The 56,742-nt window shown below is 39.5% G+C and carries 60 protein-coding genes and 1 pseudogene; 23 read left to right on the forward strand and 38 right to left on the reverse strand.

Annotation, left to right across the window (positions count from 1 at the left end; all coding sequences use genetic code 11):
* Window positions 1-404 precede the first annotated feature (404 nt).
* The 3 genes from F981_RS02165 to F981_RS02175 form a co-directional block, all read right to left on the reverse strand.
* Window positions 405-1,490, reverse strand: a complete 1,086-nt coding sequence (locus tag F981_RS02165) for a DUF6670 family protein (RefSeq protein WP_004717947.1) — start codon at window positions 1,488-1,490, stop codon at window positions 405-407.
* A 34-nt stretch (window positions 1,491-1,524) separates the two neighbouring features.
* Window positions 1,525-2,352 carry a CDP-diacylglycerol--serine O-phosphatidyltransferase gene (gene pssA, locus F981_RS02170; RefSeq protein WP_004717950.1) on the reverse strand — a complete coding sequence of 276 codons (828 nt, stop codon included), beginning with the start codon at window positions 2,350-2,352 and terminating at the stop codon, window positions 1,525-1,527.
* 164 nt (window positions 2,353-2,516) lie between these two features.
* On the reverse strand, window positions 2,517-3,374 hold the full coding sequence (locus F981_RS02175) for a 23S rRNA (adenine(2030)-N(6))-methyltransferase RlmJ (protein WP_004717951.1): 858 nt from the start codon (window positions 3,372-3,374) through the stop codon (window positions 2,517-2,519).
* Window positions 3,375-3,490: 116 nt separating this feature from the next.
* On the opposite strand from F981_RS02175, the gene F981_RS02180 reads away from it, so the two are divergent.
* Together F981_RS02180 and F981_RS02185 are read left to right on the forward strand one after the other, a co-directional pair.
* A complete protein-coding gene (locus F981_RS02180; protein ID WP_004717953.1) occupies window positions 3,491-4,093 on the forward strand; it encodes a 2OG-Fe(II) oxygenase in 603 nt (200 codons plus the stop codon).
* Window positions 4,094-4,197: 104 nt separating this feature from the next.
* Window positions 4,198-4,725, forward strand: a complete 528-nt coding sequence (locus F981_RS02185) for a hypothetical protein (RefSeq protein WP_004717956.1) — start codon at window positions 4,198-4,200, stop codon at window positions 4,723-4,725.
* Between the two features lie 129 nt (window positions 4,726-4,854).
* Here the strand turns inward: F981_RS02185 and F981_RS02190 are convergent, their stop codons facing one another.
* From F981_RS02190 to F981_RS02205, 4 genes are all read right to left on the reverse strand, one after another.
* On the reverse strand, window positions 4,855-5,109 hold the full coding sequence (locus F981_RS02190) for a DUF2789 family protein (protein WP_004717957.1): 255 nt from the start codon (window positions 5,107-5,109) through the stop codon (window positions 4,855-4,857).
* A 233-nt stretch (window positions 5,110-5,342) separates the two neighbouring features.
* A complete protein-coding gene (locus F981_RS02195) occupies window positions 5,343-6,329 on the reverse strand; it encodes a malate dehydrogenase (RefSeq protein ID WP_004717959.1) in 987 nt (328 codons plus the stop codon).
* Between the two features lie 170 nt (window positions 6,330-6,499).
* Window positions 6,500-7,159 carry a ribonuclease T2 family protein gene (locus tag F981_RS02200; RefSeq protein ID WP_004717962.1) on the reverse strand — a complete coding sequence of 220 codons (660 nt, stop codon included), beginning with the start codon at window positions 7,157-7,159 and terminating at the stop codon, window positions 6,500-6,502.
* A gap of 38 nt (window positions 7,160-7,197) precedes the next feature.
* The gene (locus F981_RS02205) at window positions 7,198-9,171 is read right to left on the reverse strand and encodes a lytic transglycosylase domain-containing protein (RefSeq protein ID WP_004717964.1); all 1,974 of its coding nucleotides are present in this window, start codon (window positions 9,169-9,171) and stop codon (window positions 7,198-7,200) included.
* Window positions 9,172-9,459: 288 nt separating this feature from the next.
* Between F981_RS02205 and miaB the strand changes: the two genes are divergently transcribed.
* Genes miaB through ybeY form a run of 3 tightly spaced genes read left to right on the forward strand, consistent with a single transcriptional unit; the run spans window position 9,460 to window position 12,557 of the window.
* On the forward strand, window positions 9,460-10,914 hold the full coding sequence (miaB, locus tag F981_RS02210; protein ID WP_004717965.1) for a tRNA (N6-isopentenyl adenosine(37)-C2)-methylthiotransferase MiaB: 1,455 nt from the start codon (window positions 9,460-9,462) through the stop codon (window positions 10,912-10,914).
* A gap of 38 nt (window positions 10,915-10,952) precedes the next feature.
* Window positions 10,953-12,062 (forward strand): PhoH family protein, encoded by a 1,110-nt coding sequence (locus tag F981_RS02215; RefSeq protein ID WP_004717967.1) that lies wholly within the window; start codon window positions 10,953-10,955, stop codon window positions 12,060-12,062.
* A 9-nt stretch (window positions 12,063-12,071) separates the two neighbouring features.
* Window positions 12,072-12,557 (forward strand): rRNA maturation RNase YbeY, encoded by a 486-nt coding sequence (gene ybeY, locus F981_RS02220; protein WP_004717969.1) that lies wholly within the window; start codon window positions 12,072-12,074, stop codon window positions 12,555-12,557.
* A 122-nt stretch (window positions 12,558-12,679) separates the two neighbouring features.
* Here ybeY and F981_RS02225 read toward each other — a convergent pair whose 3' ends face one another.
* Entirely contained in the window at window positions 12,680-13,531 is an 852-nt protein-coding gene (locus F981_RS02225) for a PHP domain-containing protein (protein WP_004717971.1), read from the reverse strand.
* 44 nt (window positions 13,532-13,575) lie between these two features.
* Between F981_RS02225 and F981_RS02230 the strand changes: the two genes are divergently transcribed.
* The 4 genes from F981_RS02230 to F981_RS02245 all read left to right on the forward strand — a co-directional run bounded on the left by F981_RS02230 (window position 13,576) and on the right by F981_RS02245 (window position 17,073).
* A complete protein-coding gene (locus F981_RS02230) occupies window positions 13,576-14,190 on the forward strand; it encodes an inner membrane-spanning protein YciB (RefSeq protein WP_004717972.1) in 615 nt (204 codons plus the stop codon).
* 26 nt (window positions 14,191-14,216) lie between these two features.
* Complete coding sequence (locus tag F981_RS02235; RefSeq protein WP_004717974.1) at window positions 14,217-14,519, forward strand: YciI family protein; 303 nt, start codon at window positions 14,217-14,219, stop codon at window positions 14,517-14,519.
* A 4-nt stretch (window positions 14,520-14,523) separates the two neighbouring features.
* Window positions 14,524-15,045 (forward strand): SH3 domain-containing protein, encoded by a 522-nt coding sequence (locus tag F981_RS02240; RefSeq protein WP_004717976.1) that lies wholly within the window; start codon window positions 14,524-14,526, stop codon window positions 15,043-15,045.
* Between the two features lie 99 nt (window positions 15,046-15,144).
* Window positions 15,145-17,073 (forward strand): bifunctional tRNA (5-methylaminomethyl-2-thiouridine)(34)-methyltransferase MnmD/FAD-dependent 5-carboxymethylaminomethyl-2-thiouridine(34) oxidoreductase MnmC, encoded by a 1,929-nt coding sequence (locus F981_RS02245; protein WP_004717977.1) that lies wholly within the window; start codon window positions 15,145-15,147, stop codon window positions 17,071-17,073.
* Between the two features lie 49 nt (window positions 17,074-17,122).
* Here the strand turns inward: F981_RS02245 and F981_RS02250 are convergent, their stop codons facing one another.
* A complete protein-coding gene (locus F981_RS02250) occupies window positions 17,123-17,437 on the reverse strand; it encodes a rhodanese-like domain-containing protein (RefSeq protein WP_004717980.1) in 315 nt (104 codons plus the stop codon).
* A 91-nt stretch (window positions 17,438-17,528) separates the two neighbouring features.
* On the opposite strand from F981_RS02250, the gene F981_RS02255 reads away from it, so the two are divergent.
* The 3 genes from F981_RS02255 to F981_RS02265 all read left to right on the forward strand — a co-directional run bounded on the left by F981_RS02255 (window position 17,529) and on the right by F981_RS02265 (window position 19,242).
* Window positions 17,529-18,017: a YajQ family cyclic di-GMP-binding protein gene (locus F981_RS02255; protein ID WP_004717983.1), complete on the forward strand. Its 489-nt coding sequence runs from the start codon at window positions 17,529-17,531 to the stop codon at window positions 18,015-18,017.
* 28 nt (window positions 18,018-18,045) lie between these two features.
* Window positions 18,046-18,549 carry a DUF4442 domain-containing protein gene (locus tag F981_RS02260; protein WP_004717985.1) on the forward strand — a complete coding sequence of 168 codons (504 nt, stop codon included), beginning with the start codon at window positions 18,046-18,048 and terminating at the stop codon, window positions 18,547-18,549.
* A 171-nt stretch (window positions 18,550-18,720) separates the two neighbouring features.
* Window positions 18,721-19,242 carry a nuclear transport factor 2 family protein gene (locus F981_RS02265; protein WP_004717986.1) on the forward strand — a complete coding sequence of 174 codons (522 nt, stop codon included), beginning with the start codon at window positions 18,721-18,723 and terminating at the stop codon, window positions 19,240-19,242.
* 80 nt (window positions 19,243-19,322) lie between these two features.
* Here the strand turns inward: F981_RS02265 and F981_RS02270 are convergent, their stop codons facing one another.
* The 3 genes from F981_RS02270 to F981_RS02280 all read right to left on the reverse strand — a co-directional run bounded on the left by F981_RS02270 (window position 19,323) and on the right by F981_RS02280 (window position 21,094).
* Entirely contained in the window at window positions 19,323-19,691 is a 369-nt protein-coding gene (locus F981_RS02270; protein WP_154130156.1) for an acyl-CoA thioesterase, read from the reverse strand.
* A gap of 74 nt (window positions 19,692-19,765) precedes the next feature.
* On the reverse strand, window positions 19,766-20,197 hold the full coding sequence (gene trxC, locus F981_RS02275) for a thioredoxin TrxC (protein ID WP_004717988.1): 432 nt from the start codon (window positions 20,195-20,197) through the stop codon (window positions 19,766-19,768).
* Window positions 20,198-21,094 (reverse strand): alpha/beta hydrolase, encoded by an 897-nt coding sequence (locus F981_RS02280; RefSeq protein ID WP_004717989.1) that lies wholly within the window; start codon window positions 21,092-21,094, stop codon window positions 20,198-20,200.
* 126 nt (window positions 21,095-21,220) lie between these two features.
* Between F981_RS02280 and F981_RS02285 the strand changes: the two genes are divergently transcribed.
* Both F981_RS02285 and msrA read left to right on the forward strand, forming a co-directional pair.
* Window positions 21,221-21,559: a protein tyrosine phosphatase family protein gene (locus tag F981_RS02285; RefSeq protein ID WP_004717991.1), complete on the forward strand. Its 339-nt coding sequence runs from the start codon at window positions 21,221-21,223 to the stop codon at window positions 21,557-21,559.
* Between the two features lie 253 nt (window positions 21,560-21,812).
* Complete coding sequence (gene msrA / locus F981_RS02290; protein WP_004717992.1) at window positions 21,813-22,334, forward strand: peptide-methionine (S)-S-oxide reductase MsrA; 522 nt, start codon at window positions 21,813-21,815, stop codon at window positions 22,332-22,334.
* Window positions 22,335-22,449: 115 nt separating this feature from the next.
* On the opposite strand, the gene F981_RS02295 is transcribed toward msrA, so the two are convergent.
* The 5 genes from F981_RS02295 to F981_RS02315 all read right to left on the reverse strand — a co-directional run bounded on the left by F981_RS02295 (window position 22,450) and on the right by F981_RS02315 (window position 26,195).
* The gene (locus F981_RS02295) at window positions 22,450-22,854 is read right to left on the reverse strand and encodes an ExbD/TolR family protein (protein ID WP_004717995.1); all 405 of its coding nucleotides are present in this window, start codon (window positions 22,852-22,854) and stop codon (window positions 22,450-22,452) included.
* Window positions 22,854-23,477, reverse strand: coding sequence for a MotA/TolQ/ExbB proton channel family protein (locus tag F981_RS02300; RefSeq protein WP_004717997.1), 624 nt, complete (start codon window positions 23,475-23,477; stop codon window positions 22,854-22,856). The genes F981_RS02295 and F981_RS02300 overlap by 1 nt, the downstream gene beginning before the upstream one ends.
* A gap of 31 nt (window positions 23,478-23,508) precedes the next feature.
* On the reverse strand, window positions 23,509-24,330 hold the full coding sequence (locus F981_RS02305) for an energy transducer TonB family protein (protein WP_004717999.1): 822 nt from the start codon (window positions 24,328-24,330) through the stop codon (window positions 23,509-23,511).
* A 221-nt stretch (window positions 24,331-24,551) separates the two neighbouring features.
* Window positions 24,552-25,418, reverse strand: coding sequence for a formyltetrahydrofolate deformylase (gene purU, locus F981_RS02310; RefSeq protein WP_016539263.1), 867 nt, complete (start codon window positions 25,416-25,418; stop codon window positions 24,552-24,554).
* Window positions 25,419-25,502: 84 nt separating this feature from the next.
* Window positions 25,503-26,195 carry a TetR/AcrR family transcriptional regulator gene (locus F981_RS02315; RefSeq protein WP_034611676.1) on the reverse strand — a complete coding sequence of 231 codons (693 nt, stop codon included), beginning with the start codon at window positions 26,193-26,195 and terminating at the stop codon, window positions 25,503-25,505.
* 111 nt (window positions 26,196-26,306) lie between these two features.
* Between F981_RS02315 and F981_RS02320 the strand changes: the two genes are divergently transcribed.
* The 4 genes from F981_RS02320 (at window position 26,307) to F981_RS02335 (ending at window position 30,226) form a co-directional block, all read left to right on the forward strand.
* Window positions 26,307-27,755: a coniferyl aldehyde dehydrogenase gene (locus F981_RS02320; protein WP_016539261.1), complete on the forward strand. Its 1,449-nt coding sequence runs from the start codon at window positions 26,307-26,309 to the stop codon at window positions 27,753-27,755.
* Window positions 27,756-27,920: 165 nt separating this feature from the next.
* Window positions 27,921-28,157 carry a 50S ribosomal protein L28 gene (gene rpmB / locus F981_RS02325; RefSeq protein WP_000048256.1) on the forward strand — a complete coding sequence of 79 codons (237 nt, stop codon included), beginning with the start codon at window positions 27,921-27,923 and terminating at the stop codon, window positions 28,155-28,157.
* A 12-nt stretch (window positions 28,158-28,169) separates the two neighbouring features.
* Window positions 28,170-28,325, forward strand: a complete 156-nt coding sequence (rpmG, locus tag F981_RS02330) for a 50S ribosomal protein L33 (protein ID WP_003654787.1) — start codon at window positions 28,170-28,172, stop codon at window positions 28,323-28,325.
* A 182-nt stretch (window positions 28,326-28,507) separates the two neighbouring features.
* On the forward strand, window positions 28,508-30,226 hold the full coding sequence (locus F981_RS02335; protein WP_004718008.1) for a cation:proton antiporter: 1,719 nt from the start codon (window positions 28,508-28,510) through the stop codon (window positions 30,224-30,226).
* Window positions 30,227-30,488: 262 nt separating this feature from the next.
* On the opposite strand, the gene F981_RS02340 is transcribed toward F981_RS02335, so the two are convergent.
* From F981_RS02340 to F981_RS02360, 5 genes are all read right to left on the reverse strand, one after another.
* Entirely contained in the window at window positions 30,489-30,767 is a 279-nt protein-coding gene (locus tag F981_RS02340; protein WP_004718010.1) for a hypothetical protein, read from the reverse strand.
* A gap of 108 nt (window positions 30,768-30,875) precedes the next feature.
* Entirely contained in the window at window positions 30,876-31,379 is a 504-nt protein-coding gene (locus tag F981_RS02345) for a DUF6586 family protein (RefSeq protein ID WP_004718012.1), read from the reverse strand.
* A 222-nt stretch (window positions 31,380-31,601) separates the two neighbouring features.
* Window positions 31,602-31,853 carry an RNA recognition motif domain-containing protein gene (locus tag F981_RS02350; RefSeq protein WP_004718014.1) on the reverse strand — a complete coding sequence of 84 codons (252 nt, stop codon included), beginning with the start codon at window positions 31,851-31,853 and terminating at the stop codon, window positions 31,602-31,604.
* Window positions 31,854-31,939: 86 nt separating this feature from the next.
* On the reverse strand, window positions 31,940-33,931 hold the full coding sequence (locus F981_RS02355; protein ID WP_004718018.1) for an ATP-dependent helicase: 1,992 nt from the start codon (window positions 33,929-33,931) through the stop codon (window positions 31,940-31,942).
* A gap of 187 nt (window positions 33,932-34,118) precedes the next feature.
* Complete coding sequence (locus tag F981_RS02360; RefSeq protein WP_035371752.1) at window positions 34,119-35,255, reverse strand: glycerate kinase family protein; 1,137 nt, start codon at window positions 35,253-35,255, stop codon at window positions 34,119-34,121.
* Window positions 35,256-35,354: 99 nt separating this feature from the next.
* On the opposite strand from F981_RS02360, the gene F981_RS02365 reads away from it, so the two are divergent.
* Window positions 35,355-35,804: a carboxymuconolactone decarboxylase family protein gene (locus F981_RS02365; protein WP_016539260.1), complete on the forward strand. Its 450-nt coding sequence runs from the start codon at window positions 35,355-35,357 to the stop codon at window positions 35,802-35,804.
* Between the two features lie 187 nt (window positions 35,805-35,991).
* On the opposite strand, the gene F981_RS02370 is transcribed toward F981_RS02365, so the two are convergent.
* The 5 genes from F981_RS02370 to F981_RS02390 form a co-directional block, all read right to left on the reverse strand.
* Complete coding sequence (locus tag F981_RS02370; RefSeq protein WP_004718021.1) at window positions 35,992-36,555, reverse strand: HdeD family acid-resistance protein; 564 nt, start codon at window positions 36,553-36,555, stop codon at window positions 35,992-35,994.
* Between the two features lie 137 nt (window positions 36,556-36,692).
* Window positions 36,693-37,451, reverse strand: a complete 759-nt coding sequence (locus F981_RS02375) for a hypothetical protein (RefSeq protein WP_004718022.1) — start codon at window positions 37,449-37,451, stop codon at window positions 36,693-36,695.
* 70 nt (window positions 37,452-37,521) lie between these two features.
* Window positions 37,522-40,170 carry a type I DNA topoisomerase gene (gene topA / locus F981_RS02380; RefSeq protein WP_004718025.1) on the reverse strand — a complete coding sequence of 883 codons (2,649 nt, stop codon included), beginning with the start codon at window positions 40,168-40,170 and terminating at the stop codon, window positions 37,522-37,524.
* Window positions 40,171-40,196: 26 nt separating this feature from the next.
* Window positions 40,197-40,646 (reverse strand): ammonium transporter, encoded by a 450-nt coding sequence (locus F981_RS02385; RefSeq protein ID WP_004718027.1) that lies wholly within the window; start codon window positions 40,644-40,646, stop codon window positions 40,197-40,199.
* Window positions 40,647-40,752: 106 nt separating this feature from the next.
* Window positions 40,753-41,091 (reverse strand): winged helix-turn-helix transcriptional regulator, encoded by a 339-nt coding sequence (locus F981_RS02390; protein WP_004718029.1) that lies wholly within the window; start codon window positions 41,089-41,091, stop codon window positions 40,753-40,755.
* Between the two features lie 148 nt (window positions 41,092-41,239).
* On the opposite strand from F981_RS02390, the gene F981_RS02395 reads away from it, so the two are divergent.
* Complete coding sequence (locus tag F981_RS02395; protein WP_004718030.1) at window positions 41,240-41,986, forward strand: SDR family oxidoreductase; 747 nt, start codon at window positions 41,240-41,242, stop codon at window positions 41,984-41,986.
* 105 nt (window positions 41,987-42,091) lie between these two features.
* Here the strand turns inward: F981_RS02395 and F981_RS02400 are convergent, their stop codons facing one another.
* The 8 genes and pseudogenes from F981_RS02400 to F981_RS02435 all read right to left on the reverse strand — a co-directional run bounded on the left by F981_RS02400 (window position 42,092) and on the right by F981_RS02435 (window position 51,091).
* Complete coding sequence (locus F981_RS02400; protein WP_004718031.1) at window positions 42,092-43,129, reverse strand: coiled-coil domain-containing protein; 1,038 nt, start codon at window positions 43,127-43,129, stop codon at window positions 42,092-42,094.
* 140 nt (window positions 43,130-43,269) lie between these two features.
* Window positions 43,270-45,009, reverse strand: coding sequence for an acetyl/propionyl/methylcrotonyl-CoA carboxylase subunit alpha (locus F981_RS02405; protein WP_004718032.1), 1,740 nt, complete (start codon window positions 45,007-45,009; stop codon window positions 43,270-43,272).
* Between the two features lies 1 nt (window position 45,010).
* The gene (locus tag F981_RS02410; RefSeq protein WP_004718033.1) at window positions 45,011-46,591 is read right to left on the reverse strand and encodes a 5-oxoprolinase subunit B/C family protein; all 1,581 of its coding nucleotides are present in this window, start codon (window positions 46,589-46,591) and stop codon (window positions 45,011-45,013) included.
* A 19-nt stretch (window positions 46,592-46,610) separates the two neighbouring features.
* Window positions 46,611-47,417 (reverse strand): putative hydro-lyase, encoded by an 807-nt coding sequence (locus F981_RS02415; protein ID WP_004718035.1) that lies wholly within the window; start codon window positions 47,415-47,417, stop codon window positions 46,611-46,613.
* A gap of 19 nt (window positions 47,418-47,436) precedes the next feature.
* Window positions 47,437-48,195 carry a LamB/YcsF family protein gene (locus tag F981_RS02420; RefSeq protein WP_004718041.1) on the reverse strand — a complete coding sequence of 253 codons (759 nt, stop codon included), beginning with the start codon at window positions 48,193-48,195 and terminating at the stop codon, window positions 47,437-47,439.
* Window positions 48,196-48,230: 35 nt separating this feature from the next.
* A pseudogene (locus F981_RS02425) lies at window positions 48,231-49,482 on the reverse strand (NRAMP family divalent metal transporter).
* A gap of 331 nt (window positions 49,483-49,813) precedes the next feature.
* Window positions 49,814-50,722: a LysR family transcriptional regulator MumR gene (mumR, locus tag F981_RS02430; protein ID WP_004718045.1), complete on the reverse strand. Its 909-nt coding sequence runs from the start codon at window positions 50,720-50,722 to the stop codon at window positions 49,814-49,816.
* 123 nt (window positions 50,723-50,845) lie between these two features.
* A complete protein-coding gene (locus tag F981_RS02435; protein ID WP_004718047.1) occupies window positions 50,846-51,091 on the reverse strand; it encodes a SlyX family protein in 246 nt (81 codons plus the stop codon).
* 35 nt (window positions 51,092-51,126) lie between these two features.
* On the opposite strand from F981_RS02435, the gene F981_RS02440 reads away from it, so the two are divergent.
* Window positions 51,127-53,037 (forward strand): ATP-binding cassette domain-containing protein, encoded by a 1,911-nt coding sequence (locus F981_RS02440; RefSeq protein ID WP_004718049.1) that lies wholly within the window; start codon window positions 51,127-51,129, stop codon window positions 53,035-53,037.
* A gap of 207 nt (window positions 53,038-53,244) precedes the next feature.
* Here the strand turns inward: F981_RS02440 and F981_RS24320 are convergent, their stop codons facing one another.
* A complete protein-coding gene (locus F981_RS24320; protein ID WP_016539259.1) occupies window positions 53,245-53,373 on the reverse strand; it encodes a hypothetical protein in 129 nt (42 codons plus the stop codon).
* Between the two features lie 365 nt (window positions 53,374-53,738).
* Here F981_RS24320 and F981_RS02445 point away from each other — a divergent pair, with 365 nt between their 5' ends.
* Window positions 53,739-53,954 (forward strand): hypothetical protein, encoded by a 216-nt coding sequence (locus F981_RS02445; protein WP_224964682.1) that lies wholly within the window; start codon window positions 53,739-53,741, stop codon window positions 53,952-53,954.
* Window positions 53,955-54,080: 126 nt separating this feature from the next.
* Here F981_RS02445 and F981_RS02450 read toward each other — a convergent pair whose 3' ends face one another.
* Complete coding sequence (locus tag F981_RS02450) at window positions 54,081-55,058, reverse strand: acyltransferase family protein (protein ID WP_004718055.1); 978 nt, start codon at window positions 55,056-55,058, stop codon at window positions 54,081-54,083.
* A 37-nt stretch (window positions 55,059-55,095) separates the two neighbouring features.
* Window positions 55,096-55,647, reverse strand: coding sequence for an O-acetyl-ADP-ribose deacetylase (locus tag F981_RS02455; RefSeq protein WP_004718057.1), 552 nt, complete (start codon window positions 55,645-55,647; stop codon window positions 55,096-55,098).
* Window positions 55,648-55,764: 117 nt separating this feature from the next.
* Between F981_RS02455 and F981_RS02460 the strand changes: the two genes are divergently transcribed.
* Entirely contained in the window at window positions 55,765-56,700 is a 936-nt protein-coding gene (locus tag F981_RS02460; protein WP_004718060.1) for an LpxL/LpxP family acyltransferase, read from the forward strand.
* Window positions 56,701-56,742 lie beyond the last annotated feature (42 nt).

A 56,742-nucleotide genomic window follows, 5' to 3' on the forward strand; every position in this document is an offset into this window, starting at 1 on the left:
CTTCGAGTAATTTAAACCAATCAATCAATGATAATATTTCGATCAATCAATCAGTAAAAATCCACACAAGTTGTTCTTCATATTCTCTTAATGATCTTCTCAATGCTTCGTCAGCATCAAGCTAGGTCGGCTATACTACTCTCTATCTCTAAAAAGTCAATCAATAATGTTAATTATTTTTTCTAACAAACCCAACCCTAACCTCATCTTAAAATCTCAATTCGAAATCTTAACAACTTAATCAAGTGCCTGATTTATCAGAAGTTTTATTTAACATCACCGCCGATGGATGTGCATTCTACAGCATTCACAAACCAACACAACCCCTTTTTTTAATTATTTTTCATTTTATCTATCACTTGCTTATTTATTCTTCTAAATTGGCCTTATTTCTGTTTTTTGGTCTATTTTTTAAGCATGATCAGCACAGGACTGCTCGATTTATTTGATAATTTATTGTCTTTATCTATTTCCTGCCATTTTAAAGGGCGGCAATCTATATATTCACAGTAACCACCCTCACCTTGATAATATTCATCATTGAGATGTAGTTGATAAACAAAACTTCCAACATAACCCGCGGCTAAGCCAAATTTATAATCACCACGGCTTTGTGCTTGAATATCAATTTTGGTATTTTCATCTTGATATTGCCATTCAAACTCGCGTGGTAAATACATCTCCTGATGATTTACTGTTGTGACTTTAGGGAACACCCGATGAATATTGAAACAGACCTGTCGATCAAGCATTTTTGTTTCATTGTTTTGAATATCTCGAATATAGATACGTGAATGTAAAATATTATTCATCTGATCACGACTATGCATAAAAATAATCTGTAGATCATCATTCACTTGAATCAATTGATATGTATACAGCGCATAAGGCAGATAAGGAAAATTCACTGTTTTCATATATTCAAAAACAGCATTTTGTTCAATTTGGTAATTTTGATCTTTGTATTGAATTGTCCCTTTACAATGTGCAACCAAAGACCAGTGCTGTGCAAATCCAAATTTCAAATGAATAAAATGAGAAATTAAAGGCATTGTTGTAATGCTTAAATTCACACTCAATTCGTCATCTTGTCTTTGAATAGTAAAATCAGGAATTTTTCCAAACACTTTTTCTTTTTGACCAAATGTATAGGTCACATTGCTATTTTCATCAAGGTGAAATTGGCATTCATGCTGAATTGAGTATGAGTTTAATTGTCCCACCATATGGGGGCTGGAGCTGACCAGTAAGGTTGCTGTATCTAAAGCAGTTGTTGAGATTTCATTGTTATTGCAAAAAACAGGACTATTGGGCTGTCCAATCAAACTAAAAAAATTGAGGTAATGCAACGGCGCAGGTAAATTGGCAAGCACTAATTTTTGATGAATAATTTTATATCTGTCTTGTGGGGGATGACAGCAAAGTTCTATAGGCTTTTGAGCTTGATTCAGCTGTTTAGACTGATCTAAGAAATCTTGAAACAACCGCATATCAAGCCCCCTTACCTTTTTATCTTTTTACATTTTATTCAACAGTATTCTTTCTCGCTAAGAATGTTGTCACAAAACCAGAAATCGCATAGATAATCGAAATGACTAAAATCCCTACAGGAATATTATAAGTGATTGCTGCAAGGATAAAAACTGCTATAGGCAACACAAAGAATGGAACACGTTTACGGTCTACTGTTTTAAAAGAATAATATTTAATATTTGATATCATCAACAAACCCACTGCAATGATAACAAATGCATTGGTCGCTTGAATCGCAACATCTTTTAAATCAAAAATATAGGTAAAATCTTGTCCAACCCATACCCATGCAATAATAATAATCGCTGCCAATGGGCTTGCCACACCGATGAAATAACGCTTATCGACCACACCAATTTGTACATTAAAGCGGGCTAAACGAAATGCAGCACACGCGGTATAAACAAAACAAGCAGCCAAGCCAATCCGCCCTAGATCATGCAAACTCCAGCTATACATCAAAATTGCTGGCGCAACACCAAATGCCAAGAGATCAGAAAGTGAATCGAATTGTTCACCAAAAGCACTTTGTGCACCAATTGCACGAGCAACACGACCATCTAAACCATCAAATAGTGCTGCAAGGAAAATCGCATAAACGGCTTGAGTGAAGTCACCATTCATACTGGCAATGATCGAGTAAAAGCCAGATAACAATGCAGATGTTGTAATCAGGTTAGGCCACAAATAGATTCCGCGACGTTTGACCTTCTGCCCTTCATGGGTATGCTCTTCTTCTTCCACTTCAAAAGTAATGCCATCAAATCCATGGTCTTGATTAGAAGAGTTTGGGCTTTCTGGTTTATTTATATTTGTCATTTTTTGAATCCTATCTATGGCTCTTATGGAGCTGTTGATATCTCACTTAAATATTTTATCACATTCATTTTTAAGTGAAATTGATGTGAATTACTCAATGTATTTCGTCTTAATTTGTAATTCACACCATCGTTCATGTTTCTGTTGATATCCAATCGAATGGATTATTCACCCACTAACCAGCGAACAGCAGCATGTCCACCATTTTCACTCATACGTAAATGTGGGAACAACCATTGTAATGCCTCATCAGCATCGTTAGAGAATTTCCAAGGTGGGTTAATCACCAACAAACCACAACCATTCAAGCCGACTGGTGTGTCATCTGGCCAAACACAAACTTCACAAACCAACTGACGGCGAATCCCTGTTTTCATCATTTTCTTTTCAAAACGATCAATCATGGCACGGTCTTTAATTGGATACCAAATGGCAAATACACCTGTTGGCCATTTTTTATGTGCGGTGGCAATCAACTCGACCAATTGCGGAAAGTCTTTACGTTCTAATTCATAAGGTGGATCGATCATCACCAAACCACGTTTTTCTTTTGGTGGAATAACCCCCAAAAGACCTTCATAAGCATCACGCTCATGTAAACCCGCACGTTTATCGCGAATATTAAAATACAATTGTTGAAACACATCACGCTGCATTTCAAAAATAGTCGCTTTATCAATGTCACGCATGCCTTCAAGCGCAAACCATGGCGAACCTGGATAAGCACCTTTACCTGAACCTGCACGCATATCTTCAACAATTTTAAGATATTGTTTTACACCTTCAGGCGCATTACGTTTAATCGACTCATCCAGCTTAACCAGACGATGAATACCGGTTAAGAATTCACCTGATTTTTGTGCTTCAGAAGTAGATAAATCATATTTACCTGCACCACCATGTGTATCTATATAGCGATATGGTTTGTCTTTAGTATTTAGACGTGTCAAAAGTTGCAGCAATAACACATGTTTCATGACATCGGCAAAGTTGCCTGCATGGAAATGGTGACGGTAATTCATGTTTCGATTAATTCCTGAGTTCAATAATCATTTTAACACGAAAAAATATTTCTTCACTGTCCATCGTTTGTTCTAATATAACAACATATCTTTATTGCACTATTTTTTGGTAATTTATGGAAGCGCTGCTACTCCCAAAGTCATGGAATGTTGATCAAATTCTTGATGATTTAGATCAACATGGATTTACCATTATTGATCATGCTTACTCCGCTGAATACGGACTTCAACTGGTTGCAGAATGTACTTCAAATTTAAATCGCTTTCGTGAAGCAGCAATTCAAAATGGTGTGATCAGCAATATTCGCAGCGACCATATCTTGTGGATCAATGAAGAGCTCACGATCGCACAACAACATATTGATGCACTCAAACAGCTCTCGCAAATTTTAAACTACTCATTTTATTTAGGCATTCAGGATGTAGAAGCACATTTTGCCTGCTATAACGCAGGTGAATTCTATGCACTTCATCGCGATAATCCACAAGGTAAAAATGGTCGTATGATTTCTACGGTGTATTATCTACACCAAGAATGGCAGGATGACTGGGGCGGAAAGTTACACTTACAGGATAAAAATAATGTTTGGCATACAATAGATCCCCAGCCTAATCGTATTGCCATGTTCCAAAGTGATTTATTACATGAAGTGCTAGAAGCCAAACATCAGCGACTATCAATTACCGCATGGCTAAGAAGCGACAATACTGTGTTGTAATATACTCAGTTTTCAAATTTGCAACGCTGTATCTCTATAGGCCAAGCTTTAAATTATTGAAATAGACCTCATAATACTCTTCATAAATTCAGAGGATTCAGCACATGTTTGATAATACAAAACAAATCATCTCGCGTATTGGGGAAACAGATCAATTGTATTTGTCAGGCAATACACCTGAACTTGCACTTGAACGTGGGGACTTACGCTTACAGCTGGTCACTCAAAGTCATTCAAAGCAGGAACAAATTCATTTCTTGCAAGAAGCCATTGTTTTACTTGAAACTGCACGATTTGAATATGAAGAAATGCCAATGTCAGTCTACATTCAGCTTTCTTTGCATTTGGCCAAAGCTTATATGATTTACTTTGAATTGACCAAAGAATCACGTTATGCCTTGATTACGCAGCAGATTTTAAAACCTTTGGCACAACATCATCATGCTGATATTTACTTTATGTTGGCTTATGCATCTGTGAGTAAAAATGAATTTGCACTGACTCGTCACTGGCTGAGTAAATATATCAAGACAGCTGATTTTGATTTAGCCTTACTGCAACAACACACTGCCTTTAGACCTGTTCGCAATGAAACTTGGTTTAGTCAAATGATTCAGTCTAAATTACATTGATCAGCACTATGCACATTCAAAATAACTCAATTTGTTATTCGTTTTGATCAATGCTAATTTGATCGATGCGAAATAGAAAAGATGGCCATAACGGCCATCTTTTTTGTTGCTCTGGGGGAAACTAAATCATTAGGCTGTTAGCTTATATGCATCTAGATGTAATTGTTGGTTTAACTCATCAATCCAAATTGCCCAATCATCATCTTGTACCAAATGACTGATTAATAAGTCACGTTGAGATTTATTCCAAAACGGCGCTTCATGTAATGAAAGATTTGCTGGCAATTGATGAGTGCGTACATATAGCTCAATTGCTGCGGGACTATTTGCCAAACCAAGTTGAGAAAATAGTAATTCTAAGGATGGTGTGTTCGTCCTGAGCATATTGCCTCCTTATATAAATTTATTTGTCATCTTTTATTCAATTAACTTATAAGAAAATAATTTTAAAAGATAGTCTAGATTTTAATTTTCTTGTTTCAATTTGTGATTAAAAAACAAACAAATGTTGGCTTAATATAAATTATCGATTCTCAGAATATTTGATTTGAAGCATAAAAAAAGCACTCTAAATAGAGTGCTTTTTCAAAATTAATCTTTAAAAGATTAATTTTTAATTATTTAAGCATATCAGCAATAGCTGCGCGCTCTTCTTCAAGTTCTTGAAGTGTTTTGTCCATACGTTCACGGCTGAATGCATCAATTTCTAAGCCTTCAACACGAGTGTATTCGCCATTTTCACAAATTACAGGAACACCGTACATCACACCTTCAGGAATTCCATAAGAACCGTCAGAAGGAATACCCATTGTTACCCATTCGCCATTGGTGCCAAGCGCCCAATCACGCATATGATCGATCGCAGCATTTGCAGCAGAAGCAGCAGAAGAAAGACCACGCGCTTCAATGATTGCAGCACCACGTTTACCAACAGTTGGAAGGAATACGTTTGCGTTCCAATCAGCATCGTTGATTTTGTCTTTTAAGCTTACGCCATTTGCAGTTGCAAAACGGTAGTCCGCATACATTGTTGGAGAGTGGTTACCCCAAACTGTAAGGTTTTTGATATCCGCTACAGCAACACCCGCTTTTTGAGCAATTTGAGTCAACGCACGGTTGTGGTCAAGACGTAACATTGCTGTAAAGTTCTTCGCTGGAAGATCTGGAGCAGATTTCATTGCGATATAAGCATTTGTATTTGCAGGGTTACCTACAACAAGTACTTTAACGTCACGGCTCGCAACTTCGTTAAGTGCTTGGCCTTGACCAATGAAGATTTCACCGTTCACTTTCAACAAGTCAGCACGTTCCATACCAGGACCGCGTGGACGTGAACCAACCAATAACGCGTAGTCAGCATCTTTAAATGCAACTTTTGGATCATCAGTACCGATCATGCCAGCCAATAATGGGAAAGCACAGTCATCTAATTCCATCATTACGCCTTTAAGCGCAGCTTGAGCTTTCTCAAATGGAACTTCTAACAATTGCAAAATAACGGGTTGGTCTTTACCAAGCATTTCACCGCTAGCGATACGGAATAATAAGCTGTAACCGATTTGACCAGCTGCGCCAGTAACGGCAACGCGAACAGGTTGCTTCATGTAATTATCTCCAATGAGGATCGTTAATGTGATTAAACGGTTAAATCCGTTTTAATCGAATTATCATAAACGGCAAAGATTGTACTCCAATCCTTTAACAGTTGCATGTAAAAGAGAATGCTTTTCAACAAAAGTATGATAGGAAATATAAATAAAATTCCTCAGAAGAACTAATAAGTCCCTTTGATCGAGAATGTATTTGGGCAGTTTGAAACAATGTGATTTGAACATTGTTTATACTGACCATTAACCCGATAACACACTTGAACCTCGGTTAACACTGGGTTTGATGATGAACTTTGACAAGTAAAACGGATACTGTCGTTATTCATTCCCGGGTTTAATCTAACAAATTGAGTTTTTAACGCATTATGTTGCACATTCTTGTTTTCAGAGCTGGTTAAATCTGCAGGAATTTTCAAACGATCTGCTAAATTAATCACAGTTCTAAAATATTGACTCGCGTTCATTGGAACACAGCCACCCACGCTACGCCACAACTGAATACGTGCATTTTCCTCAGGCATTACCCGTGCAACCACCTTAGCTTGTAAAGGGGTCAAACTTGCAGATGTATTGGTGGTGCAATTCCGCTCTGTCGTTTCAGGCAACAGACCTGTGATTGTCAATGAATAACCTTCGAGACATTTGCGTTGCTTTTGTTTTGAAGAATCAAGTGCACAGACAGCAGGTGTCAACTGGACTTGCATGACATAGCCTTGTAATTGCGGTGCAGCATGTAACTGCACATTGAGCCCAAACAATCCCGCAAAGCATAAGCTCCATGCTAAGCAAGATTGTTTCAATTTACGCAAAATTTTGAAAATCATTGATTTACCAACAAAGTTTCATCCAAGTCCAAATAGTTTTATTGTGAAACACGGGTTGGAATAACAGGCATACGACTTTCAATCGCTTGAGGCCCTTGTCCCAACAAGATTCCATAATGTGCTGCATTGGTCATCACATTTTTTACATAGTCACGTGTTTCATTCAGAGGAATAGATTCTGTATATTGATCTGCTGAAAGATTTTGATAATCTGGCTGCCAACGTTTCGCGCGATTTGGCCCAGCATTATACCCTGCTGTTGCCAAGACAGGATTACTGCTTAATTGACCATGAATCATCGACAGATAGAAAGTACCATAGCGAATATTGGTGTTGGCATCACTGAGTGCAGCAGGATTATAAGTTTCACCCATTTGTTTTGCCACCAACTTTGCAGTGCCTGGCATGATTTGCATCAAACCACCTGCACCAACATGTGAGCGAGCAGCAGTCACAAAACGACTTTCTTGGCGCATTAAACCGTAGGCCCAAGCTGGATCAATACCCGCATTACGGCTATGACTTACCACCAACGACTGATGAGGTGTGGCATAACGATAAACATAGTTATGTTTTTTCTCAGTACGTTCTGCCGCATAAATTGCACGATCATACCAGCCCATCTCAGTTGCACGTTTTGCCGCAGCAAGCAGCAACCCATCATCATGTTTTAAGTATGCCTGACGTACCGCCCAGTTCCATTCCCTATTGGTATAAGTTGCAGGCGCATTAATATTTCGTAAAGTAAATGCACGACGGAAATGAATATCGCTATTTAAGCGTTGCTGGTCATCAGTTGAGGGCTGTTCTCTGGCAGGACTATCATTATATTTTTGCCCCAAATGATCTTTGGCAAGCAGATTATGATAATCATCACCCGACATTGCCAATCGTTGATAGATATCTTTAGCGGTTCTTTTAGATTGTGCATCATTGCGTTGTTCTGAAGCACGCGCCAACCAATATTGCCAACGGTCTTCTTGCTTTTGTGTCACGCTCATACTGTCTATTGCACGAATCACACTTTCCCAAGCCCCAAATCGAATGGCTTGTCGTGCATAAACTTCTGCTTCTTCTGCACTGAAAGGCACACCATAGCTTGCATCAAAATTTTGCAGTACTTCACGATTAAAATTATTTTTCATGACGGTCGTTCCGCCGATATAACCGACTGTACGATAAATATATTTTTGTACATCTGCTGGTACACCCTGAACCAACTTAGGTACCGACTGCAAAGCGCTGGTTAAATCCGTATCTGCTGCACGACCCAATGCATAAACCAAATAAGCATAATCTTCTACATTGTTTTTGGGTGCAGACCATAAATAATTTAATGGATTGGTTTGGATTTGGTTCAATTGGGTTAACGATAAATTAACGCCAATCGTTTGTGCGGTAGCGATGGCTAGACCAGACTGCCCTGCTCTCAGTTGTGCATATAATCGTTGTTGGCGATCTTGGGCGGTCATGAGTGGGCTACTAAGCATCATGCGGCCTAAACCATTGCATGATTCAGGTTGAGAATTGGTTGCCAACCAAACATCTTTAAATTCAGCATAGACCAAAACGTCTCCAGTTTTCGCACGAACTTGAGCAACAGCACAACGTTCTGCTTGATCTGGATTAGAGACATATTGCAATACAGGTTGCGCGCTGGCGTAATCTGCTTGTTTCACCTTTTCTTCGACATAATCCGCAGCTAACTTTTCCGCCATCGCCGATTGAGGATAACGTTGCGCAAAGCTAATAATATTTGCAGAAGGTTGAAAAGCGAGATTTGAATTCAGTGACCAATACTCAGGATAATAGCCCAAAGCATCATTTTGCATTGAAGAACGATACTGTTCTAAAGCGCTTGGATTATTTGCATTACGTAAAGCATCATTAAACTGCTCTTCAGCAGCATGGGCCACTTGCAGGCTTGTACATGCAACTGTTCCTAAAAGGTAAAGTTTTAATTTATTTTGCTTAAGTTGCTGCTTTAACACCGTTTTTCTCTCAACCTGCATGATGTGCCTTTAACATACTGATGCACTTATTTGTGCCTAGTTTAATTATTCTAATCCATTTCTACTGTTGTGTTATGTAACCTTATGATTCATCATTAATATTGTTCTCTATTTTTTCTTCATAATTTCATTTTCAATGCCCTACAATCCAATAAATGGCAATAGCCGCTAAATATTTTCCTGAGTTCACTCTAAATGCTATAAAATGGCGCGCCTTTTATGAGTCTGTTAAAATAGCAGGCTTAGTACACATTCAAAATTCCCTTTATTCATAGGAAAGACGCCTCCATGACGGTTCAAACCTTCATTCCCAATGGTGCCAAAGCTGCCTCAGAAAACACTGTAACCCAGCCACAGCACACCCCAGCCGACGGTGCAGTAAAAAAACTGTATATCGAAACGCAAGGGTGTCAGATGAATGAGTATGACAGTCATCGTATGGCAGATCTTTTAGGCGACTCACACGGTTACATTTTAACCAAAGATCCAAGTGACGCAGATATCCTGTTAATGAATACCTGCTCAATTCGAGAAAAAGCCCAAGAAAAAGTATTTTCTGAGCTGGGTCGCTGGCGCAAATTAAAAGAAAAAAATCCTGATCTCGTCATCGGTGTTGGTGGATGTGTTGCTTCTCAAGAAGGCGACAATATTCAAAAACGTGCACCGTATGTCGATATGGTTTTTGGCCCTCAAACCTTGCACCGTTTACCGCAAATGCTGGATCAGCATGTTGAGCAAATCGAAAAACCGAAAAAAGACAAAATTAAACTCGTAGATATTTCATTCCCTGACATTGAAAAATTCGACTTTTTACCTGAACCGCGTGTTGAAGGTTACAAAGCGTTTGTTTCAATCATGGAAGGTTGTTCAAAGTACTGTTCTTTCTGTGTGGTTCCCTATACTCGTGGTGAAGAAGTTTCTCGTCCTTTGGATGATGTCTTGGCAGAAATTGCCGGTTTGGCTGAAAAAGGCGTTCGTGAAATTAGCCTTTTAGGACAAAATGTAAACGGTTACCGTGGTGAAACTTTTGAAGGTGAAATTTGTACCTTTGCAGATTTATTACGTTTGGTTGCAGAAATTCCAGGAATCGGTCGTTTACGCTATACGACTTCACATCCGCTAGAATTTAATGAAGATTTGATTCAATGCTACCGTGACCTACCACAAATGGTTTCACATCTGCATTTACCTGTACAAAGCGGCTCAAATGATGTGTTACAAGCGATGAAGCGTAACCACACCATTGATGTCTATATCGAAAAAATTGCCAAACTGCGTAAAGCTCGTCCAGATATGCATTTATCTTCAGATTTCATCATCGGCTTCCCTGGTGAAACTGATGCACATTTTGAAGAAACCTATCAGTTTATCCAAGATTTAGACTTTGATCATTCTTATAGTTTTGTTTATTCAAAACGTCCTGGCACACCAGCGTCTGAATTACCTGATGACACTTCTGATGCAGTCAAGAAAGAACGTTTAGCCAAAGTTCAACACTGGATTAAGCAATCAAGTATTCGTAAAACCGATGCGATGTTAGGGACCATTCAACGTGTACTGGTTGAAAATGTTTCTAATAAAGATCCAAATTTATTGGTCGGTACAGCTGACAATACACGTTTAGTAACATTTGTAGGTGACGCCTCTTGGGTCGGACGCTTTGCAGAGATTGAGGTTACAGAGATTAAGACCCTAAATTTAGTTTATGGAGAACTCTTGAATCTTGAGCCTGACGTGGCGTAATGTAAGGGTATAGACTTTACTTTAAAAAAGGATATCTCTTGACTGCAGCGATTCGACGTACAGTAGCTTTTCCAGGTATTTCAGTTGAACGTTTAAAAAGCATGTTAGGTGCTTATAACGGTCATCTGAAACAAATCGAACAACGTTTAAATGTCAACATTTCTCATCGCAACGATAACTTCTATATCGATGGTGATTTAGAAGCAGTTGAGAGAGCTGAAGGTTTATTGCAGCGTTTGCATGCAGAAGCTGAACTCTCTCAGCAAATCAGTGCTGATACGATTCATTTGATGATTCAAGGCAGCCAAACTGACCGTGAGTTACAAGACGACCTTTCAGACAATGAGCATACCGGTTTAGATGATGTCTGGTTGCAAACGCGTAAAGGTCGAATCAACCCTCGTGGTGCCAATCAAAAACGTTATGTACAACGTATTCTACAAAGCGATATTTCTTTCGGAATCGGCCCTGCAGGTACAGGTAAAACCTATCTTGCAGTCGCTGCTGCGGTAGATATGTTAGAACGTAATGAAATTCAACGTATCCTTTTGGTTCGCCCTGCTGTTGAAGCTGGAGAAAAACTTGGTTTCTTGCCGGGTGATTTAAGCCAAAAGATCGACCCATATCTACGCCCGCTTTATGATGCGTTGTATGAAATGCTTGGTTTTGAAAAAGTTGCAAAACTGATTGAGCGCCAAGTGATTGAAGTTGCACCGCTTGCTTATATGCGTGGTCGTACATTAAATCATTCCTTTGTGATTCTCGATGAAGCACAAAACACCACCCCTGAACAGATGAAGATGTTTTTGACCCGTTTAGGTTTTGGTTCTCGTGCAGTGATCACTGGGGATATTACACAGGTCGATTTACCACGCGGGCAACAGTCTGGTCTTGCTCACGCATTGCGTATTATCGAAAAAATCAAAGAAATTCACATCACTCGCTTCCATTCCCGTGATGTCGTTCGTCACCAGCTGGTACAAAAAATTGTAGAGGCTTATGAAGGATGGGACAGTGAACAATACCGTTTAAGTGCTGAAGCACGTGCAGAACGTAAAGCACGTCAAGAAGCCTTAATTTCTGAAAATGATTCTGCCGCAGATGCTCAACATGAAGAACATACTGCTGCAAATCAGGAAAATGTTTAAGGACTGTTTTTGAAACTTAGCTTATCGTTACAACAAGCGTTTGAAGCACCAGAATTGGTGCTCAAACGTGTCTATGTAAAAAAAGTCATTGAAACAACACTACGTCATATTGATGTAGACCAAGATTGTGAAATCGGAATTGCGTGTGTTGATGAAGATGAAAGTCACAAATTAAATTTTGAATATCGTGAAAAAGACAAACCCACCAATGTATTGTCTTTTCCAAGTGAGATTCCTGAAGAAGTTTTAGCCATGCTCGATGCATTACCCATCGGTGATTTAGTCATTTGCATCCCCGTGGTTTTACAAGAGTCGATTGAACAGCAAAAGACACCGATTGAGCATTTCACTCATATGCTGGTTCATGGCACCTTACATTTAATGGGTTATGACCATGAAACTTCTGATGATGATGCTGAAGAAATGGAAGCACTCGAAATTGAAATCTTGAAAAAACTAGGCTTTGAAAACCCTTATACTGTTAAAGAAAGTTGATTTTATAATCAACTCCAAATCCCTCTGCTCTAGAGGGATTTTTTGTTTCATTCAAATGAGATGCCTTTCAAAAACAGATCTCATTCGAAAATCTAAGTATTTGAATACATCATCACGGTGTATTATCGGAAACTCTCCCAAATCCCTACTTGCCCTTCTTTGACGCGTGGAATATTGCCTAATTTAATCCAAGGCATATTATCACCATGAAAATCACTCCCCACAGAGACTTTTAAACCATATTCAGCAATCATTCGATCAACCATTTGTCGTGTTGAAGCGGGTTCCATTGCGGGTGGAAGCTCAACAGCATCCCCACCATATTGTGCAAAGATTTCAATTAAATAACGGGTATTTGTTGCTGATAAATCATAACGTGTTGGGTGTGCCAATACTGCAAAACCTTGACTTTCATGAATCACCTGAATGGTTTCTGCCAAACCTAAACCATCAAATTTCACATAGGCTTTTTTACCTTCCTTAATGTATTTATCAAATGCCTGCTGTGCACGCTGAACAAAACCCTTTTCTACAAGGGTCTTGGCAATATGCGTCCGAGTAATCCGATCAGGTTCACCATCCACCTTTGCCACAACTTCTGCATAAATATCCTGATGAATCAAAGGAATTAGCAGATCACAGATTTGCTTGGCTCGCTCAGCACGAATTTTCTTCTGTTGCGTTAAAAGCTGTTGTAATGGTTCAGGATTTTGCATATTGAGCGCAACAATATGCACACCATAACTTTTTTTAGTCTCAGGTCTGGACCATTGACTAGAGATTTCTACACCTGAAATGATTTGAATTGGTTGATTTTTTGCAAATTGTTCAGCTTGTATTAAGCCATCCATGCTATCGTGGTCCGTCAATGCAAGTGTATGTATGCTTTTCTCGATGGCAGCTTGAACCAATAACTCTGGCGTCAGAGTCCCATCAGAAATATTACTGTGAGTATGTAAATCTATGCCTTGCATCTTTTATACTATCCCATCAACCTGAACAGACTAGATACTTTAACATGAAAGCACTTTTAGACTTTGTGCCCCTCATAATTTTCTTTTATTTATACAAAACGGTTGATCCTAAAAACACCGATCATCCATTATTACAATTGATCGGCTCAGCAGGTGGTGTAAATAACAACAACATTCTTGTTGCAACTACAGGTCTGATTATTTCAATGCTTGTGGTCTATGGTGCATTATTCATTTTCCAAAAATTCCGTCTGGATAAACAACAATGGTTTGTTTTGTTCATGACCGTCATTTTTGGCGGAATCACCTTAATGTTGAGTGATGACTTCTATATTCGCCTGAAAGCTGCAATTTTGAATTTAGCCTTTGCTGGCGCGTTCTTACTCTCTCCCTATTTTGGTAAAGAAAAGAAGCCACTCATTCAAAGATTATTTGGTCCTGTTTTAAACCTGACTGAAAAAGGCTGGAAAAATCTAAACTTTGCATGGGCTGCAATGTTCATTGTCATGTCTTGTTTACATATTTTCTTCGCATTTTTATTTGCAGGTGGAAAATATTGGGGCGAATTTACAGCATTTGGTGACATGATCGTCATGTTTTCCTTTATTATTATCCAGTTTGTTATATTACGAAAACACTTTAAATCTACCGATGAATAAAGTGTTTTAGAAAATCGAGAAATATCATGCCATTATTTGTAATTACGTGTACAGATCAAGCAGGTACAGTAGAAAAACGTCTTGCTGTACGCCCACAACATTTAGCTCGACTCGAGAAGTTAGATGCTGAAGGCCGTGTCATCGTGGCTGGGGCGATGCCGATTGATCGTGAAAATCCACAAGCAGGTTTTTATGGCAGTACTTTAATTCTCGATTTTGACAGCCGTGAAGCTTTGGATGAATGGTTAAAAGATGAACCTTTCTTAAAAGAAGGGATTTATAGTCATATTGATGTTAAACCATTCAATAAAGCATTGCCTAAGGGATAACATAATGCGCGTTGTCGTCCAAAGCTTACTTAGCCTGACTTTAAGTTCTTTTGTACTTTTATCACCTGTTGTCTCGGCTGAGCCTACTCAATCTTCAGCGACTCAAGCAACGACGGCAGCGCCTACTCAGGCGGCCCAACCTGTTGCACCGCCAAAACCGAGTATTATTCCTGCTGTAGCAGGTGCAAATTCCAGCACCCAAACACAGGCGCAAGCACAAGAAAATAAACCTTTAACGGCTGAACAAATTAGCAAAGAAAAAGCGTCTCAAGATGCCAAAGCTAAAGCTTTGGTTAAAGACCAAGCAACACGTTTACAGCAACTTGAAAAGGCCAATTTAGAAGCCCTTTCACAGAACCAAGAATTACAACTCAAAAATGACAATCTGGGTGTACAAGTTCAAGTTCTACAAAGTGAACAAAGTGCGCAAATGTTTTTATATGGTGCTGCAACCATTGCTGTTGGTGTTTTACTTGGCTTTTTAATCGCAAGTTATATCTATACCAAACGTCGTCGTCAGTGGTAAGCCCACTGCTTTGACTTTGCACTTAGAAAGTTTCACGCTATAACCTGATACTGCGAAATGTCAGGTTTTTTCATTTTAATTATTAAAAGGTAATCTGCTTTGTCAAATGCCATTCAAACTGCCGATTTAGACTGGCAATGTATTGATGGAATTGAAGTTCCAATTTCCAAACAATTTGGTGATGTCTATTTTTCTAAAGACAACGGGTTACTTGAAACCCGACACGTATTTTTGAATGGTAATGATCTTTCAACACGACTTGCAGATTTAGATGATTTTGAATACTTCTGTGTTGGTGAAACTGGCTTTGGTACAGGATTAAATATTTTGGCATTGTGGCAACTTTGGCACAATGTTCGTCCAGATAATCATAGCCACTTACATGTGATCAGTGTAGAGAAGTTCCCCTTGTCTAAACAGGATTTAACCCGTGCGTTAAAGGTCTGGACTGAACTTCAACAATTTTCTGATCAGTTGATTCAACACTATCCATTGCCCATCGCTGGTTGTCACCGTTTAAGCTTTCCAGAAGCGCGTTTTTCAATTGATCTGTGGTTAGGTGATGCACATGATGTATTTCCAGCAATGGTTAAAGCCCAACAAGTTAACGCATGGTTTTTAGATGGATTTGCACCCTCTTGTAATCCAGACATGTGGGAAGACAAAGTTTTAAACAATATTGTCAGACTGTCAGATTTTGGAACAACTTTTGCCTCATTCAGCGTGGCAGGTGTGCTTAAACGGGGTCTAAAACAACATGGAATCACTATTTCACGTCCGCGTGGTTTTGGTCATAAACGTGAAATGCTAAAAGCCATTTGGAATCCATCTGAGCAAGCAGTCGAAGAAAATCAATCACAGTCAATGGACCTTGCAGCGCAAAACATTCAAAAAAAAACACGGAAAACTCAAAATAATTTCAATCAACGCCAAATCGCCATCATTGGTGCTGGAATTGCAGGTTTAAGCTGCGCATGGGGATTTGCCCAAAGAGGACATCAAGTTACGATTTACGACCAATCAACGCCTTTAGCAGGTGCTTCTGGTAACCCTCTGGCCTTATTAAATCCGAAACTATGCCCTATCGAGCAAAGTTCGGAACATTTAATGACCTTGGCTTGGCAACATGCCCTACAGCACTATCCAAAATTCCAGGCTTTTCGTGCTATTGCCGTTCAACAATTAGCACAAAAAAATGCTGAACATTTACTGGATTTAGCAGCGCAATATCCTCAAGATTTACTCAAAACTCAAACAGCCGATGATTTAGAGCTACAAACTACACTTGAGAGTTTACAGCTCACTCAAGCGGGTTCAATCTATCCCCAGCAACTCAAAGACCAAATCATTGAACATCCGCTGATTCAATTTAAACATGCTCACATTCATAGTATTGTTCAATCGAATCATCATCAATTAACCCTACAAGATAGCCAGCACACCGATCTTGGTGATTTTAATCATGTGATTGTCTGTTGTGCCAAGGAAAGCCATGCTTTTTTTGAGCAGTTCCCGTTACTCAAACCGATCCGTGGACAAGTCAGTTGGCTCAACAATGCTAAACACCAATTAGATCCGCAATATGCCTACAGTTATGGTGGCTACTGCATGCAGCTTGATGAGCAGCATTTGATTTTAGGTGCTTCTTTTTATCCCAATCGTGATGACACTGAAGTTTTGCTTGAAGACCATGTGCATAACTATGAACTTATCCACAGTGTGTTTCCACAATACGCAGAATCACTCTGCAAAGTTGATGAATGGCACGGGCGTGCTTCTGTACGAGCCCAAAGTCTGGACTATTTTCCATTACTGGGAAAAGTTGAAGCTGAGAAAGAGGTTTATACATTTTCTGGGCTGGGCTCTAAAGGTTTTTTATTTGCGCCCTTGTGTAGTGAAATCTTGGTGGCTTTGGTCCTTAATCAAGCTTGCCCGATTCCCCAAAATTTATTGCAAAAATTAAATCCAAACCGCTTTCAAAAGAAAGTAAAAGCCAAAAAACCTTATTTTAAACCGATTCAATCATGATTCTTTTTTATTGATTATGTGTAATAAAAAAGCGCCTTTCGGCGCTTTTTTACGAACCCTGTTCTAATGGGAGACCTGCATCACGTGCTGCACGTGTTCCCCCCATAAGTACAACGTAATCACGAGAATCATCTAAACTCTCTAATTTTTCAGCAGCTCGAGGCGCTTTACTTCCACCACCACATAAAATGTAAATGGACTGATCCGAATTCACTTGAGTCAAGCTCTCAGCACTTAAACCATCTATAGGCTGATTTACAGCCCCTTTTACATGGCCTTCGGCAAAGGCTTTTGCATCACGAACATCCCAGATAACTGCATTTTCTGGGAACTCAAATGTTGTAATTTCTAATTTACGGATCATTGTGCACTCCTTTGATGTAAACAACACTTGGCAAATGAAGAAAACATCCCTAGCATCTCAGATATTCTTTCCATTTGTAAAGGTCTAAACTATGCCATCTTTCGATATTGTTTCAGAATTAGAGATTTTTGAAGTAAATCATGCTGTTCAAAACACACAAAAAGAAATTGCAACACGCTTTGACTTCCGTGGTCAGGACGTTTCAATCGAAATTAATGAAAAAGCCAAAGAAATTAAAATTTCAACTGAAAGTGATTTCCAGTGTGAACAAGTCTATAGCATGCTTGAAAATCATTTCTTTAAACGTAAAATCGATATTCAAGCCCTTGATCCACAAAAAATGACGGCTTCAGGTAAAAATATTGTGCAAGTGATCAAGCTTAAAGATGGACTTGACTCAGATACCGCAAAAAAAATTAATAAAGCCATTAAAGAAAGTGGCGTCAAAGTGCAATCTTCTATCCAAGGTGACAAGATACGTGTAACTGATAAAAAGCGCGATACATTACAGCAAGTTATGGCATTTTTAAAAGAACAACAATTCGGTGTACCTTTACAATTTAATAACTTCAAAGACTAAGGTCTTTAGCAACACTATAGGTTAAGACATGACTCAGACCAACCGTTTATCTAAACTTGTGAAAGCGACTTCTAAATTCCCTAAAGGCATTCGTAGTACGCTCTGGAGTAAGGCGTTTGGTCGAGTTGTGCCTATGGTGGGCACAGCCAATATTAAGTACCTAGAAGTCAGCCATTCAAAAGTTGTGGTGGAAATTAAAAACCACCGTGCCATGCAAAACCATATTGGACAATTACACGCTGTTGCAATGGCGTTGATTGCTGAAACAGCAACAGGCTTTGTCACAGGTATGAATGTTCCTGATAGTTCAATTGTCTTGATCAAAAGCATGCATATTGAATATAAACGACCATCTAAAGGTGATATGACAGCAACAGCGACATTGAGCAAAGAACAAATTTTAGAAATGCAAAGCTCTGAAAAAGGTGAAACGCTGGTTCCAGTCACCATTATGGATGAGTCTGGAAAAGAGCCTGTAGAATGCCAAATGGTGTGGGCTTGGGTGTCAAAAGAACGCCTAAAAAAGAAATAAATACAAATCTGCAAATGTAAATAAAACTTACTGTTTAGTAAGTATAAAATTTACCAAAGTACAAATAATGAGTGACGATTATTCACTATATTCATGCTTATTTACTCATCAAGATGGTGTTATTTCCACCACCATCTTGAACTATTGAGATTTGAACTATAGAGAATAACCATGCGATCAGCTACGCCAAGAAAAATTATTGTACTCAGCCTCATTCTAAGCCCTATTTTGTTTCTCACTGCATGTGCCCAAAATCCAAATCACGTTGCTACTGCTGCAACGGGCAACACATTAGCAGCGAAATCAAACACCCAACAAACGCAACAAAATAAAGCCATTGTGACTGATTTTTATGAAGGTGTATTTCAAAAGCATCAAGTTAAAGCATATGCAGATCGTTATATTGGTGACCAATATATTCAGCACAATCCGCGTGTTCCAGATGGTAAAGCGCCCTTTGTAAATCACTTTACCCAGTATTTCCAAAAAAATCCCGAAGCAAAAAGTGTAATCAAACGTGCTGTCGCAGAAGGAAACTTAGTATTTTTACACGTTCATTCAGCTCAAAATCCACAAGATCGTGGTGTTGCGATTGTCGATATCTTTAGAGTCGAAAATGGAAAAATTGTTGAACACTGGGATGTACAACAAGCTGTTCCAGAATCAAGCGCCAACAGCAATACCATGTTTTAACACAGTATTTAAATCAAACGATCTAAGCACCTATTCCATAAAAAATCCCAAACAATGTTGGGATTTTTTATCTTGATCATTCAAGCACTTTGCGACGCTAAATACTTCTGCTTTACATCTTCAGGAATTTGGCGTTTATTTCCCGCAACATCTACAGCAACAAAAGTAAATACACCTGCAGTCACACGTTTGGCAGCACGAGAACTGTCATGACTATCCCAAACTTCGATCTGCATTTGAATCGATGTATTACCGACCTTTAAAAGCTTGGTATAACAACTGATCACATCCCCCACTTTTACGGGAACAAGAAAAGTCATCTGATTAATCGAAATCGTTGCACAACGCCCTTTACTAAAGCGTTCTGCATGAATTGCACCAGCCAAATCCATTTGTGAAACAATCCAACCACCAAAAACATCACCACTCCAGTTTGTATCTGCTGGCATTGCGATGGTTTGTAAAGACAGTGTACCTTCAGGTTTTACATGAGAATCTGACACAATAACTCCGAGCCCGTGAATTACTTATGGGCATTTAATTGTTGATCTAACCATTCTTGTAATTGGTTAGCACGTAACGCACCACTTATTCTAGCAACTTCCGTGGTTTTATTCATTAAAACCAAGGTTGGGATACTGCGAATATTAAATGCACTACTTAACCGTGGATTCGCTTCAGTATCAATTTTAGCAAAAGCCACATGGGGGTTATTTTTTGCAACTTCAGCAAAATGCGGTGCCATCATTTTGCATGGGCCACACCACTCTGCCCATAAATCAATCATAATTGGCAAATCACTATGACTAACAAAGTTACTAAAATTTTGTTCATTTAACTCAATAGGAGCAAGTGCAATCAAATTTTGATGACATTGACCACAAGTGGGTTGAGCATTTAGTTTATCTTCGGGAACTCGGTTTTTTGCGCCACATGATGGACATACAATAATCATCTAGCTCACTCCAATATGTTGATGTAAAAACTCTAATTGGGTCAAAATTGATTTTTCCAACCATTTCCCATGATAAATATCAAAATGCGCCATATCCCATTCATGATATTGCACAAAAGGTGCAATATTTGTTGCCGTTTCTCGGCTAGATTCAATCGGGATAAAACTGTCTTTCTTAGCTGCAATAAATAGCACAGGAATATTAATACTTCTGACGGTCTGAATTGGTCTAAAACGGATTAAATTAAAAAATACCCTTGCCGGAACTTCACCACTCCAAAAGTAGTCTGGATTTACAATCGACATATAGCCGTTATAACTATCTTTGGTCGGAATAAAACATAAATCAAAGGGATGTACCACTGGTAAGGTTCTTGGAAGCATGCCAACTTTTGCCCCCATATAATCTTGACTGGATATTTTTAATGCCTTGGGTAACTGTTGAATTGGAAATAATTTTGCAGTTTCTGCCCCATCCACATAAGGCACTTGCACCATAATGGCTTGGACACTTTTTAGCTCACTTGCAAGACTAAGTACATAGCCGCCACTCAAAGAGGTCCCCCAAAGCACTATTTTTTTTGGATTAATTTTCTTTTGTGTTGCAACATAACTGACCACAGTTTTCCAATCATCCAACTGATTTTGCAATGAAATCAGTTCACGAGGAAAGCCTGTACTTCCTCCCCAAAAACGATAATCAAACAGTACAACCGCATAGCCTGCCTGTGCAATTTTTTGCGCATAGCTCACCAACTTAAATTGTCTTAAACATGCAAATCCATGAGCCATAATAATAACAGCAGGTTTTTTTAGATTTTTAGGTCGATAAAAATCCGCCGCTATGACTTCTTGTCCAATGGGAATATATAGTGGTTCAACTGTATATGCGTACATACACACTCCATTGCGTTATCTTTTATAGATATTTCTTTTATAAATCTTTTATCGTTCAAACTCAGTTCTGAGCTTAATGCTATTATATATAGCATATTGGATTTTAAATCATATAGGAGTGACGAAATGAGTGAAAATGTTGGTTTTGCTGGTCAAATTGGTCCAGAACATATTGCTCAAGTGGCAGAAAAAGGCTTTAAGTCTATAATGAATAATCGTCCTGATTTGGAAGGCGGAACAGAACAGCCTACAAGTGCTCAAATTGAAGAAGCTGCACGTGCTGCAGGTTTGGACTATGTATTTCTACCTGTCGTTGCTGGTCAAATCACAGAAGTTGATGTCAGAAGCTTTGCCAACCGCTTTAACGAGCTTCCAAAACCAGTACTCATGTTTTGTCGTACAGGTAATCGTTCAAATAACCTCTATCAAATTGCAAAACAAATGGATTTATTAGACGACGAATAAATTCTCATGAATATAGAAGGCATTCTATTGAATGTCTTTTGGTTCACCTTAAATGGAAAAGCTTAAATTTTTACAGCAATTCGAATAGATTGCACTTTTAAAATTTTGCAACAATTTAAACAGATCTGTTTAGTGAATCAAACAGGTATTGTACCTATGCTTAAATGGTTATATGACAAACTAAGCAAGTTCACGATATGATCTTTGGCATCGTTTCGTCTTTTCCATAATTTAAAAATAAAGGGATCTTCACATGCAACAGGCTCTATTTGGTGGTGGCTGCTTTTGGTGTACCGAAGCCGTATTTTTACAGCTCAAAGGTGTCAATCACGTAGTCAGTGGTTATGCTGGCGGGCATACTCCCAATCCAACTTATGAAGCAATTTGTAATGGGGATACCAATCATGCTGAAGTGATTTTGATTGAATTTGATGAACAGCAAATCAATTATCAACAATTACTCACGGTTTTTTTTGCAATTCATGATCCAACTACATTAAACCGCCAAGGCAATGATATTGGAACACAATATCGTTCGGTGATTTATTACTTCAATGAACAGCAAAAACTTGAATCTGAACAATTTATTGAGCAGCTTAAAGCAGATGGTTTAAATATTGTGACTGAACTCAGTCCAGCACCCACCTTCCATCCTGCCGAAGAATATCATCAAAACTTCTTTGCCCGTAATCCTGCGCAAGGTTATTGTAATTTTGCCATTCCACCAAAATTACTCAAACTTCATAGCCAATTTCAAGATCTTTTAAAAGAATAAGATCACTGAAAATACTTCACTTTATATAACAAAAGTGAACTAACCCAATAGCCAAAATATCAACATAAAAAAACCTCCTTAAAAGGAGGTTTTAAAATATTTGTAATTATTTAAATTAATTATCACTCATAAAGGCAAGATCATTTAATCCTGCTTCACTTGCACGAGACATCACTTGTGCAACGGTATCATAGCGAGATTCTTTATCCGCTCTCAACTGTACAGCTGGTTTTACTGGCTTTTGACCTTCTTCATCAAATCGTTTAGCCAATTCATCTAAAGTAATGACTTTATCATTCCAAGCCACATCGCCATTCTGATTGATACTGATGGTAATTGCTTCAGGTGGAGGCGCGATTACTTCAGCAGTAGTCTTTGGTAAAGTTAATGGTATCGATGGGTTAGCAACGGTGGCTGTCACCAAGAAGATGATCATCAATACCAACATAATATCGATCAGCGGAATGAGATTCATCTCATTCATGCCAGAATCGTTGTCTTCTCCCAATTGAAAAGCCATTAAGCTTGACCTCCAACTAAACCTTTACTGGTAGATTCAGATTCAACTTTTTGCGTTGAAGAATCTTGTTGTAACATCGTATCAATTAACAAACCATGTGCTTGATCTTGCAACTCATTTGACAATGTACGGTTAAAACGTACGCAAATGTTATATGCCAATACCGCTGGAATCGCAACAGCAAGACCTAGACCAGTCATGATCAGTGCCTCACCAACTGGCGTTGCAACTTGAGCTAAACCTGCTTGACCACTTTTACCTACAGCAACAAGTGCGTGGAAGATTCCCCATACCGTACCAAATAAACCAACAAATGGTGCAAGTGAAGCAATCGTTCCTAAAACTGAAACACCTTTTTCAGCATTGGCCTTTTCTGCTGAGATTTGACGTAGTAACGCTTGTTCTGCAACTGCTTTACGTTGGTCAAAGCTTAATGGCGCAAGCTTGGCTTTTAATGCTTTTAAAGCCTGAGCAAGGTGATCCTGAGCAACCTGCTTGAGTTGACGCGTGCCTAGAATACGCAAAATGAACACAGTCCACGTTGCAATAGACATTGCCAATAACACGAAATACAGTGTCTTACTGACCGCATCAGCATGTTGCCAATAAACTGAAAAGTTCATATGCACATTTCCTAATTCTTAAAAAAATTATTTACTTTTTAGAGACCGACAATGCAAAATCTTGCCTAATTTTAAATGGTACACCCGCACCATTTTCTCTATAAGCTTTAAATTTTGCAGATTGAGTCTGCTTAACAACATAACTATCTAAACTTGAATTACCACTAGATTGAAGAATACGAACATTGGTAATATTTCCGCCCGCATCCGCAGTAATTTCTAGATTCACAACTTTTGTTCCATCTTCTGGAGACATCAGTTTAAGTAATTGCTCTTTTGCGATACGTGGACTACGACTCCAAGACACCTGACCTTCATTTACATTACGCGGCGTGTTTCTTTGCTCTTGATCACGACGTTGACGATCGCGCTCATCTTGCTCACGTTTTTGACGATCACGTTCATCTTGTTCACGTTTCTGCTGTTCCGCACGCTTCTGATCATCTTGACGTTTTTGCTCATCTTGACGTGCCTTATCCTGCTTCTGTTGCTCTTCTAAACGCTTTTGTTCTTCAAGCTTTCTTGCCCGATCATCATTTTCTACAGGTTTTTTCTGCTCAATGATTTTTGGCTTAACCACAGGTTTAGGCTCAACTTTCTTCTCTATAGGTTTCGGTTGAACTTTAGGTTTGATGGGTTCAGATGGCGGCGGCGGCGGTGGAACATCTTCTTTTAACTTTAAAAATTTGATTTTTAAAGGTTCTTTCTTTATTTGAGGCAGTTCAAATGGTTTCATATGACTTACCCCCCACAACACACCTACGTGCCCGACAACAACTGCTAACACTGCAGCAAGGACTTTTTTCTTCATCGGTGGTGGCGTTTGAAGTGGTGCAATGGAAGACTGACTCATAAGAATCTAAATACCTAAAATTGAGCAAACTACAAAAAATTATTCAGTTTGTAGATTAAGCTCATCGGATAGAACAATTAAAGTGCAACAATGATAAATGAGAAGTGTTTTCATTTGCAACTGGTTTTTCAATGTTTTTAATCGATTTTACAAATTAAAAATAAAAAAAGGATGCATAAAGCATCCTTTTTTATGACTCATATTAAATGAATATTCACATGTTATTGAAAAACAACAGTCTTATTGCCATCGACAATAATACGGTCTTCTAGATGCCATTTGACCGCTCTAGCAAGTACGTTACGTTCAACATCTTGGCCTAATTCACGCAGTTGATCCACAGTAAAATCGTGGTTTACTCGTTCTACATCTTGCTCAATGATTGGGCCTTGATCCAGATCAGCCGTCACATAATGCGCTGTTGCCCCAATCAATTTAACGCCTTTTTCATAAGCCTGTTTATATGGATTTGCCCCCACAAAAGCAGGTAAAAATGAGTGATGAATATTGATCACTTTCATTTCCCACTTTTGTACAAACTCTTCATCGAGAATTTGCATATAACGCGCGAGAACCAGTAAATCATTCCCTTGCATTAACTCATCGATCTTTGTATAGGCTTCACGTTTATTTTCTTTGTTGACTGGAACCACATAGAAAGGGATACCAAAGTTTTCTACAGATTCACGTAAGTCTTCATGGTTTGAAACCACTTGGGTAATTTCACAAGGTAAGCCACCACGTGAATGACGCCATAACAACTCAAGCAAAGCATGGTCAACTTTAGACACCAAAATACCGACTTTTTTAATGTCACTCACCAAAGCCAAACGCCAATGCATACTATAGCGTTCAGCCACATTGGTTGCGAAAGTTTGAATGAGACTCTCACGACGGGATTGCAAATGATCAAGTTCAAACTCAACACGCATAAAATAACGCCCGCCCTGAGCTTCAGTTGCGTATTGATCAAGCGCAGTAATGTTCGCGCCCTGATGATACAAAAAGCTCGATACAGCTTGCACGATTCCTGGCTTGTCTTCACAAGTAATCAGTAGACGTGCTGTGTTGGCAGTAGTCATGTTCATGTTGATGGATATCACTTATAAGTTAATTTAAAAACAGCCGAATATTTTAACGCTTTTTCATCAGCTTTCAATCTTGATTCCGCATCAATCGCGTTTTACAGCAGATAAACTGGCAAATAATTCCGAAGAACCGAAGCTTTCTAGCAAGCGTTCATAGGTTTCGCGACTTTCGCCACGTAAATAAGGACCTTCTAAAAACACCATCTGGCGCAATGCTTGCCAAATCCATTTTTCATCTAAATGGTTGGAATCACTTAAATGCCCAGACATATATAGGAAGTTGGTCCAGTTGGTCAGGACAATCCAAATATTGATGATGAGTGCTTCAATTTCAGAAGGTGTCATCTGCATCAGTCCCGCTTCAACAAAGGCATGATAAATTTTTTGCCCTTGTTGCATCACCTTGCCAGCAAAGCGAGGATAAATTTTTCTAAAGTCGTCGTTATTTTCAATTAAATGGTAAACATCACGATGTAGAAAGCGATATTCCCATAGCTGACTACTTAAAACTTGGAAATAACGGATTTTGTCATTCGCATTGACTCCACGGTCATCGGGTAATGACAGCATATCTAAAGTTTCTTTTTGGTATTGTTCCATCAATTCTTTGATGATTTCTTGTTTGTTTCGAAAATGATAATACAAATTTCCAGGACTGATCCCAAGCTCTGCTGCAATATGATTCGTTGTAACTGCACGTTCGCCGCGCTCATTAAAAAGTTGCAGACTAATCTGCAAAATTCGGTCTTTCGTTTTCAAAGTTTTGGAGCTCGACATCCTATTACCATTTTTAACCGTTAGCACAAGCTAACATAAAGTGACTTGACTATTTAGAGTATTTACTCTAAAAATTATATTATATTAACCTATTCGTAAATGGTGTTTGTCATGAACAGTCATACAAAAACAAATTCAATGACTTCTTACTCACCTGAAGTTCAACGTATGCATGACATTCTTGAACAACAGAAAGTCGCTTATCAACGCTACCCTGTTCCTACAGCAAAGGAACGTATTGAACGTTTAGCTCGCTTAAAGAAAGTTCTGGTAAAATACCAAGATCAATTTGCAGAAGCAATCAATCAAGACTACGGCAATCGTTCAATCAGCGAAACTAAAATTGGTGAACTACTCACATGTTTAGAACAAATTAAATATTATAGCAAGCATTTAACAGCATGGATGAAACCATCTAAGCGCCATGTGTCTATCTTACACCAACCAGCCAAAGCTTGGGTGCAATATCAGCCTTTAGGTGTGATTGGAATTATTGCACCATGGAACTATCCATTATTGCTTTCTGTTGGCCCACTGATTTGTGCACTGGCTGCTGGAAATCACGCAATACTCAAAATTTCAAGTTCATCTTCTAATTTTGGCTTCGTTCTTGAAAATGCACTCTCAGAAGCATTTCCACAAGAATTGGTTGCCGTGGTCAATGGCGGTGGTCAAATTTCCGATGCATTTTCACATTTAGCATTCGATAAAATCATTTTTACTGGCTCTACCAATGTCGGTAAAACCGTGATGTCTGCTGCTGCCGAAAATCTAGTGCCTGTTATTCTTGAGCTTGGTGGTAAATCACCTGTAATCGTACATCCTTCAAGCGATCTCAATCTGGTCGCTGAACGTATTGCTTTTGGTAAATTGTGGAACTCTGGTCAAACCTGTGTAGCACCAGACTATATGTTCCTACCTCGAGGAAAAACTGCCGAGTTTATTGAAAGCTTTAAACAAGCTGCAACAACAATGTACCCGACGATTCGTGATAATCAAGATTACACCAGCATTATCAACGATAAGCAGTACAACCGTGTTCAAGGTTATTTAGAGGATGCACGTCAACAAGGCGCTGAGTTGATTGAAATCAATCCTCAAAATGAAGAATTAGCGAGTGTACGTAAAATTGCCCCAACATTCTTAACAGGTGTTCTACCGACAATGGACATTATGAAGAATGAAATCTTTGGTCCAGTGCTTCCAATTATGGAATATGATCAAATTGACGATGTAATTGACTTTATTAATGGCAGACCGCGTCCACTTGCTTTATACTATTTCGACTTTGACAATGCCCGCGCAGAATACGTTTCTCAACGTACCCATTCTGGGCATTTCGGTCAAAATGCCGTAGTTACCCATGTTGCACAAGACGATTTACCATTTGGTGGCGTTGGTGCATCTGGCATGGGCAAATATCATGGCCCAGAAGGTTTCTTTGGTTTATCACATGAGCGTTCAGTAATGTCTATTCCTAAGCTATTTAGCTTAAAATTCATATTAGCGCCTTATGACAAAGCCCTAAATAAGATTTTAGAGAAAACTTTCTTACGCTAACTGATCAAGGCATGATCTATCAAATTAGATCATGTTGCGTTTTGACGAATTCCGCTTGTCTTTTAAGCGGAATTTTGGTATAAAACGCCCCTTGAATGAATTCAATCCGTTTTATTTTGACTGGCCATACAGATTTGCTGTTGGCTAAATCAATGGAGTTACACCATGTCTAAGGTTTGCCAAGTTACCGGCAAGCGTCCAGTCGTTGGTAACAACGTCTCACACGCCAACAACAAAACTAAACGCCGGTTCGAGCCGAACCTGCATCACCACCGTTTCTGGTTAGAAAGCGAAAAACGTTTTGTACGTCTTCGTCTAACCACTAAAGGTATGCGTATTATCGACAAATTGGGCATTGAAAAGGTTGTTGCTGACCTTCGTGCTCAAGGTCAAAAGATCTAAGGAGTCTGAACCATGCGTGATAAAATTCGCTTAGTTTCTACTGCTGGTACAGGTTATTTCTATACCACTACTAAGAACAAACGTACTATGCCGGAAAAAATGGAAATCAAAAAATTTGATCCAAAAATCCGTCAACACGTAATCTTCAAAGAAGCTAAAATTAAATAATTTTAGTTTTCTTAAAAAATACGATCCATTTGGGTCGTTTTTTTTGCCTTTTTTTTCTTCGACTTGTTAAACTCTTTAGCGAATTTGGCACTGATTGTGCATTTTATATGGCTTTATACAAAGTCATTACCTTAAGAAATGATTTTTTGAATGATTTCTCCTGAAGATTTAAGGAGTATTTAGTGCCTCATGATGTAGATCTGATTATTTTACTTGCAGTTGGTTTTGGTATAGCCCTGATCTTTGGCTATATCGCTGCACGATTACGCCTGCCACCTTTGATTGGTTATTTAATTGCGGGAATTATCATCAGCCCCAATACCCCAGGTGTTGTTGCAGACATCGCGCTGGCCAATCAGCTTGCTGAATTAGGCGTCATGTTCTTGATGTTCGGTGTCGGGATGCATTTTTCCCTCAACGATTTAATGCAAGTCCGAAAAATTGCCCTCCCTGGTGCAATTTTACAAATCGCGGTTGCGACCTTACTGGGTATGGCAGTTTCCATCTTTTGGGGCTGGAGCTTTGGTTCTGCACTGGTCTTTGGCTTAAGTTTATCCTGTGCAAGTACGGTGGTTTTACTCAAAGCATTAGGTGACAAAGGGCTACTTAACTCGGTGAATGGTAAGATTGCCGTTGGCTGGTTGCTGGTCGAAGATCTGGTCATGGTTTTAGTCTTGGTTCTACTGCCTGCAACAGCTGTACTTTTAGGCGGACATCCTATTGCAGGACATGAATCTGATCAAAACATTTGGTTAACACTCGGCATCACCCTATTAAAAGTAACTGGTTTTATCGCCTTTATGCTCATCATTGGCAAACGCCTTGTGCCAATGATTATGCAATATGTGGCACGTTTAGGCTCTAGAGAGCTTTTTACTTTAACCGTAGTCGCAGCAGCAGTTTCAATCGCTTATGGCTCATACGCAATCTTCGGCGTTTCTATGGCACTTGGAGCGTTCTTTGCCGGAATGGTGGTTAAAGAATCAGATTTTAGTCATCGTGCAGAAGAAGAAACCTTACCTTTACGCGAAATTTTCTCGATTTTGTTCTTCGTTTCTGTCGGGATGTTATTTGATCCACGTATTATTGTGGAACAGCCTCTGCATATTTTAGCAGTCATTGCCATTATTATGATTGGTAAGACGCTGGCAGCGATGGCATTGGTGTTATTTTTCCGTTATCCCATCAATACAGCATTAACAGTGGGCGCCAGTTTGGCACAAATTGGAGAGTTCTCCTTTATTCTGGCAACCTTAGGCTTGTCACTGGGATTACTTAGCCCTGAAGCGCAAAACTTAATCTTAGCGGGTGCTTTATTTTCTATCACCCTCAATTCATTTCTATTTTCTGCGATCGAACCTGTGCAAAACTGGATCCGTGAGCGTTCGCATTTGGCGCGCTTACTTGAGCGTAGCGGTGACCCATTGGCAATGCTTCCAGATGAAGTTGATCAAGCGTATTTACGTGATCAAGTGGTGATTGTTGGTCATGGTGAAGTCGGACGTCGTATTACCAAAACATTGATGGATGATGGCATCAAAGTGGTCATCGCTGAAGAGAACCGCGAAATTGTAGAGAATTTGCGTGAAAAAGGCATCGCTGCGGTTTCTGGTCGAGCAACAGAACCCAGTGTTTTGATTCAAGCCCATATCCAACATGCACGACTATTGGTGATTTCACCGATGGATATTGTAGATATTCATAAAATTGTCGATACAGCCAAGCTGCTTAATCCAGAAATTCAAGTGTTAGTCTGTGCTGAAAATAAAGAAGAAGCTGAAGTGATCCGTAAAGACAATGTCGGTGAAGTCTATTATGCAAAAGAGGAAATGGCGAAAAACATGAGTAATCATATTTTAAACCAGATCCAAATTGCTCATCATCATGAACCAACACATTGAATTCGGGTCATCTTTAAAACGTAGATCTTTAAAACGTAGCTAAAACCACACGACTGTTCTTTGTGGACCTTGGAAAGTCGTGGTGCTTCCTTTATGTAATGGTATCGATAACGATGTTGGATGGGGCATCATCGCCCCATCTAACAAAAGATTTAAAACTTCTAGAATTTGACGCCATTTGCGTATGTCAGGTTATTTACCTACAAAGAAAAACGCACTCGAAAGTGCGTTTATTGTATTTATTCTAGAATAAATGAAATCACTAGCTCATAAATTTTGGTTGTTCATCAACAACTTCAGCGTGCCATTCATCTGCCTGTTTTTCAAGTAACGCAAATAATGCAGCCTGAATCATCTGTTGTGCAATCGCTGGCGTTTGATCACCCAGTAATGCTTTCACTTCTTCATTAAATTGAATAGTGACCAAGGGCTCTTTTTCAGAACCTGCATTACGCAGTGCCAGCTCCCCACTTTCGAGCTGTACCAACTCCAAAATAGCTTCCTGATTTCCAAATAACTCTTTTAACTGTTCGATAGACATAAATCCTCCATGCTCAACATGGGGCAAGGTGCTGAATGCACTTTGCATCTTGTAGATATTTTATATAGTCATTTAAAACAAAATTTCAAGTATATCTGATCAAAAAGATCAGAATTCAACCATTTCATTACGAAAACCATCAATAAGTTGCGATAAATCTCGGTGCCACTCTCTTAAAATCTTTGTATCAGGCAACCAAGCTTGTGGTGTTTGCGTCACTTTGATAATTAAGTTTGATGATGTTTCATCCTCTGGTTCTGGCGCACTTGGTTCAGGTGCATATTGACAAAGTCGATACGCTCTTTTGAGTTCAGCAATAAATCCTTCTTTGGCTAATTTTTGCATCACTAAAACTTCTGGTGAGACTTGTCCTTTAGCCGCCATATTTTCTTCGATTGACTTTAAGGTTGGGGAAAAATCATTTAAACGGTAATAACGTACCAACTCTTGCAGAAATGCTAAAACCGCGCCATGTAAATGAAATACTGCTGCTTCACGATGTGCTTGAGCTTGTTGAACATTTTCAGTTTGTTCTCCCTGCATACATGCAAGACGAGCAAAATAAAGTTTTTGATTGGTACGGTCTGCATGAAAGCGAGCTACACGTGACATGGAAGTTCCCTAAGATTTTGGCATTCTTTACAGTCTTAGCTTAATCTTTATTGAACAAAAATCACAATGAATTTTATCCATGTTGTATGTCAATAAAATAGATAGCGCTCGTTTTTGCAAGAATATCAATTTAAGTTTTTATTTTTATCATGGTTTGACGAGATTATTTAAATACTAAAATAAAAAAAAGGAGCAATAAATGCTCCTTAGACTATCTGCCAATTATGCTTCTGGCTTATCTTCCGCTGCTTTTACACGAATTCCATGACCATGTAAGCGCAAGGTATTTAAACCTTTAATCGCTTTAACTGCTTCTCTACCATGTGGCATTTCAACAAAAGCAAAACCTTTCGATTTACCTGTTGCCGCATCAAGCACTAGAGTACAAGTATCTACTGTACCGTATTGCTTAAATAACTCTAACAATTCAGCTTCAGTTACAGTACGTTCTAAATTACGAACTAAAATTTTCATCTCACAACCTTAAAATATAAACGAGGCAAAAAACATCAAAAAGCACTCGCCTACCTACTTTTTGAATGAAAAACGATTGCTATAGTTTAATCTAGATCTATACCAAAATCTAAATTAATCGCCCGACGCTCGATTAGGGCACTTTTTACAGTTTGCTCTCGCTGTCTATAGTGGGTTTCTGTGCTACATAAATTTCGAGTTAAATCATTGAGAAAATAACTTTCAATCTTACGACCTTGTTCATCTGTTTGCGTATGTGCCCAAAAACTTAAATTTTGTTTGGTTAGAATAAGTTCATTTTGAGCACGTGTTAAAGCCACATAAAGTACACGGCGCTCTTCTTCAACTTCATCGAAATTCCCTTGCGCACGTGCATTTGGGTACTGTCCAGCAGAGACATTTGCCACATAGCAAACCTTTTGTTCTGTACCTTTAGCAGAATGGATGGTAATTAAAGTTACCACATCATCTTGCGACTGACGCTCAATTTCACTGATTGAAACAGGGTCAAGTACATATTCTTCTAAGAACTCGCTCAGTTGGGTATGTTTAGACGCCAGTTGCTTGACCAGATCAAAATCACCCACCCGTTTATGCCAATCTTTTTTGGCATAGTTTTCTTCAAGTTGGTTGAGAATAGCCTCTACACCGAGTTTCACACAGGCTTCAACTTCGGTTTTTAATACACTCATTTGCTTCATAATCAGCAATGTATTGTCAGGAATGCGCCCAAACTTCTCTAATTTTTCTGTAATTTTCTCAATATCTGCATCCAGTAAGAGCTGTTGCGCCAGCTTACTCGCACCGACGTCGCCCACGCCATTCCATAAGGTTAAAAACCGCATCCACGCAATATCATCCAATGGATTAGCAATAACACGCAATAAACTCAATAAGTCTTTGACATGCGCTGTTTCAAGTAACTTCATCCCTCCAATAAATCGGTAGGGAACATTGGCTTGGATAAAAGCAGCCTCAATATGTCTTGCCGCAAAGGCTGAGCGCACCAACACCATATGGTCATGCCAAGCTGAACCTTCCAATAAATGCCGCTCTTTGATGTCGATCGCGATCCATTTTGCTTCATCAAACTCGTTTGGAAAAACATGCATTCGCGGTTTAATACCATCACCACGATAAGCTTCCAGTTTTTTATCGTAATGAATCGAACTTTGATCGAGTAACCAGTTGGAAAAATCTAAAATTTCTTGAGTAGAACGATAATTTTTTTCTAATTTGAAAATCTCTGCATCTGGCACACGCTCTTTAAAATGGTGGATATTTTCAAAATCCGCACCACGAAAACCATAAATCGACTGTGCATCGTCCCCGACGCAGAACAGTGATGTTTTATCTTTTAATGGTTCAAGAATTGCCCACTGCAAAGGATTGGTATCTTGCATTTCATCAACCAGCATGTACTGGCATAAGCCCGCAACATAATCCGCTAAACCATCAGACTGTGCCAAAGCAGAAGCAACCACGGCGAGAATATCATCGTAATCTAGAAAACTACGTGCCCGCTTACGGGTTTCGTACTCTTTCATGATTTCTGCGATTTGATCTTTATCGTCTAAAAACTCAGGCAGTTGCTTTTCTAAAGCCAAACTTAGTTTTTGCCGAGTATTGCGTGCAAAGGAATATAAATCACAAAGCTGTTGTGGTTTAGGTAAGGCGTTGGGATTCTTTTTATCATCCTTTCCACGAATCAAACGGAACAACATCAATTGATCATCACGATCTATGATCGAAAATTGATCTAATCCAAAAGCTTTTGGCACACGTCTAAGTAAATACATGCAAAAGGTATGAAATGTAGATGCGCGTAACCCTTTGGCCTGATCACCTAAAGCAAGCTCTACCCGCGCCACAATCTCGCTGGCAGAACGGCGGGTAAATGTCAAAATTTGGATTTGATTGGCAGGAATGCCTTGATCAATGAGATATGCAGCTCGTGCCACAATGGTTTTGGTTTTGCCACAACCTGCCCCAGCAAGAACTAGACTATGTTTTGTTTCAGTCGTAGCAGCTTGTTTTTGTTGAGGGTTTAATTCATTAATCAGGTTGGCTAAACTCATTTTCACTCATCATTTTATGGATGGCTGCTAGTTTAGCAGAGCTATAGTGAAATTATGCATTTTAACCCAAGAATCAAGTCGTGAATTGACGCTTAAATCAGGACATACCAATGAAGAAAAATTCAAGACAATAAAATTTATCACCCATAGCAGAGATTAAAGGAGAGCTTCGATAATAAAAACAACCCTATAATCTTAACAACCGAGCCACACTCTCACAACAGCGTTCTAAATTTTGCTCACCATGCTTTAATGCTGTTGCTAAATCACATGCACCATCAACTATTCCAAAAATTGCACTAAAGCCTTCTGCATAAAGCTCATCGACGCCTTCACCGATATGCCCTGCAAAAGCAATCACAGGTTTATTCAACTGCTTGGCAACTTGCGCCACCCCAAAAGGCGTTTTGCCAAACTTAGTTTGAAAATCAATACCGCCCTCACCAGTAAACACATAATCCGCTTGTGCAATTTTTTCCTCAAGTTGGGTTTCTTTAATCACAATTTCTACACCAGAGCGTATTTTTGCTCCTGTAAAAGCCATAAGTCCGAAACCCAAACCGCCTGCAGCACCAGCACCCTGTACATTTGCAACATCAACATTCAACTGTTGTTTCACCAACGCAGCAAAATGATCAAGATTTTGATCTAAGATCCCAACCATCTCAGCAGTTGCTCCTTTCTGTGGCGCAAAAATAAAAGAAGCACCATTTGGACCACATAATGGATTGTTTACATCACTGGCAATAATAATTTCAGTTGCTTTTAAACGCGCATCGAGTTGTGAAAGATCAATGCTTTTGATCTGCTGAAGCTGCCCACCACCCACGTCTACAGAATGGTTATTCTCATCTAAAAATTTTGCCCCTAAAGCCTGTGCCATCCCGGCACCAGCATCATTGGTGACACTACCACCCAGGCCAATAATGATTTTACCAACACCCAAATCCAAAGCGGCTTTGATCATTTCGCCAGTACCCAGAGTTGACGTCACTAAAGGATTGCGTTGAGACTTTTCGATCAGGTGAATACCATTTGCCAGCGCCATTTCTATAACAGCCGTCTGACCACCATCAATTAATCCCCAATAGGTCGATATTCGTTGCTGAGCGAATGGACCAGTGACCTCAACATATACTTTACGACCACTTCGTGCAGCGACCAAAGCATCGACTGTTCCCTCACCACCATCTGCCATAGGTACATGAATAAACTGTGCATCAGCAATGACTTTTTCAATACCACGTTGCATTGCAAAACAAGCTTGTTCGGCTGTCATACTTTCTTTAAATGAGTCAGGCGCAAGAACAAAAACTTTAGACATGAGCAAATGCATTTCGATGAGATTCAAAAAATAACATAACGATTTTTCGAGTATAGATAAACTAATAAATTCATAATTAAGACTAAAGAAATGACAACTATGCAACGCGTAAACCTTAGTAAGACCGCCCCAGAACTATATAAAACGGTCATCGAACTTGAAAATTTATCTATGCAAAAAGTTCAGCAAGCTGGGCTTGATGTTGGATTCTCTCATTTACTCAAATTAAGAGCTTCGCAAATTAACCAATGTGCTTTCTGTGTTCGTATGCATACCCAAGATGCAATTAAAGCGGGTGAGTCAACTGATCGTATTGCGTTGATTAGTGCTTGGCGTGAAAGTGAATACTTTACTGAAAAAGAACGTGCGGCTTTAATTTTAATTGAAGAGATTACTTTAATTGCCAATCAACATTTTCCAGATAGCGCTTATGAACAAGCTGCACAGCATTTATCCAGTGATGAAATCACGGCGATTGAATGGGTTGCGATTGTGATCAACACATGGAACCGTATCGCCATTTCCAGCCAATATAAAGTCGCGAAATAAGCTAAGTTTCAACACTTAAATCATTTATCTAGGCAACACCTCGCTTTTCAGAAATGTTAATTGAGATAAGATTTAACTGAATACTGCTCTAGTTGCATAAATATTTACGCCAAAATGCAAAACGCCTGATGTCATTGATCAGGCGTTTTTTTAAATGCACATATGATTTCAAACATTAAGTAAAACCTTAATGGCTCGCGGGTGGGATTTGTTTAATTGCTGCAGCAAAGGTGAGATAGTTGACCCCTTGGAATAAAATATCCACACCTAAAAATAATCCGAGTACCCAAAAAGGGGAATCTGGTGATGCCAGAATAATTGCACCTGTTGCCAAGGTTAAAAGCCCTGAAAATAATGTCCAACCCCATCCAGACATTGGTTTCAACATAAATGCATTAAAAATACGAATAAAACCGCCAATCAATAAAGCAATTGCCAATAAATTGGTTAATACCACTGCAGTGGTAATCGGAGATTTAAATGCATAATAACCCGCTGCGATATACAACACACCAAACAACGCCCAAAGCCAGCGGAAGCCACCATCAAAAATTTTAAATGCTGCAATCAGGTGTAAAACCCCACCGATCATCATTAAAGCACCAAACAATGCAACAACCGTCAATGTTGCCATACCCAGTGAAGCCAATAGCACTAATCCAAAGATCACCAATAAAGCTCCAAGCAGAAGATACCATTTACGGTTTTCATGGAGTTGATGACGAACTAAATCATTTCCTACAGTACGCATAATTCTTCTCTTGGTTGTTATTCATTCATTTTATTGTTGATCTAATTCAGGTGTTTGTCTGTATAAAATCTGCATCTATACCAGAATAAAGCTTTGTTTGAGCAGAATCTAAGCGATAAACAGCACAGCTCTATACACTACTTCACCCAACCCATTTCTTGTGCAGTGAGTCGACTGATCATGGTATCTTCTAGATCTTCAGGTGTCTTACTTTTGCTTTCTGAAAGCGCAATATAGCCGCCCATAATTTCTGCACGCTGTTGTGGATAACGTGGTTGTTGTTCAGGATTGGCATAGCCTGTCGGATAGAGAGGCTGCCCTGTTGTAAAATCATATTTGTCTTTTGCACCAAAGGTATGCAGTAACTCATGTACAAGAACGACTTTATTACTCGAACTTTGCTTCGGCGATGCAAATAGATTCACAGAACCAATACGCCCACGTTCCAATGCAGTAGAGTGTTTCAATACTTTCTGCAACTTGGGATCATAATAATTTAAATACAGGGTCACTGATGGTGAGCCATCTTCTCCTTGATGCTGTTTCCATGCATAAAATCTGAATTTTAAACTCCACAAAACTGTATCCAAGATACGACCTGATTCTGGGAACTTAGGCGGCAAGATATTTAATTCACGTCCAAGCTGAAAATGAAACGAAATCGGTTGCCCACGAAATGCTTGAGACTGCAAACCTAAATAATGTTCAATTTCTTCAAGATCATCTGTTGAGATTTGCTGAATATAGGCTGCTGTGGAGCGTTGACCATCTGCATTGATTGGATGTAATAAAACAACGATTGGCTTGCTCCAATCTTGATTCATATCACGCCATGCGTTCACTGCAACAATCAGCAGAATAACCAGTAAAATACCAACTCGAATCTTTTTCCACATTGAATATATTCTCAATTTTTAATCGCAATAAAAATGCTGACCTAGGCCAGCATTTTTAAATATTTATGGATTAAGCTTCTACCCATTTCCCATCTTGGTAGACCAAAGACCATTTGGTTTGTTTACCTTCTGGGGTTTCTGAACCAATATATTGCGCTTGGTTTTTACGGCTAAACTTAACCAATGTTGGATTACCATCTGGATCTTGATCAGGTGCTTGCAAGATAAACTGATACTTAGACTTAGGATCAAGTTGATCTGCAACTGAACGTAACTCCGCAACCTTCGGTGCACGTGTTTCGCGTACTTTAGGGAATTTGCTTGCCGCCAAGAATAAACCCGCTGCTCCATCACGTAGAACAAAGTAATCATCATGTTTGACTGAACGTAAATGTTCCATTTTGATTGGGTCGACACGAGGTGGCGCTGGCTGACCATTTTTCAAAACTTTACGGGTATTGTCACAACTCATACAAGCAAAATATGGACCAAAACGCCCCGTTTTCAACTGCATCTCGCCATCACATTTATCACATGGAATGGTTGGACCATCATAACCCTTGATTTTGAACTCGCCTTCTTCCAGCTCGTAACCATCACAATCCGGGTTATTTCCACAAATATGTAACTTGCGGCCACCATCAATCACATAGCTGTCCATTGCAGTACCACATACTGGACAACGTTTTTTCGACATTAAGTCAGCAGTTTCAGCACTGTCATCATCAGAAAGTATAGCCAACGACTCAACTGGTGTTAAATTCAATGTCCCTTTACAGCGTTCTTTTGGTGGTAAGTTATAACCAGAACAACCAAGGAATACACCCGTCGTCCCTGTACGAATCTGCATCGGACGTTCACATTCTTTACAGTGAACAGCTTCAACTTCTACAGGTTGATTACGGCGCATGCCGTTTTCGCCCTGTGCTGTGGTTAAACGCTTTTTAAAATCACCGTAGAAACTATCTAACAGCTCTTTCCAATTACGTTCACCATCTGCAACTTTATCCAATTGACCTTCCAAATCTGCAGTAAATGCATAATTCATCAGGTTATTAAAATTCTCGTCTAGACGATCGGTAACAATTTCACCCATCTTCTCTGCAAAAAGACGGCGATTGTCGAGTTTGACATAACCACGATCTTGAATCGTCGAAATAATCGCAGCATAAGTCGATGGACGACCGATTCCACGTTTTTCCAATTCTTTTACTAAAGATGCTTCAGTAAAACGTGCAGGTGGTTTAGTAAAGTGTTGAGAAGGATCAAGTTTCTCAAGTTTGAGAATTTCACCCACTTTGACTGCAGGTAATAAAACATCATCATCAGACTTGTTCTGACCACGCACTTTGGTAAAACCATCAAAAACTAAAGTACGACCTTTGGCTTTGAGTTCTACACCATTCGCATCAACCAAAATCGTTGAGGATAAATACTCTGCTGGGGTCATTTGACATGCAACAAATTGACGCCAGATCAAATCATATAAACGTTGTGCATCACGCTCAACACCCGCCAAACTATCGCCTTTTAAGGCAACATTGGAAGGACGAATCGCTTCATGGGCTTCTTGCGCATTGGCTTTATTCCCATAACGATTTGCTTTAGCAGGTAAGTACTTTGCACCAAATTCAGTTTCAATATGATTACGCACCATACTGACAGCATCATCACTCAAGAATGTTGAGTCAGTACGCATATAAGTAATAAAACCAGCTTCATATAAGCGCTGTGCAAGCATCATGGTTTTCTTTACTGAAAAACCTAAGCGAGTACTTGCAGCTTGTTGCAAGGTTGAAGTGATATAAGGCGCACTTGGATTGACCTTCGTTGGCTTATCTTCACGTGTTGCAACTTTATATTCAGCATCTTTTAAAATTTTCAATAAAGCATCTGTTTGCGCTTTATTTTGTAATTTTAATGTTTTGCCGCCTTGTTTGACTGCTTCTAAACGAATTTCATCTTTTGCAGAATGAGTGTCTGCAAAAACTTGCCAGTATTCTTCAGGAATAAAGGCACGAATCTCACGCTCACGCTCGACCACCAATTTTACTGCAACCGACTGTACACGCCCAGCAGAGAGGCCACGCGCAATCTTTTCCCACAGTAGTGGTGAAACCATGAAGCCCACCACACGGTCGAGAAAACGACGTGCCTGTTGCGCATTCACACGGTTTAAATCTAGACGTGTAGGTTGTTTAAATGCTTCTTGAATGGCATTTTTGGTAATCTCGTTAAAGACCACACGATGGTAACGGCTATCATCACCACCAATCACTTCTCTTAAATGCCATGCAATCGCTTCTCCTTCTCTATCCAAATCCGTTGCGAGATAGATTTCATCTGCATCTTTGGCTAGTTTTTTGAGTTCAGCGACCACATGTTCTTTGCCTGGAAGCACTTCATATTTGGCTTTCCAACCATGCTCAGGATCGACACCCATACGATTGACTAAAGCGGATTGTGCTTTTTCAGCCTTCTGTTCATCCGTCAACTTGGTACGCGTTGCAGGCTTTTTTTCTGTCGATTTACTTGAACCACCTGTAGGTAAATCACGAACATGACCTACCGAAGACTTCACAATGTAATTTGAGCCTAAATATTTATTAATCGTTTTCGCTTTTGCAGGCGACTCCACAATCACTAATGCACGTTTTTTCCCAGCATCAGGAGAATTTGCTGTTGTGCTTTTGGATGTGGACCGAGGAGCGTTCGCCATAATAAACCACTGTTCCTATTATTAAGTTAAATTTCAGCCAATTTAAGTAAATATGCCTTCATATCATCAAGCTGTGTTGCTCTGAGGTCAGATTCTTCATCCCAATAAAGCCCTACACAGTTGGCCTGCATATCAATAGCATAAATCCCTTTTAATGCAATGGGAAAATCTTTAAATTTCTCATCACCGAGGACCACTTGAAGCTTTTGCTCTTCTACACGGGCGCGCATCAAAGCTAAGCGTGCATCTGGAATCAGTACACTATAATAAGCCACCATACTCGCACGAGACTCTGTTGCCATCGGGATTTTCGTCCACTCTGGTGCAGCCACTAAACGTGGGTGTAAGCCCATCTTGCGTGCTTTCTCTCGCATTAAACCTAATGCTTTTTCTCTAGGGCTTACGCGTAAGCCAAAAATTGAGCCCAATACAAAAACAATAATAACGAGCGCAACCCAAAGACCAGTGTGTTCCATAGTTCACCTTTTAATTCCTATATTAGAGTTGCATAAGCTGAATATAAAACGCAAGTTTAAAATTAAAATTACCGCCAATTACTGATTTTGAGGTCAGTTTAATTTCTTATTTTTCATTCATATTTTTTTCATAAAGCTCCATCCAGCTTCCCAATGACTGAATAGCGCTTTCCAGCGTTTGTCCTAATTCGGTAATTTGATATTCCACTCTAGGCGGTACTTCTGGGTAAATCTGCTTGGTTATAAGTTGGTGTTGCTCCAGCAGTTTTAAATGTTTCGACAACTCTTTTTGTGGGATTGGCGCTAAAGCCTTCTGTAATTGGCTAAATCGAACAGGATGTTTTGCTTCAATAAGATGATAGACAATTGGCAATACCCATTTTCCCGAAAATAATCCAACAAATCGCATAATCGAACAATTTTGCTCATATTGCAGTGTCGTCATTTTTCTACCTTACATAAAGCTACATTTTATAGCCTTTGAGTTTAGTCTATTTCAAACCAAACAACGACTAAGTCACCAATTGGTAAGTACTTACTTTGACAAATAAATTTTCACAATATAAGAGTTTGTAGACATTTTAGTGAAAAACATGCGATTAAAGAATAAAACGGTTTTAATTACTGGCGCAGCCAGTGGAATCGGTTTTGCAGCAGCACAACGTGCAATAGAAGAAGGTGCTTTTGTTGTGTTTACTGGCCGAAATCCAGATCAAATTGTACTGACACAAGAACAATTCGGCACCCAAAGTTTGGGCATCCAATGTGATCACTCAAGCTTAGTATCACAAGATCATTTTATTGAGAAAATGCAAGAATTATCCATTAAATTCGATGTGATTTATATCAATGCAGGCAATGTTAGCCATGAAGCATTTGGACAATGGACCGTTGAACAATTCGATGCGATTTTCGATACCAATGTAAAAGGTCCATTTTTCCTGATACAACGCTTACTTCCAATGATCAAGCCCCATGCTTCAGTCATTTTATGTGGTTCGACCAGTATTCATATCGCCTTAGAGAAAAGTAGCGTTTATGCCGCTTCAAAAATCGCCTTACGCTCTTTGGTCAAGACCTTATCTAGAGAACTTTTGGCCCAGCAAATACGATTTAACTTACTTTCACCAGGACCAACCTTAACCCCTGCCCTCAACAAAGTTGCGAATACACCCGCTGAAGTTGAACAGCTCAAAGCCAGTATTGAAAATCTTGTGCCAATTCAAAGGTTGGCGGATCCAGTCGAAATTGCCAATGCCTTTATTTATCTTGCTTCTGATGAAGCTAAATTTATTGTCGGTAGCGAACTCTTGGTCGATGGTGGCGTAGCAAATTTATAAGCATAAGCAAAGTTATAAAACTATAGTGTATGGCTTAATAAAAAAGCGCTAAATATTCAAATCTAAGCGCTTTTTTATATTGCTCTGAGCAGCTTAAAAATCGCCCTAATTTAAATACATTTCATGGCTATAAACAACTTCATGACCATTCCAATAAATATAGCCTTTTTCAATCAACTCTTTAAGCAATAAACGGATATCTGATTTTGGAAACATTTGCTCCAATAAATCACGCAACTCATAAATATCTTTAGGTTTATCGGTTTTTAAATTATTCAATTTATGAATAACTTCAATTTGCACTGGATCTATTTTTGCAAAGTTTTTAAACAAAACCTGATGTACTGCACCCACAGAGTCTTGCTGATCCATTTCCTGTAACACCTGATCTGAATCAACACGTAATTTTTCTAAAATTTGATCAATTTTTTCAAGTTTGATATTGGGTTGTGCTGCGGATTCAGTCTCAACTGGGTGTGCTAAAACAGGCTTGTCGATGTCAAGACTTGTCCATTGTTTCAAGACTTTTTTACGATAAGCCACCTGATCATCAAAGCGTTTGACAATTTTTAAATTGATTAACATGCCGACCAGATGCTGAGCTTTTTCTGGCACAACTTGTAAAATATTCACAATAGAATTCTTTAATTTTTCAATGGTATTCGGTTTGCCTGTCATCTCTCCCAAGGCATCGCAATACTTTTTAACCATTTGCAAATACGGCTTATTTTGAATGGTTTGTAGACTAGGTATCGAGTACTTGTTGCGTTGACGTTCCAACGTTGATTCGACTTGAATAAAACTACACGCTAGATCAGCACTACGCATCAGATCCAACAATAAGGAACAACTTGGCATCGCAGAAATGACCTCAATCTGCATCTCTGGCTCTAATAATGCCAATAATTGCCCCACCACAACTGCATATTCATATTCTTTTTCAGATGCATTCGGTACTTCTAAAATGACCACTTGACCACTGCTCACCCAGCCTGAAAATTCAGTTAAATCTTCCAGTGAGTACTGGAATTGTCCCGTACAATTGAAAAGATAAAGTGTTGGGTAATGTTCAATAATCTCCCGCAGCATTTTGGCTGTAGGCATATTATTTTCAAGATCGAGAAGAACAGCTTTATTCGGCATGGTCAAAAAGTTTGCTACTGAACAGTGGCAAGCATTACAACCAGCTTTCAACAAAAGGTCAAATAAAATTGGAAATTTAATCCTAAATTCCCAATTCCATCTGACTTAAATGTATAAGTTTTAGATTTTAAAGATAAATATTATTGGATGGTTGCAATCACTTGATCAGCCTGACACGTGCTCCCGACTTCTTTCAGCAATTCAATTTGACCACTTTGATGTGCCAAAACTTGAACTTCCATTTTCATGGCTTCCATAATTGCCACAACTTGCCCTGCACTCACTTGCTCTCCGGTTTGGACTTTCCATGCAATGATGGCCCCGTTAATAGGCGCTTGTAAGTGCTCAGGTTGAAGTGCTAACTCTGTGCTTTGCACTGGTTGTTGCTCCACCTGAACTGTACCTTGAGCAAACATTCCTGCAGGTAGGCCTAGACGGTGTAATTTCCCATCAATTTCGATATAGCTTAAAACCATCGCTTGTTGATGCTGAGGAATCGCACGTCGAGTTGATTTTAAGTCTTGTTTAAAGTCATTTTCAATCCAGCGCGTATGGACTTTAAATTCGTCGGTAAAATCAGGTTCATTCAGCACGGCACGATGAAAATCTAAAACTGAAGCCACCCCCTCAATTTTAAACTGCTTTAAAGCGCGTTTTGCGCGGCGTATTGCGATTTCACGCGTTTCCCCCGTCACAATCAGCTTTGCCATTAAAGAATCGAAATGGCTGGAAACCAGAGAGCCTGTGCGCACGCCAGTATCGACACGCACACCATGACCGAAAGGTGCTTCAAATAAACTTAGTGTACCAAATGCTGGAATAAAACCACGACTAGGGTCTTCTGCATTGATACGAAACTCAATGGCATGACCTTGTGCTTTAGGGGTTTCTTTGATCGATAATTCTTCGCCCAAAGCCACCTGAATTTGCTCAACCACCAAATCAACTCGCGCTGTTTCTTCGGTCACGGGATGTTCAACTTGCAACCGCGTATTGACTTCTAAAAATGATAGCGTCCCGTTTTGGCTCAATAAATACTCGACTGTCCCTGCTCCAACATACTGAGCAGCCTGACAAATATTTTTTGCTGAAGTTAAAATCTCTTGGTAAATCTCATCACTGATAAATGGTGCTGGAGATTCCTCAACTAATTTTTGATTGCGGCGCTGTAAAGAACAATCGCGCGTACCTAAGACCACCACATTCCCATGCAGGTCGGCAATCACTTGCGCTTCCACATGACGAGGATTGTCTAAGTACTGCTCAACAAAGCATTCGCCACGACCAAAGGCCGCTTTTGCTTCACGGACAGCAGAGTCATAGAGTTCTTTCACTTCTTCAAGCTTCCAAACCACTTTTAAACCACGACCACCACCACCAAATGCCGCTTTAATTGCAATAGGCAAGCCATATTGTTTTGCAAAGGCTAAAGCCTCATCTGCATTATTCAATGGGTCTTGTGTGCCTTGTACCAAAGGAGCACCCACTGAAGCAGCGATTTTACGTGCTTCAATTTTATCACCCAACTTGGTAATTGCTTCAGGAGATGGACCTACCCACTTCAAGCCTGCATCAATCACAGCTTGTGCAAATTCAGCCCGTTCCGATAAAAAACCATAACCAGGATGCACCATGGTGGCTTTTGATTTTTTAGCAATATCAATAATGGCATCAATATTTAAATAGGTTTCTTTTGCGGTTGCGCCAACCAAACCCCATGCTTCATCTGCAAGTTCGACATGTAAACTGCCGATATCGTCATCTGCATACATTGCCACAGAAGCAATGCCCATATCACGACAAGCATGGATAATACGCACAGCAATTTCACCACGATTGGCAATCAATAATTTTTCATTTACATATTTTTGCTGGTTCATCTTAGTTCTCGATATCTACAAATTCGGCGATTTTTCTAAATTTGATATGGCAATCCGCAGGTATTTGTGCCACCAAATCCCAATGATGCTTGGCAACTGAAGCAATCACAGGATAACCACCAGTTAATGGGTGATCATTCATAAACAATACAGGTTGACCATTGGGTGGAATCTGCAAAGCACCAATACATGTGCCTTCGCTTTCCAATTCATGGTGAATCTTACGTGTTAAGGGCGCTTTCCCAGATAAACGTAATCCGACTCGATTACTTTCATTGGTGACTAACCATGCTTGATTGCACAGTTTTTCAATACTGCTTTGCTCAAACCAATCCGTTCGAGGTCCCATCACAATATCAAGTTCAATCGTATCGCCAAGGGACGGGAGATTGGATTTTGGCACTTCGTTGATGCTGATATTGGATGGGACGACTTGACCTTGGTAAATGACATCACCCGTTTTTAAAGGGGCTGGACCAAGAATGGCTAAACTGTCAAAAGAACAGCTATTTAAAACGGGTTGAATATCCAAACCACCACGAACCGCAAGGTAATTGCGTAACCCTGCGCTCGGCGTTTGAATTTGAAATTCATCTCCCTCATCCAGTGCAATCGCCTGATAGCTGTCAAAATCTGCTTTTTGACCATCTGCAAATTTCACATGGATATTGGAAATTGCACCTGCCACGCTAATGACAGCTGAATTTTGCATGACTGCTTTTAAACCGCCATTTAGCACCTCAATCACAGGCGTATCCGTTGGATTCCCCACGATTCGATTGGCACAATGCATCGAAGCGACATCCATCGCCCCTGCTGTACCCACACCGATATTGCTGTGCTGAAAACGGCCTTCATCTTGAATCGAAACTTGCAAGCCAGATGCCGTGATTTTGAATAGGGGGTGTTTTAAAGTTAAATCTTGTCGTGGCGTGATTTGCTTGGGCACATCCACAGATACAGGATGATGGGTTACATCCTCAAAATGCACCCGCATTCCTGGTCGTAAAAGCGCAGGATTTTGACGCTCCAAATCCCACATTTTTTCTGACGTTGTTCCAATCAATTGCCAGCCACCTGGACTATCTTTTGGGTAGATACCCGAGTATTGCCCAGCAAGTCCAAGTGAGCCTGATGGAATTTTTTTACGCGGTGTTTTTAGACGAGGAACGTCTGTAAAGGGCTGATCAAGGCTACTCATATAAGCAAAACCTGGAGCAAAGCCAATAAAGGCAACGTCCCAAGCACTTTGATGATGTTTTAAAATCAGATCGGCTATAGAGAGGCCTTGAAGTTCCGCCACTTGTGCTAAATCTTCACCATCGTAACGAATCGGAATAATCACTTCCTGCGTATTGCGATCAAAGCCTGAATCAAGGTTTAAAGTACCAATCAAAACACTCAAGGTTTTAAAGTCAGTCTTGATTTCGTTAAAACAAATTAAAATTGTTTTTGCAGCAGGAATTAAATCTTTGATTCCATTCAAGTGTAAATTTTGCAATTTACTGTATAACGCCAAAGTTTCTTCTAAACTAGAAAGTTCAATCAAGAAACTGTCGGAATTTACCGATAAAAATCGCATTTACTGATCCTTTCTTGTCTTAACGCATCCACGCACGATCAGGTATGTCTGTAATCAACATATGTCCTGGTGCATGGCTAATGGCAAATGGGATTTTCGAGTTCATGATTGCAGCTTGAGGCGTTACACCACATGCCCAAAATACTGGAATTTCACCCTGTTCAATACGTGAGGCATCACCAAAATCTGGCTGATTGATGTCGCGTATGCCCAAACTTTCAGGATGACCAATATGTACGGGAGCACCATGAACACTCGGCATACGTGCCGTAATTTTTACAGCCTCAGCTATTTGATGGGCAGGAATGGGGCGCATAGAAACCACCATATTTCCTGAAATACGTCCAGCAGAAAGGCATTCGATATTACTCAAATACATCGGTACATTGGTCTTGTCATGGATATGACGCACTTCAATCCCCGCTTCTTGCAAAGCTGTTTCAAAGGAGAAACTACAGCCAATTAAAAAGGTCACTAAATCAGGATGCGCGTTATAAAGCTCACTCGCATCAGTGAGCTCATCGACCATTTCACCGTTTTTCCAAACACGATATCGTGGAAAGTCAGTGCGAATGTCTGAGTCAGTAGCCAATCGAGAGTGGTATACGCCTTCTTCCAAAACATCTAATACAGGACAGCTTTGCGGATTACGCTGTGCGTACAACAAGAAATCATATGCCCAGTCTTTAGGTACAGAAATCATATTCACTTGCGTCATCCCAGCAGCCATTCCTGCTGTAGGTTGATCAAAACCTGCACGAATTTGTTGTCGCGCATCCAATGCAGCTTTTAGCTGAGCTGGATCGACTTTAATCTCTTTAAACATGTGTCTTGTCCTTATTGTTTTATGCACAAAATGAACGAACTTGAATGTCGTTTGTTAGCAGCTCAGCTTTAATCGCTGCGGACATTTCTAGTGCACCTGCGGTATCACCATGCAAACAAATCGTATCGGCTTGAATTGGGGTAAATACGCCATCAATTGACTCAACCCCACCATTTTTCAACATCGCAACCACACGTTTTGCCACAAACTCAGCATCATGCAAAACAGCACCTTCCAAACGGCGTGAAACCAGTGAGCCATCGCGGTTATAAGCACGATCAGCAAAGGCTTCTGAAACCACTTTTAGACCTGCCTGACGTGCTTGTGCAACCAAATTTGACCCAGCCAAAGCAACCAGTACCAATGCAGGGTTATACATTTTAATAGCTTCAATCACGGCTTCGGCTTGTACAGAATCTTTGGCAATGGTGTTATACAACGCCCCATGCGGCTTGACATATTGCACTTTTGAACCAGCAACTTTTGCCAAACCGTCAAGCGCCGAAATTTGATAGAGCACATCTGCAATCAGCTCGTCTTGAGACAAATCCATATTACGGCGACCAAAACCAACCAAATCTGGGTAAGAAACATGCGCACCAATCGTGACATCTAATTTCACTGCTTGTTGAAGCGTCTTCAATATTCCCAACGGGTCACCTGCATGAAAGCCACAGGCAATATTGGCGCTACTGACAACAGGTAAAATTTGCTCATCATTGCCCATTTTCCAAGAGCCAAAACTTTCACCCAAGTCACTATTTAAATCGACATACATTGTGATCATTCCTTTTCAATTGAGTGTGAAGTTAATTAGAGCTTGGTGAGGTAATTAAATACTGTCGTAAATGACATATAACCCATCCACCATGTGAGTAAGCAGGTTAATACACCCAAAACCAGTAACCATTTTGGATAATTATAATTGCCCATCATGTCTTTACGACATGCCGCAACATAGACAAAAATCGTCAAACCAATTGGTAATACCAAACCATTAAAACCACCCACAAAGATCAGTAAGCCCGCTGGTGTTGCACCTAGAATCACGTAAAGCAACAGGGCTAAAGAAATAAAGCTAATGGTGAGGTAGTTAGTATGTTTAGTGGTTAAGTTCTGTTTAAATGCGGACATAAATGAAACAGAGGTATAGGCTGCACCAATCGTGCTACTGATTCCCGCTGCCCAAAAAATCAAGCCAAATAGTTTAAAACCAAATGTACCCGCAGCATATTGGAATGCTTGCGCAGCTGGGTTGGCATCGTGACTTGCTAAATCAATATTTGCACCACTGACCACAACCCCTAAGAATGCTAAGAACAATACATAGCGCATGATCCCAACCACCACAATACCTTTGGTTGCGGCTCTGGCCACTTCATCAATATTCTCTGGTCCAACCGCACCTTTGTCCAATAAACGATGTGCACCCGCATAGCAGATATAACCACCCACTGTACCGCCAACAATGGTTGTAATGATGGCGAAATCAATTTGATCAGGTGCAAAAGTTTGTTGAACGGCTTGCCCCACTGGTGGCATGACAATGAATGCAACGATCACGATCAAAACGATTTTGAGCAACCCCAAAATAATCATGCTCTTGTCCATCGCCAGAGTGGCTTTTCTGGAAGCAAAAATCAGAATTGCCAAAGCACCACTCAGCACGCCGCCGACCTTGGTATCCAACCCAAAGAGTGCATTTAAGCCCAGTGCAGCACCCGCAATGTTACCGATACTAAAGAAAAACCCACCTAAAATGACCAGAAATGCGAGTAAGTAACCACTCCCCGGTAAGGCTTTATTAGCAATATCAGAAGCGCGCATTTGCGTTAAGGTGACCACACGCCAAATGTTTTGCTGAACAACATAATCAATAATGATCGAAACTAGGATTGCAAAGCCAAATGCAGCACCTAATTTCACTGTAAATACAGCGGTTTGAGTTAGAAAACCTGGCCCCATCGCAGACGTTGCCATCATAAAGATAGATGCAACAATTGCCCATTGACGGTCAGACAAAAAAGAAGATTTCAATAAAGACATGTAGGCGTTCCTCATCCATTTGAGCTTAATCAACGCTATTTCAAGTGAAACAAAGAACATCTATTTTTCTAAAATACGAGATTCTTTAATCCTTTAAACTTTTAAGATTTTCTGGTTATGCTGAACCAAATCTGTATTTCAAATAAAAGCATAGGCGAAGGTCAGTCACAATAAGACTTTATCCAAAACTCATTAAACATAAGATATTGAATTTATATATTTTTATTATTTTTAAAATCATTTAATAATGAATATTTATCACTTTCTATAAGTTCTCATTATCAATATTTCATATTTTTGCAATTTTTAAATCAAAACCAAAGCTGCATAAAATGCCGTTTTATTGTTCATTATCTAATTTTATTATTCAGCTTTTTCATGGCATTTTCCGAAGTTAAAACCGCTAAATCCGTCAACTTTTCTTTTAATGCGGTGTTATTGCCTTGTGTATAGATTGCGGTAAAGTGGAATGTCTTTAATTGGATTGGCGTATCCAAAATTTCCAATCGCCCATCTAAAATTTCTTTGATTGCCGTTAGTTTAGGTACCACTGCAATCCCTAAACCTTGTTCAGCTAAACGTAATAATGTGACCAATGAATAACTTGTGATAGATAGTGGTTCATCGATCTTTTGTTCTTTCATTTTGGCTTTGAGCTCTTTATAAGGATAGGTAATTCTTGGATAGGTTAAAATGGTATGCGACATCAATGTCCGCAATGACATCTGCCCAATTCCACCTTTAAATGAAGGTGATGCCAGAAAGCTTAATTCAAAATCACACAATGAACGTTCTATACATTCAAAAGGCAAAGTTGGCCCCAGTAAAAACGCCATATCCAAATCACCGATGCGTACACCTTCTTGTAAATCTGGAGTTAAATTCACCACGATTTCGATGGAAACTTTGGGAAACTCTTGCTGGACTTGCTCCATATACTCCACTAGCCAAGTATGGACAATCGTTTCAGAAACCCCTAAACGAATCGTTCCTGTTAAATACTGACTTTCTGTAAGTTCAGCCACCAAGTCTGTTTCCAGTCGCATAAACTTTTCAGCATATTTAAATAAGGTCATGCCCTTATGCGTGGCTTTGATTTGACGAGAACTGCGATCAAGCACTTTAAAACCGAGATCATTTTCAATCGCAGTAATTTTTTGAGAAATTGCAGGCTGTGTCGTGTGAAGCTTTGTTGCGGCTTTATTAAAACTGTTTAAGGTCACCACCCAATAAAATGCTTCGAGGTTTTTTAAGTTCATAATCCATTTTAACCCACAAATTTAGCGCTTGCGTTATGCAAATCCTTTGCCAATATCACTGCTATGTGTGAATTTACACCTGATTCAGCACACCTCAGCCACTCATATTTCACATCCGTTGCATCAATAATGCGGAGGACGATTGGTCATTGGGTCAAATGCTGCAATACCTTCTGACAAATCAGCAGATTCTATACGTTGGTAAATTAACTGCATTTGTTTTTTTAAATCAGCGATTTCCAAGCTTTGTTGCGCCACTTGATCATTTAATTGTTCGACTAAATCATCTAAAAATGCAATTCGGACTTGCAAATCTTCTATGGGTGCGGAAAATGACGCCTGATCATCAATATTTTTATGTTTAGTCATTTTTAGTCCTCAGTGTGGGATGTTTAGGAAACCGTATGGCCTATATTACTATAAGGGATGTCCAACTTGCGTTTGGTGGACCTGCCCTGCTCGATGGCGCAAACTTCAATTTAGAACGAGGCGAACGAGTCTGTCTGATTGGTCGTAACGGTGAAGGTAAGTCTACTTTACTCAAACTGATTGAGGGAAGTTTATTGCCTGATCAAGGTGAAATTGCATTACAAAATGGTATTACAATTTCTATGCTTGCTCAGGATGTACCGATGGATTCGGGCAAAGTTGCCGATATTGTTGCCGAAGGTGCAGGAGAAGCTGCGCTCGTCCTAAAAGAATACCATGAAGCCAGCGATGCTTGTGTATTAGGTGATATGGAAGCTTGTGATCGTATGGGCAACCTACAACATAAGCTCGATTTGCTCGATGGTTGGGCATTAGAAACCAAAGTAAATTCTATCTTGAGCAAAATGGGCTTAGATCCTGAAGCAGATTTAGCAGATTTATCAGGCGGGCGTAAACGCCGTGTACTTTTAGCACGTGCATTGTTGACGCAACCTGACGTTTTATTACTTGACGAACCAACCAACCATTTGGACGTAGAAAGTATTGAATGGTTAGAGAAATTCTTACTCGATCAAAACAATCTCACCCTGTTATTTATTTCCCATGACCGTGCTTTTGTTGACAGTATTGCGACACGTATTGTGGAGTTGGATCGTGGTGTTTTACGTAGTTATGAAGGTAACTACTCACGCTATCTCGACTTAAAAGCACAGCAAATGGAAGCTGAAGAAAAGCAAAATGCGCTGTTTGATAAACGCTTGGCTGAAGAGGAAACTTGGATTCGTCAAGGGATCAAAGCACGTCGTACCCGTAACGAAGGTCGTGTACGTGCATTAAAAGATTTACGTGAACAATCTAAAGCACGTCGCTCACAACAAGGTAAAGTGAGCATGGCGACTCAAGAGGCGAATCGTTCAGGTAAATTGGTCTTTGATATTGAACACTTAAGTGTGGCTTTTGGTGATAATGCACCGATTATTAAAGATTTCTCTGCGTTAGTACTGCGTGGCGACCGTATTGGTTTAGTCGGTGATAATGGTGTAGGTAAAACCACCTTGATTAAAGCCATTTTAGGTGAACTTGAACATGGCGGTTCGGTGAAAACAGGTACACAGCTTGAAGTGGCTTATTTTGACCAATTACGTAATGCGCTAGATCTTGAAAAATCAGTAATGGCCAACGTGTCTGAAGGCTCAGACTTTGTCGATGTTAATGGTGGTCGCCGTCATATCTACAGCTATTTACAAGACTTTTTATTCTCGCCTGAACGCGCGCGTACTCCAGTAAAAGCACTTTCAGGTGGTGAGCGTAACCGTATCCTTTTGGCAAAGTTATTGCTTAAACCGTCTAACCTTATTGTGATGGATGAGCCAACCAATGACTTAGACATGGTGACTTTAGAATTACTCGAAGAGATGTTGAGTGATTATAAAGGGACTTTGTTATTGATCTCCCATGACCGTGCATTTATGGACAATGTTGTGACATCAACCTGGGTATTTGATGGTAAAGGCAATATCGATGAATACATTGGTGGCTATCAAGACTATCTAGAACAACGTCCAGATCAACGTGTTGTCGATCAGAAAAGTGATGTAAAAAAAGCCATTGCTAAAGCGGAAGCTGCTGCGACACCTGCTGAACCAGCCGTTAAAAAAGTGAAATTGAGTTATAAAGATCAACGCGCTTTAGAACAGTTACCTGCAGAAATTGAAGCTTTGGAAAAAGAACAAGCTGAACTGACTGCAAAACTTGCAGATGGTTCTTGGTTTGTGACTGATGCAGATGCAGCCACCAAAGCGTCACAACGACTTGGCGAGATTGATGAACTGATGCTTGAAAAAATGGAGCGTTGGGATGCATTAGAAGAAATGATCAAAGGTTAGTTCTTGTAAAATCTTTAAATAAAAACTCCGCAAATATGCGGAGTTTTTATTGAGCCTGCCGACATTGAAACCAACAACATAGATCAATCATCTTATAGATATACAATACATATTTTCAGCTTTATGTATTAACCAGATTCAAAGACATTGAAACATAACGCAACCCATGATTTTCAATGGTTTCATCTTTCACCACAAAGCCAAATTTTAAATCATACTTACGGAAAACAGTTGTCGCCCACTGCCATTAATTGCAAACTCATCAATAAAAGGCGCAATCAATTGGGTAATTGCAATTAAGTCCTTTATGGTTGCTCTTCTGATTGTTTTATTCATGTGAGGGACATTTCAATAGTGGAGTAGCAGTAAAAGATCAAAATGCTAAACTTAAGTCTGTAATCAGCATTTCGTTATCTAAATAATACTTGAAATGATATATAACAAACTCTTTCATTTTTGAAAATAAACGCACTTATTTAAATGGCTTAGTACAAGTTAAAATGACGGCAATACTTTACTGATTAAAATTAAATAAAACTTAAAAAATCAAAGCACTTACCATTCCCCACTCATCTTACCAATGATCATTTCATTTATACTGAATTTCGCTACAAGCACTTCATGATGTTTCCATACAAATTCACCAAGATATGATTATCGAATCTAGTTCAGATCTCGAATTATTTAGTGAGAATATGATCATGAAAAAAGTTACATCATTACTTGTTGCAGCATTCACCACAGCAATTTTCGCAGGTTCGGCAATGGCAGCAACTCCAGCACAGCATTCGACTCAAGCGGTTAAAACCCATCAAATGCAAAAACAACATAAAGCTGGTCATAGCCAAAAACACCATGCCGCTGCACAAAAATCAGCAACAGCAAAAAAAGTAGAGGGTAAAGCAGCAACCAAATAATCCACTTTAAAACGTTGTTTTAAAACTGTCGCTTTATAAAATTATGATCCTCATGCTTAAAAGCTACACCAACAGTGTAGCTTTTAAATTTTCAGCGAATGCTCTGGATCGCTTCAAATCCATTCGCTACTTTAAACCGAATTTTTCAACAGGTTTGATTAACCATAAAGATAATTTTCTTAATAAAATATCAAAAAATTGCTGTTGTAACATCCAGCAAGTCAATACAGATAAACCAATACAAATCCCAATTTCCACAAAAATATTAAAATCCAGTTGCCAATAACGTGCAATCAACATCACCACAAAACCATGTAGCAAATACACCGCCAAGGTGTTTTTTCCAAGTTGCACACAGCCAATATTCAATAATTTTGTCCATGCAAACATCGCGAAAATACCCAAACTCGACATCAAAAGACAGCCTATTCTGATCCACGTACCATCCAACATACTTACCTTAAGTTGCTGATAACTTAAACTGCCATATAACCAAAATGGGTTGATTTGGGTGAAATACACCAAGCTTGCAATACCCATCACGATGAATCCAGCTAAAATTTGAGTGAATTTAAATTGCTGAATTTTCTCGACAATGGTTTTGCCATAAAGTGCACCCACAATAAAAAATGGAAAGAAGCTAAAAATTCTGCCGATTGAGTATTGGTAATTGTTCCATGGGCTTAAGCCGACACATAAAGCAAGAATCAGTGCAATCAGCAGTGCAAATTTTGTTTTTATCAAAAAATGGCTAAGCGTTGTCCATACCATCATGCCCAACAGATACCATAAGATCCAATAAGGTCGTTCAAACACATTCCAATTGAGCTGAAATTTACCTGACCAGATGGCATCAAATGCAGGAAATAGAATTTGAAAGGGTAAATAGAGCGCAACAAAAAATAGAATATTCTTAAACCATTTACTGTCTTTAAACAACATGCCCGAAATAAAGATAAAAGCAGGCATATGTACAAAATAAATCGTACCTAATAAGACATGATCAATCGGATCTTTCCAACCGATCATACGTTCTAGAAAATGCCCGAGCACCACAAGAAATATCAGCGTTGCCTTACAACTGTCTAAGTAGGTATCTCTCATCGTAAGGTTGTCTAAAATAGTCAGTGAATAACTGCGATTATATACCTAAAACATGCACTTGCTTTTGATCAATCTCAGCAAGATACTGGCGATAGATTTTAAAATTTTCCAAATCAAAACACACGAAACTGACTTCCTCTAAGTTGTTCGTCTGGGTTAAAAACTTAGTCACGCTGTTTATGGCGATAAATGCTGCCTCTGATTTGGGAAAACGATAAATCCCTGTTGAAATATTCGGAAATGCCAGTGTTTTTAGCTGATGTTGCTCAGCGAGTCTTAAACTATTGAGATAGGCTTTCTCAAGCAGTTCATTTTCAGCATGCTGTCCATCTTGCCAAGTGGGGCCCACGGTATGAATCACATAATTACAGGGCAACAACCCCGCTGTGGTAATCACTGCTTCACCAATTGCACAACCACCCTGTCTGGCTCGGATCTTTTGACAATCCTCCAAAATAGCAGAACCACCTTTTCGATGAATTGCACCATCCACACCACCACCGCCAAGTAACGAGGTATTGGCGGCATTTACAATTACATCCACCTTTTGAACTGTAATATCACCTTGAATTAACCGAATTATTTTCACGTCATGCTTCCTTGCGTATCCTCAATGAGAGTGAATGACATCTTGAATTTTCTTCTTTAAACCGCTTCATGCTACACTCCTTTCAGTTTTAACTTCCCCAAAATTTACAAAACTGCTATGAGTAAAAAGCATCAATACGAGCCTGGAAAATTTTATTGGGCATTTTTACATCCGAAATATTGGGGAATCTGGATTGCGATTGTATTTTTGATGATGCTCGCAATTTTGCCTTGGGCAATTCAGTATCGCTTAGCAACATTGTTGGGCAATATTGCCTTTGACCGACTGAAATCGCGTCGTGAAACAACAACACGTAATTTAGAAGTCTGCTTTCCAGAATGGTCGCCTGAACAAGTCATCGATAATTCAAGACAAGTCTTTGTTGATCAAATGGTCGGGGTCTTTGAAACCTTAAATGCATGGTACTCACCACAATGGTTTAAAAACCGCGTCAGCATTCAAGGGCTAGAGCATATCCAACAGGCCAAACAAAATGGTCAAGGCATACTGTTACTCGGCACCCATAGCACCATGCTTGATGCTGGTGGTTATTTATGCGCACAATTTTTTGAACCTGATGTGGTGTATCGCCCGCAGAATAATCCTTTACTCGATATGCTGATTTATCGTTGTCGTGCAACGATTTATAAAGCGCAGATTGATCATGATGATATGCGTGGATTGATTCGCCATCTGAAAGAAGGTGATGCGATTTGGTATAGTCCAGATCAGGATTTTGGATTAAAACAAGGGGTGATGGCACCCTTTTTTGGTACGCCCGCTGCAACAGTAACAGCGCATCGACGTTTATTGAAAATATCAAAAGCTGTCGCAATCCCACTGTATTTTTATCGTGATGGTGATATCAAAGATCCAAAATATCATGTGCTTATTGAACCTGCTGTTGATCCATTACCCAGTGAAGATGAAATGGATGATGCGATTCGTGTCAATAAAATCATTGAAAATCAACTGCGGATCGCACCGACACAATATATGTGGTTTCATCGTCGCTTTAAAACACGTCCAAAAGGCTACCAGAAAATCTATTAAGTTTAAGTATTTTTGTTTTAACGATCAGGAGATATAAAAATA

It is taken from the genome of Acinetobacter guillouiae CIP 63.46, from assembly GCF_000368145.1.
GTDB lineage: Bacteria > Pseudomonadota > Gammaproteobacteria > Pseudomonadales > Moraxellaceae > Acinetobacter > Acinetobacter guillouiae.

What these genes read in the sequence shown, in the direction of transcription:
- F981_RS02165 (WP_004717947.1), bottom strand. Translation starts at nt 1,490, where the DNA reads ATGCGGTTGTTTCAAGATTTCTTAGATCAGTCTAAACAGCTGAATCAA.
- pssA (WP_004717950.1), bottom strand. Translation starts at nt 2,352, where the DNA reads ATGACAAATATAAATAAACCAGAAAGCCCAAACTCTTCTAATCAAGAC.
- F981_RS02175 (WP_004717951.1), bottom strand. Translation starts at nt 3,374, where the DNA reads ATGAATTACCGTCACCATTTCCATGCAGGCAACTTTGCCGATGTCATG.
- F981_RS02180 (WP_004717953.1), top strand. Translation starts at nt 3,491, where the DNA reads ATGGAAGCGCTGCTACTCCCAAAGTCATGGAATGTTGATCAAATTCTT.
- F981_RS02185 (WP_004717956.1), top strand. Translation starts at nt 4,198, where the DNA reads ATGTTTGATAATACAAAACAAATCATCTCGCGTATTGGGGAAACAGAT.
- F981_RS02190 (WP_004717957.1), bottom strand. Translation starts at nt 5,109, where the DNA reads ATGCTCAGGACGAACACACCATCCTTAGAATTACTATTTTCTCAACTT.
- F981_RS02195 (WP_004717959.1), bottom strand. Translation starts at nt 6,329, where the DNA reads ATGAAGCAACCTGTTCGCGTTGCCGTTACTGGCGCAGCTGGTCAAATC.
- F981_RS02200 (WP_004717962.1), bottom strand. Translation starts at nt 7,159, where the DNA reads ATGATTTTCAAAATTTTGCGTAAATTGAAACAATCTTGCTTAGCATGG.
- F981_RS02205 (WP_004717964.1), bottom strand. Translation starts at nt 9,171, where the DNA reads ATGCAGGTTGAGAGAAAAACGGTGTTAAAGCAGCAACTTAAGCAAAAT.
- miaB (WP_004717965.1), top strand. Translation starts at nt 9,460, where the DNA reads ATGACGGTTCAAACCTTCATTCCCAATGGTGCCAAAGCTGCCTCAGAA.
- F981_RS02225 (WP_004717971.1), bottom strand. Translation starts at nt 13,531, where the DNA reads ATGCAAGGCATAGATTTACATACTCACAGTAATATTTCTGATGGGACT.
- F981_RS02230 (WP_004717972.1), top strand. Translation starts at nt 13,576, where the DNA reads ATGAAAGCACTTTTAGACTTTGTGCCCCTCATAATTTTCTTTTATTTA.
- F981_RS02235 (WP_004717974.1), top strand. Translation starts at nt 14,217, where the DNA reads ATGCCATTATTTGTAATTACGTGTACAGATCAAGCAGGTACAGTAGAA.
- F981_RS02240 (WP_004717976.1), top strand. Translation starts at nt 14,524, where the DNA reads ATGCGCGTTGTCGTCCAAAGCTTACTTAGCCTGACTTTAAGTTCTTTT.
- F981_RS02250 (WP_004717980.1), bottom strand. Translation starts at nt 17,437, where the DNA reads ATGATCCGTAAATTAGAAATTACAACATTTGAGTTCCCAGAAAATGCA.
- F981_RS02255 (WP_004717983.1), top strand. Translation starts at nt 17,529, where the DNA reads ATGCCATCTTTCGATATTGTTTCAGAATTAGAGATTTTTGAAGTAAAT.
- F981_RS02260 (WP_004717985.1), top strand. Translation starts at nt 18,046, where the DNA reads ATGACTCAGACCAACCGTTTATCTAAACTTGTGAAAGCGACTTCTAAA.
- F981_RS02265 (WP_004717986.1), top strand. Translation starts at nt 18,721, where the DNA reads ATGCGATCAGCTACGCCAAGAAAAATTATTGTACTCAGCCTCATTCTA.
- F981_RS02270 (WP_154130156.1), bottom strand. Translation starts at nt 19,691, where the DNA reads ATGCCAGCAGATACAAACTGGAGTGGTGATGTTTTTGGTGGTTGGATT.
- trxC (WP_004717988.1), bottom strand. Translation starts at nt 20,197, where the DNA reads ATGATTATTGTATGTCCATCATGTGGCGCAAAAAACCGAGTTCCCGAA.
- F981_RS02280 (WP_004717989.1), bottom strand. Translation starts at nt 21,094, where the DNA reads ATGTACGCATATACAGTTGAACCACTATATATTCCCATTGGACAAGAA.
- F981_RS02285 (WP_004717991.1), top strand. Translation starts at nt 21,221, where the DNA reads ATGAGTGAAAATGTTGGTTTTGCTGGTCAAATTGGTCCAGAACATATT.
- msrA (WP_004717992.1), top strand. Translation starts at nt 21,813, where the DNA reads ATGCAACAGGCTCTATTTGGTGGTGGCTGCTTTTGGTGTACCGAAGCC.
- F981_RS02295 (WP_004717995.1), bottom strand. Translation starts at nt 22,854, where the DNA reads ATGGCTTTTCAATTGGGAGAAGACAACGATTCTGGCATGAATGAGATG.
- F981_RS02300 (WP_004717997.1), bottom strand. Translation starts at nt 23,477, where the DNA reads ATGAACTTTTCAGTTTATTGGCAACATGCTGATGCGGTCAGTAAGACA.
- F981_RS02305 (WP_004717999.1), bottom strand. Translation starts at nt 24,330, where the DNA reads ATGAGTCAGTCTTCCATTGCACCACTTCAAACGCCACCACCGATGAAG.
- purU (WP_016539263.1), bottom strand. Translation starts at nt 25,418, where the DNA reads ATGAACATGACTACTGCCAACACAGCACGTCTACTGATTACTTGTGAA.
- F981_RS02315 (WP_034611676.1), bottom strand. Translation starts at nt 26,195, where the DNA reads ATGTCGAGCTCCAAAACTTTGAAAACGAAAGACCGAATTTTGCAGATT.
- F981_RS02320 (WP_016539261.1), top strand. Translation starts at nt 26,307, where the DNA reads ATGAACAGTCATACAAAAACAAATTCAATGACTTCTTACTCACCTGAA.
- rpmB (WP_000048256.1), top strand. Translation starts at nt 27,921, where the DNA reads ATGTCTAAGGTTTGCCAAGTTACCGGCAAGCGTCCAGTCGTTGGTAAC.
- rpmG (WP_003654787.1), top strand. Translation starts at nt 28,170, where the DNA reads ATGCGTGATAAAATTCGCTTAGTTTCTACTGCTGGTACAGGTTATTTC.
- F981_RS02340 (WP_004718010.1), bottom strand. Translation starts at nt 30,767, where the DNA reads ATGTCTATCGAACAGTTAAAAGAGTTATTTGGAAATCAGGAAGCTATT.
- F981_RS02345 (WP_004718012.1), bottom strand. Translation starts at nt 31,379, where the DNA reads ATGTCACGTGTAGCTCGCTTTCATGCAGACCGTACCAATCAAAAACTT.
- F981_RS02350 (WP_004718014.1), bottom strand. Translation starts at nt 31,853, where the DNA reads ATGAAAATTTTAGTTCGTAATTTAGAACGTACTGTAACTGAAGCTGAA.
- F981_RS02355 (WP_004718018.1), bottom strand. Translation starts at nt 33,931, where the DNA reads ATGAGTTTAGCCAACCTGATTAATGAATTAAACCCTCAACAAAAACAA.
- F981_RS02360 (WP_035371752.1), bottom strand. Translation starts at nt 35,255, where the DNA reads ATGTCTAAAGTTTTTGTTCTTGCGCCTGACTCATTTAAAGAAAGTATG.
- F981_RS02365 (WP_016539260.1), top strand. Translation starts at nt 35,355, where the DNA reads ATGCAACGCGTAAACCTTAGTAAGACCGCCCCAGAACTATATAAAACG.
- F981_RS02370 (WP_004718021.1), bottom strand. Translation starts at nt 36,555, where the DNA reads ATGCGTACTGTAGGAAATGATTTAGTTCGTCATCAACTCCATGAAAAC.
- F981_RS02375 (WP_004718022.1), bottom strand. Translation starts at nt 37,451, where the DNA reads ATGTGGAAAAAGATTCGAGTTGGTATTTTACTGGTTATTCTGCTGATT.
- topA (WP_004718025.1), bottom strand. Translation starts at nt 40,170, where the DNA reads ATGGCGAACGCTCCTCGGTCCACATCCAAAAGCACAACAGCAAATTCT.
- F981_RS02385 (WP_004718027.1), bottom strand. Translation starts at nt 40,646, where the DNA reads ATGGAACACACTGGTCTTTGGGTTGCGCTCGTTATTATTGTTTTTGTA.
- F981_RS02390 (WP_004718029.1), bottom strand. Translation starts at nt 41,091, where the DNA reads ATGACGACACTGCAATATGAGCAAAATTGTTCGATTATGCGATTTGTT.
- F981_RS02395 (WP_004718030.1), top strand. Translation starts at nt 41,240, where the DNA reads ATGCGATTAAAGAATAAAACGGTTTTAATTACTGGCGCAGCCAGTGGA.
- F981_RS02400 (WP_004718031.1), bottom strand. Translation starts at nt 43,129, where the DNA reads ATGCCGAATAAAGCTGTTCTTCTCGATCTTGAAAATAATATGCCTACA.
- F981_RS02405 (WP_004718032.1), bottom strand. Translation starts at nt 45,009, where the DNA reads ATGAACCAGCAAAAATATGTAAATGAAAAATTATTGATTGCCAATCGT.
- F981_RS02410 (WP_004718033.1), bottom strand. Translation starts at nt 46,591, where the DNA reads ATGCGATTTTTATCGGTAAATTCCGACAGTTTCTTGATTGAACTTTCT.
- F981_RS02415 (WP_004718035.1), bottom strand. Translation starts at nt 47,417, where the DNA reads ATGTTTAAAGAGATTAAAGTCGATCCAGCTCAGCTAAAAGCTGCATTG.
- F981_RS02420 (WP_004718041.1), bottom strand. Translation starts at nt 48,195, where the DNA reads ATGTATGTCGATTTAAATAGTGACTTGGGTGAAAGTTTTGGCTCTTGG.
- mumR (WP_004718045.1), bottom strand. Translation starts at nt 50,722, where the DNA reads ATGAACTTAAAAAACCTCGAAGCATTTTATTGGGTGGTGACCTTAAAC.
- F981_RS02435 (WP_004718047.1), bottom strand. Translation starts at nt 51,091, where the DNA reads ATGACTAAACATAAAAATATTGATGATCAGGCGTCATTTTCCGCACCC.
- F981_RS02440 (WP_004718049.1), top strand. Translation starts at nt 51,127, where the DNA reads ATGGCCTATATTACTATAAGGGATGTCCAACTTGCGTTTGGTGGACCT.
- F981_RS24320 (WP_016539259.1), bottom strand. Translation starts at nt 53,373, where the DNA reads ATGAATAAAACAATCAGAAGAGCAACCATAAAGGACTTAATTGCAATT.
- F981_RS02445 (WP_224964682.1), top strand. Translation starts at nt 53,739, where the DNA reads ATGAAAAAAGTTACATCATTACTTGTTGCAGCATTCACCACAGCAATT.
- F981_RS02450 (WP_004718055.1), bottom strand. Translation starts at nt 55,058, where the DNA reads ATGAGAGATACCTACTTAGACAGTTGTAAGGCAACGCTGATATTTCTT.
- F981_RS02460 (WP_004718060.1), top strand. Translation starts at nt 55,765, where the DNA reads ATGAGTAAAAAGCATCAATACGAGCCTGGAAAATTTTATTGGGCATTT.